The organism is Falsiroseomonas tokyonensis (genome assembly GCF_019024325.1).
Taxonomy (GTDB): Bacteria; Pseudomonadota; Alphaproteobacteria; order Acetobacterales; family Acetobacteraceae; genus Falsiroseomonas; species Falsiroseomonas tokyonensis.
Genome location: NZ_JAFNJS010000001.1, coordinates 1,287,009 through 1,342,399, shown reverse-complemented (window position 1 = coordinate 1,342,399; position 55,391 = coordinate 1,287,009). Strand labels below are relative to the sequence as shown.

The following is a 55,391-nucleotide window of genomic DNA, read 5'->3' as shown; positions in this document are numbered from 1 at the left end:
GAGCGCCAGCATCACCGATCGCCCACTCGGCAGGCGTCCGAGATCCCAGACGCCATCCGTTACCGTCGCCAGATCACCGGAGAGGCCAGACGCAGCAGCAATCAGGCGGCACAGTACGGCCGCGTCGATCTCGAAGCTGCGGATCAGGTTTGGCGCCAGGGTGCTGTTGCAGCGGTGATCCTCGGGGCATTCGGCGACCAGCAGATCGCCGATGACCACGATATCCCGCCCCTCACAGCGGCCTTCGCAGGTCGAACAAGGTGGCCAGGTTGTCGCCGGCGCGCGTTCCGTCAGTAGGCCTTCGGCCAGCAGGCGGTCGAACGCCCTGCCGAAATGCGGCTGTGCCTCATGCCCCCACAGAACGGCGCCGTGCCCTCCCTCACTCCGCCGCAGCAGCAGCTTCGGCAGGCTGTCGTTCACGGCAGAATCCATTCCGGCGAAGAAGCTCCATGACCCGCGCCTCGAAGCGCTGCCGCTTGAACACGGCGAGGGAGGGCGGCTTGATTTTGACGGTCACACGAGACGCACGGCTACGGCCATCTCCGAAGTGGATGCGGATGATGATGTGCCCGATCCGGTAGCGGCCCGTGCTGAACGAGATCCGATCGCCGAATTCATTGAGCCGGGTCAGCGCATTGCCACGAAAGTCCCGGGTCACGTTCTGCGCTTCGACCGCCACCTCGCCGCTGCGGGGGTCTGTGCCGATGCGGTCGATCTGCACTTCGACGATGTCCACCTGCTGGATGCCTGCATCGAAGGCGTGGTTCACCCGGAAGCCGAAGCCCACGTTCTCGATGCGCTCCAGCGTGTAGAGGTCCTGGCAGTCCTCGCCGGCAAAGAAGCCTGGGCGCCTGAGCATATGCACAGCGAAGAACTCAGCCAGCTCCGCCCGCAGCGCCTTCCGGACGCCGCCGACACCCATGCGCCCAGTGCCCACATTGTAGGCAAGCACGGCATATTCGACGCTGCGATAGCTGATGACGTCCTCTTGGTCTCCAGTGATCACCGGTACGACGGCCACAGGCGCCCCGTGGGTGACGACCAGGACTGTCTGGTCGCCGTCTTCGTACCACCCCACGCGACAGAAGGCGCCGCGGTGGTCGCGCTGGAACATCTCGGCGGCCGCGGCCTCGAACGCCGCCCGTGAGTCGTCATCGAGGCGCGGCTCGATCCCTTCATCAAGACCGACATACTCGGCCAGGGAGGATCGGGCCTGGCGGGCCAGCATGTCCGATGCGGCATCGAAGACGGGGCGGTGGTCCAGAAACGCAAGAAGGGCGAAGTGCTTCGGATCGAGCGGGATTGGGTTGCCATCCGGATCGAGCGGCGCGGCGATGTTGATGTCGCGGGCGGTGGCACGCTCCTGAAGCAAGTGCATGCCGTTCTCAGTGCCGAGCTCAGCGACGTGGTGGAGGTCTGCCACGATGCCGCGCGGCAACGCATCCTCGGTACCTTCGAAGAAGACCTTCAGCCGATCCCGGACTTCCGCTTCGTCACCGTCGAAGTCAGCCAAGTCGAAGCCGCGCAATGCCTCAGGCTGCCGCTCAAATAGCCGCCGGAACAGGCCGAGATTGACGGTCTTCAAGAACTTCGGATTGACAAACTTCTTGAGGTCCCTGGCCATGCTCTCGCCCGATGATGTTCATTTTTCGTTCTATCAACCCACGCGTGCGTCTGTCGAATCGAATCTGCACCCCGTGAGACGGATTCCCGCGTGCCTGGGTAGATGGTGGGGGTGGCAAGTGAACCCCTCCGCCCTTTGGCCAATCCCCACCTCCCGCCGCACCTCCGCGAGGTCTGCAGCATCCTGGCCGCCGGCCTGCTGCGGCTGCGGAGCCGCGCTGCCGAGGAAGCTGCGCGCGAGGCTGCTGACCGGGGAGAACGTGGCCTACACTTCCCGGGCCCCCAGCGCCTGCATGCGAACCGGACCAACCGGAGACCCGCATGACACGCGCCACCAAGTCGAAAGCCGGAACCCCGCCGGCGCGGATCATCCCCGCCATTCCACCGGCCGACGTGCTCGGGCGCCTGGCAGCCCTGAAGACCACCGGCACGCCGGACCTGAAGCAGCAATGGCGGGAGCTCTTCGCGGCCGAGCCGCCGCCCTACAACCGGCGCTTCCTGGAAAGTCGCCTAGCCTACCGCATCCAGGAACTGGCCTATGGCGGGCTGAAGCCCGAGACGATCCAGCGCCTCGAGGCCCTGGGAGAACAGCTCGACGGGGGCAATCCCGTCCTTCGGCGCATCCGCGGCGACGACAAGCCGATCACCGGCACGCGGCTGATCCGCGAGTACCAGGGCGTCGAGCACAGCGTCACCGTGCTGCCTGACGGCTACGAGTATCAGGGGCGCCCCTACCAGTCGCTCTCCTCCATCGCGCGCGCCATCACCGGCACGCGCTGGAATGGCTGGCTGTTCTTTGGCCTGAAGAACCGGAGGGGCACGGCATGAAGCGCAAGCCCGCCGCCGACATCGCGATCCCGGCCACGATTCGGAAGATCCGCGCCGCCGTGTACACGCGGAAGTCGAGCGAGGAAGGGCTCGACATGGAGTTTAACTCCCTCGACGCCCAGCGCGAGGCCTGCGAGGCCTACATCACCAGCCAGCGGTCGGAAGGTTGGGTGTTGGTACCGGATCGCTACGACGATGGCGGCGTGTCCGGCGGCACGCTGGAACGGCCGGCGCTGCGGCGCCTCCTGGCCGACATCGAGCGCGGGCTAATCGATGTGGTGGTGGTCTACAAGATCGACCGGCTGTCACGCGCGCTGATGGACTTCGCCAAGCTGGTGGAGGTGTTCGACGCGAACAGCGTGACCTTCGTCTCCGTCACGCAGTCGTTCAACACGACCACCAGCATGGGTCGCCTCACGCTGAACATCCTGCTCAGCTTCGCGCAGTTCGAGCGCGAGGTCATTGGCGAGCGCATCCGCGACAAGGTGGCGGCGTCCCGGGCGCGCGGAATCTGGATGGGCGGCTTCGTGCCGCTCGGCTACGACGCCAAGGATCGCAAGCTGCTGGTGAACGAGGCCGAGGCAGCGCTGGTGCGGCGGATCTTCGAAGGCTTCGTCGAGACGGAATCCGGTACGAAGCTGGTCCAGGCGCTGCGTGCCGAGGGCGCCACCACGAAGCGCGGCCGCGCCTTCACCAAGAGCGACGTCTATCGGGTGCTGAGCAACCGCACCTATCTCGGTGAGGCGATGCACAAGGGGAAGTCGCATCCCGGCGAGCATGCTGCCATCGTGCCCCAGGCGATGTGGGATGCGGCGCACGCCCTGCTGGCGATCAGCCCAAAGACACGCGCCAACCGCACCCGCTGCCAGACGCCTTCGCTCCTGCGCGGGCTGATCTTCGGCAGCGACGGGCGCGCCATGTCGCCCACCCACGCGCGGGGGCGCCGCGGCCAACAGTACCGTTACTATGTCAGCCAGTCGGTGCTGAAGGGCAGCGCGGCAGACGGTCCGGCCATAGCGCGCATCTCCGCCGCGGAGATCGAGGGCGTGGTCATCGCCCAGGTCCGGGGACTGCTGCGCCAACCGGAGGTGGTGCTGGGCGCCTGGCGCGCGGCACGGGCGTCGGCACCGGACATGACCGAGGACGAGGCTCGGCTGGCGCTGGAGCGGCTGGACCCGCTTTGGGAGGAGCTCTTCCCCGCCGAGCAGGCGCGGATCATCCGCCTGCTGGTTGACCGGGTGGACATCGGCATTGGCGGCGCCGACGTGCGGCTGAAGCTGGAGGGACTGGCGAGCCTGGCGCGGGACCTTGCCGCGCAGTCGGCCGAACCAGCGAGGACCGCAGCGTGACCGGCGCCGCGCAGATGCTGACCGTGCGGGTGCCGCTGGCGGTTAGGAAGCAGTGGGGCGGGCGGAAGTTGGTACTGACGCCGAGTGGAATGGCGCCCCGCGGCGCCTCGGCTGCGGACACCACGCTGGTAAAGGCGCTGGCCCGGGCGTTCCGGTGGCGGCGGATGATGGAGACCGGGCGCTTCGCCACAATCAACGAACTGGCGGCGGCCGAGAAGATCAACTCGTCCTATGTCTCGCGCCTGCTGCGGCTGACGCTGCTATCCCCCGACCTCGTCGAGGCGATCCTGGACGGGCACCAGCCGGAGGGGATGACGCTGCCGGGGCTGATGGAACCGTTTCCGGTGGATTGGGGGCAACAGTTAAGCCCCATTATCTTGCGAAAAAAGTTTGAGTCCTAGCCGAAGCTAGCTAGGCCTGCAGCAAGCGGAACCGGCCCGCGCCTGGCTAGGCGGGCGCGAGGGGCGGGTACGTGCCAGACGCTCTAATGATCGCGACTCGGCGGCGAGCGCGCGTGATGGCGACACGAAGCAGGCGGCGGGCATGTGGCGATGGTGGAGGGTCGCGAGCCAAGTCGAAAAAGTGGGACTTGAACTGGCCCTCTACCAGGATAACGCCGTCGAACTCCTTCCCTTTGGACTTGTGGATGTTCATCACCAGGACGCCCTGCGGTTCCAATTCGGCAGACATCAGCCGCTCCTGATCGAGGGTCTTCTTCACGAAGATGGTCGCGCCCTGGTAGGTTCCCGTGTTGACCCACATGCTGGACAGGCCCCGGCCAAGCGCATCCGTCGCCCGGAACAATCGGACCAGGCGGACTTGTCTCACTACATCTTCCAGGACGGGGATGGTCGCCAGGACGGCGCGCGCGGCTCGCCAGTCTACCACCGGATCCCCTAGCAAGCCGACACCGACCGCCGCCGCTGCCGAGATTTCCTTACCGAACTTATTCCGCAATGGGCGCCCCGCGAGCGCTGCCTCAGCGGCTTCGTCAAAGCCCTTTGCGGCGGCCTTGGCTGTCTGCGTGTTGTCGATGGCTGCCTTAAGCCGGCAATAGGCCGCCGCTGCCCGCATGGTGGCGGCGGCGCTTTCAGCCGGCGGCGTCCTGGGCCATTCCAAGATCGAGGCGAGGACAACGGCGGCCGCCGCCGAAAGCTCGGCGTCCCAAACCACCTCGTGACCGACCGGTTTCAGGGTAGACGTCTTGTAGACGTGCTCCTCGCTTAGGATCGTCGAGATGTCGGACACCAGGGCGTTGCTCCGGCAAAGGACAGCGATGCTAGGATTTTCGATCCCCTGCTTGGCGAGCTGTCCGAACATCCAGATCACAGCGGCATGGGTCATTGTCGAGAACATCCGCGGCGGGTAGTTGATTTGGGCGACTTCCGGGCACGGCTTCGGCAAGGCGGTGTCGTGCAGCACGGCGTCCGCAAACTTGAGGATGCCGCTGTTGGGGCTGCGGTGGTTATCACCTGCCAAATCGGTGACCGTCGGCTTCAAGAAGGCGATGGCCCTTTCGATCCGTAGTGGGTCCACCTTCGACTGGTACTGGAAAATGCTCTGGTCAGGGTCGGCAAGGCAGAAGATGGTCGTGACCTTCGACAGGGCGGCCACGAGCCGCCACTGGTCGTCGTCGGTGTCCTGGAACTCGTCGACGATGATCAATGGATACTTACGGCCGATCAATCGGCGCAAAGCGGCGCAGCCTTCGACCAGGTCAGCCGCCGCGCCGGCGAACTGGTCGAAGCCGAAAAGGGCCTGTTCGCGGGCTAGGCGCCCCGCCTCGTCGGCCCAGTCACCGTCGAACGCCGCCTTCTGAAGGCGTTCTTCATCCGGGTAGCGGATCGAGGTGGGTTTGCCGGTCAGCAGCCGCCCATGCGACTTCAGCAGCTCCAGACAGAACGAGTGGTAGGTCTGGACTTCGATCTGCTTTCGCTCCGCCGCCTTGAGGATCGTTTTGCATCGGACCAAGACGGCGCGTACGGCCGCTCTGGAGAAGCTCAGGAAGAGCACCTCCTGGGCAGCTCCGAGCGTCGACAGCAACGCCTGGGCCTTGAGAAGCGCGATCGTTGTCTTGCCAGCACCTGGCCCTCCCTTCACCAGGAGATGCCCTTCAGCGGCCAGTATCGACACCCGCTTGGCATCCAGCTCCAGCTTCAGGTGACATCTCCGAACAGCATGGTCAAACCGTCCCCGCCGGCGTCGCCCTCGTCCGGCGGTGCCAAGGCATTGTGAATGGCTTCCAATATATCGCGGATCGTCTTGGGAAGCTGGTCCGCGGTTTCACACGCGCGAACGAAGATCGCAGCGTAGCCGAATGCATCACCCTTCCGGGCTTTCAGCACCTCCAGCGCGAGGTCCTTGGCCTTGGCGGCCGTGTCAAACAGCGCGTCATATTTCCCGAGGGGCGTCGGGTAATCAGAGCGACCCTCGACCTCGGTTAGGAAGCGCACGTGCACGGCGCTTGCCGTTTCCTCTACCAGAAGCGCTTCGATCCCCTTGTGCGGCAAGGTCCAGTGCTGGGTGTAGTCGCCCAACTGCGCGATAGCGTCGACGGTCAATGGCTTGTTGGGCTTGTCGCAGACGCCGAAGACCGGCTTTCCCATGGCTTTGAACACGGGCCCGTACTTCGGGACAGCGGTCTCGCTGCCTGCATTGAATAGGCTGACGCCGGCAAGATCGAAGTGGGCGTAGGCGTCGGCGCCCAATGAGGTTTCCATGATCGTGGACGCCTCCGCGAAGAGCGCGGTTTCCGTCGATCCCTCCACCACGAGGACGGCCCGGCTGAGAATGGATTCGGCGAACTGACGGCGTTCTGTCTTGAAGGCCTTTGGTTTAAATGTCCCCAGGTCGATGGGGGCGCCGGTCAGCGCGCCATCGTTTTGCCGGTCGAGGATCACGATGTCCTTCGGCTCGAACTGCTCAATGACATAGGGCGAATGGGAAGTGACGATGGCCTGTCCCATCTCGGCTAGCACGAACTGGCTTACCCGCCGCTGCGTGTGGGGCGGCAGGGCAATCTCGGGCTCCTCCATGGCGAAGATCACGGAGCCCTTCTCCTTGAGTTCGGCGATCACCGTCAGAAGCGCGAACACCAGCAGGTTGACGGACCCGGTGCCGAGCCGCGCAAACGGCACCGCGTAGCCGATCGGCTCGGCCGCGATAAAGAGCTTCACCACCTCGCGGAGGTTCTCGCGCGTCAGCTCCGAGGCGAAGAAGCTGGTCGCATCTTCACCGGGCGCGAGGTTCACAAAGCGCGCCATCCGCCTGCGGATGTCTGCCCGCACCTGCTTCAGCTGGGCGACTTCTCCGATGGAGGGTTTCAGGTCCTGCAGGCGGTCGAGCGTGTCCTGCCACATATCGGCGAGACCCGTGCCGCCCAGGCGGAGGACGGTGTCCAAGAGAGAGCCTCGCTGCAGGCTGAGAGCGCGGGAACCGGTCCGGAGGGTGCGAAGGAACACAAAGCCACATAGCCGCTTATGCTCCCGACCGAAGATCCGGCGCCCGGTGCCCAGGGCGACCTCCAGCGTCTCATCATCGTCGTCAGGCGGCTCGATGGGATGGTCGAAGAAGGTGTTGCCGACAAAGTCATCTTCATCCTTGTCGTATCGGCCGAGGAAGACCAAGGGCAGCGCCCAAGTGATTAGTGGCCCGTCACCGGCCCCAGGGCCCCCATCGCCCTCGTCAGCAAAGTCGCTCTTGGAGATGTCCCAGCGACGCAGGTGGCGAAAGAATCGCAGCTCCGCCTCTGGCGACAGGTCGGTCAAGACCGCCTCAATGCGGATCACTATTGGGGTGCCGTCCTTGCCCTTGTAACGCCCGCAGTGGAAGTCGTGTTCATCGACGACCGGGCGCCGATACAGCCGCTCCGGCCCCAGAACGAGATCAAGTGCCTCGCAGACAGTGGACTTGCCGACGTTGTTCCCACCAACCAGCAGGGTATGCCCAGAGAAGGTGACCATACCGTGGGCGATCCCACGGAAGTTCGAAATGATAAGCCTCTTAACCTTCACCCCACCGTCCCTCTACCCCCGCCGCGCGAGAACATCGCACCCTGGGACAATTCCGTCGATCTAAACGGATGGGTCTTGGCCGCGCGTTGATCAGCATGGTGAATCGGAGGCAGCCCCTCCCTGATGGAGATCAGCCGAATGACAGTTATCTGAGTTTGCTCTTCGGAAAGCTGCCCGGCAGCTATCGGCCGGTTGCTGCCGGCTGAAACGAAGCCGCAACCGTCCCATGACACCCGGTGCGGCTCGAGCGACGGGAGGGCGGCGGCGCGAAACGGGTCGCTACGGCACGATCGACGAACTGGCGGCGGCCGAGAAGATCAACTCGTCCTATGTCTCGCGGCAGCTCCGCCTCACGCTGCTGGCGCCGGACATCGTTGAGGCGGTCCTTGATGGGCGGTAGCCCGAGGGGATGACGCTGCCGGGGCTGATGGAGCCGTTTCCGGGGGAGTGGGCAAGGCAGACCAGTGAGCTCGTGCGCGGGGAGCGATTGTCCAGGCCAAATCATCGTTCCGAGGTTGCGTGTATGTCCATCTTGGCCAACACTGCAATTCGCAGGAGCAAGACTCGGTATGAGAATGTTCTCATCGGCCCAGGCCAAGAACCACTTCGGTGAGCTGATCGATGCCGCACGCCTCGCACCGGTTGCGGTCACCAAGTACGACAGACCGTTCGTCGTAGTGATGGCGATCGAGGAGTTCGAGCGACTAAAATTGCAGGCTGTTGACGAGAAGAATTTGCCTTCACCGACAGACGAAAATTTGAAGGGCAGCCAGTAATGGACTCCGAGACGAGAGATAGATTCCTGACAGCCTTGGCCGAGCTAGGGGGCTCCGCCGGCAACGGTCGTTTGCGAGAAGCCCTCGCCTGGGATGAGGCGACCTATGATACCGTGAAAAGCGCGCTCATTGCCGATGGACGAGTCACACCTGGGCGCGGCCGTGGCGGCTCAGTGTCGCTTGCCGGCGCTGCAGGATTACCCGTCGCAGAGGCCGCGCCGGCGCCGACGCGCGAAAGGCCCGCGGGCCCGAACGGCAACGGCAAGGGCGGCGACCTCGGCTTCGAGGCTGAGCTCTTCAAGACGGCCGACAAGCTTCGCGGCAACATGGAGCCGTCCGACTACAAGCACGTCGCGCTCGGGCTGATCTTCCTGAAGCACATCTCCGACAGCTTCGAGGCGAAGCGCGCGATGCTGCTGGCGGATTACCCGGAAGGCGCGGAAGACCGTGACGAATACGCCGCCGAAAACGTGTTTTGGGTGCCGCCGACCGCGCGCTGGTCCAACCTTCAGGCGAGTGCCAAGCAGCCCTCGATTGGCAAGCTGATCGACGAGGCGATGATCGCTATCGAGAAAGACAACGACAACCTGAAGGGCGTGCTGCCGAAGGACTACGCGCGCCCCGCGCTCAACGCGGTGATGCTGGGCGAGCTGATCGACCTCATCTCGGGCATCACGCTAGGGCGCGAGCGGGGCGAGGCGCGCGACGTGCTGGGCCGCGTCTATGAGTATTTCCTGGGACAGTTCGCGGGTTCCGAAGGCAAGCGCGGCGGCGAATTCTATACGCCGCGCTCGGTCGTGCGGGTGATGGTTGAGATGATCGAGCCTTACAAGGGCCGGGTCTACGACCCCTGCTGTGGATCGGGCGGCATGTTCGTGCAGTCTGAGAAGTTCGCGTTGGAGCACGAAGGCCGGATCGGCGACATCGCCGTCTATGGACAGGAATCGAACTACACGACGTGGCGGCTGTGCAAAATGAACCTCGCGGTGCGCGGCATCGACGCCGAGATCAAATGGAACAGCGAAGGCAGCTTCCACAAAGACGAGCTGCGCGACCTGAAGGCGGATTTCATCCTCGCCAACCCACCCTTCAACATTTCCGATTGGGGCGGCGACCGGCTGCGCGAGGATGTGCGCTGGAAATACGGCATCCCGCCGGCCGGTAACGCCAACTTCGCGTGGGTGCAGCATATCGTGCACCACCTCTCGCCTTCCGGCGTGGCGGGCGTGGTGCTCGCGAACGGCTCGTTGTCCTCAACCCAGAACAGCGAAGGTGAAATCCGTCGGGCGCTGATCGAGGGCGTAAACGGCGCGCCCGGCGTGGTCGATTGCATGGTCGCGCTTCCTGGCCAGCTATTCTACTCGACACAGATTCCGGTCTGCCTCTGGTTTCTGGCACGGGACAAGTCGAACGGCGTCGCCCGCAATGCGAAGTTGCGGGATCGACGGGGCGAGATCCTATTCATCGACGCGCGCAAGCTCGGCCACATGGTGGATCGCACACGCAAAGAATTCTCCGACGCCGACATCGAGAAGATCACACATGCCTATCACGCTTGGCGCGGCGAACGCGAAGCGGGCGCCTATCAAGACGTGCCCGGGTTCTGCAAGTCTGCAAAGCTGGAGGAAATCAAGTCCCACGGCTACGTGCTGGCGCCGGGGCGCTATGTCGGAGCCCAAGACCTCGAAGATGACGAAGTGCCCATTGCCGAACGCTTGGCGGCCCTTCGTTCCATTCTTGACGAGCAACTCATCAAATCAGAGCGAATGGGTGCTGATATCAGAGCTGCCCTCGGAAGGATTTCCGATGGCTGACGCGTGGGCTCAAACGGCGCTCGGAGCAATCTGCCGTTTCCAGGCTGGAGACGCATTTGGTCTTGATGATCAGGGCAGAACTGTTGGCGATCACCCATTTATCAAAGTGAGCGACATGAATCTCGTTGGCAATGAGATTTATATCTCTCGCGCCAACAACTGGATCTCAGACGAGCAGGCACATCATTATCGTCTTCATCCAAAAAACGCCGTCATATTTGCTAAAATAGGGATTGCTCTTACTTACAACCGACGCCGGAGACTGGTTCGACCCACAGCCCTCGACAATAACATGATGTCGGCGGTACCCGCATCTCAAGTCGATCCCGTCTGGTTCTACTATCTGCTCTCCACGATCGACTTCAACCTCATTTCGTCTGGAAGCGCACTGCCCTATCTCACGGTAAAGGACCTCTCCAAAATCCAGATCGACCTTCCGACCAAGCGGGAACAGGAGGCCATCGCCAACGTCCTCGGCGCGCTCGATGACAAGATCGAGTTGAACCGGCGGATGAACGAGACGCTGGAAGCAACCGCTCGGGCGATCTTCAAGGATTGGTTCGTCGATTTCGGCCCGACCCGCGCCAAGATGGACGGCCGCGTGCGATACCTCGCGGCGGACATCTGGTCTCTCTTCCCCGACCGCCTCGACGATAAAGGCAAGCCGGAGGGGTGGGAGCTTCGTCCGGTTGGAGACTTCGCGGAATTGCGAGGGGGAAAGCAACTCGAGAAGGAGCGTATCACTTCTGTCGGCACGATACCGGTGTTCGGGGGCGCCGGCTTCATGGGCTTCACGGAGAAGCACAATGCCGAAGGCTTTGTAATCTCAGTGGGCCGTGTAGGTGCATACTGCGGTCAGTTTTTCTCTCATCGCGGCAAAGCTTGGATAAACAATAACGCGTCGCTCATCTCGCAATTTCAAGGGGTTTCCGGGGAGTGGTTGTTTCAGTCGCTACGACACGCTGATATCGAAATCATAAAGAAGGGCGCTGCGCAGCCTTTTGTCTCGAACACCGACGTTGGGAATATGCTAATTGTCTGGCCCGGCGAAAATACAGTTAGTAATTTTAAGGATATAATTGTCCCCTTGATGCTCAAAATTGAGCAAAACGACACGGAGGCTTCGACGCTAGCCGCCACCCGGGACCTTCTCCTTCCAAAGCTCATGTCTGGCGAGGTCCGCGTCAGTGACGCCACAGCGCTCGTTTGACGGGGGTTCAGCGTGGAGTATTTCCGTCAGCGCTTCGTGGAAGAGCTCAATGATGAAGGCCTCGTTCGGGTCCGTGCGTTCGAGTGGACACCTGCTGAAGTTTTGCAGACCATGGCCCCGAATGACTACGAGGTTCATTTTCTTGATTGGGTGACTGACCAAAAGGCAGAAGCGAAAGACCGCGCCCGGGAGTTCCTCGAGCGGCTCAATTGTCTTGACCGTTTCAATCGGCTGCATACGCAGCTCGAACGACAAAGCGTCATTCCTTTCGTTGGCGCTGGCCTTTCGCGACCGACAGGCTTTCCGTTGTGGGGCACTTTTCTCGGTGGGCTGACCGCCGACTATCCCGCAATTGCCGATCAGGTCGGCGCACACTTGGCAGCATATGAATACGAGGTAGCGGCGCAGCTCGTGCTCGATCGTATGGGACCCGATGTCTTCGCGGAGGCGGTCCAGAATGCGTTCGGTTCTCGTATCAAGACCTTGAAGGGACCAGTTCAACTGCTCCCGCAGATCTTCAGGCGTGGCTGCCTGACAACGAATTTCGACTATGTCCTGAACCGTGTTTATGAGGCTTCTGACTGCCGTCTCAGGGACGAGTTTGCTGGGAATCGGCTGAATGAGGCGCCTCGAAGGCTGGCGGACGAACCCCATTGCCTTCTTCGGCTCCATGGTGAAGCTGATAGCGCTCAAGGCCGCGTTCTTACTGGCGCTGAATATACGGCCTGCTATGGGGACGGCGGGAAATACCGAGAGATCTTTAAGCTATTGATTGCCAATACGAGTCTACTTTTTCTTGGGTGTAGTCTGTCGGTCGATCGAACCGTTCATGCACTCCGCGAGATAAAGCAGGCCGCGGTCGTCGAGACCCCTCGGCATTTCGCTTTCCTACCGCTGACTGAGGGGACGGACCGCGAAGCCCGGCGAACTGAGCTCGGACAAGCGGATATTCATCCGATTTGGTACCCGCCCGAAAACCATGACCAGGCGATTGAGGATCTGCTCATCTCGCTCATGGAGGGAGGCTTCCATGATTAAGGAGTTAAGCGTCTTCGCCAGTTTCGAGCCCATTTGGAGGGTTGCCTGATGGCATATCTCTCAGAAGCCGCTGTTGAGCAGGTAGTGCTCGATGATCTTTCAGGCCTTGGCTATACGGTCGCCACCGACGCGGAGATCGGCCCGGACGGAAAGGCGCCCGAACGGGAAGCCTATGACGATGTCGTACTCATCAAACGCCTAAAAGCTGCCATCGAAAGGCTCAATCCGGCGATCCCGTCAGAGGCACGCGGCGATGCCCTGAGGAAGGTGCTGGCCACCGAGAAGCCGTCGCTGGTTGAGGAGAACCGTCGCCTGCACAAGCTGATGGTCGAAGGCGTCGATGTCGAGTTCTATAGAGATGACGGAACGATCCGCGGTGACAAGGTTCGCCTGATCGACTTCGACGATCTTGCCGCGAACGACTGGCTGGCGACGGGCCAGTTCACTGTGATTGAAGGCAGCATCAACCGGCGGCCGGATATCGTTGTCTTCATCAACGGCTTACCGCTCGGCGTGATCGAGCTCAAGGCGCCTGGCGGTGAAAGCGCCACGCTTGCGGGCGCGCATAACCAGCTTCAGACTTATAAGGCGCAAACCCCCTCGCTCTTTCGGACGAACGCCGTCCTAGTCACCTCGGACGGTATCACAGCGCGCGTAGGCTCGCTGACCGCCGATCAAGAGCGCTTCATGCCCTGGCGCACCACGGACGGCAAAGTCATCGCGGCGAGGGGCCAACCGGAACTCAATATCCTGATCGAAGGAATTTTTGATCGCCGCCGCCTGCTTGATCTGCTGCACGATTTCACGGTGTTCGGCGAAACGGGTTCGGGTCTCGCGAAGATTATCGCGGGCTATCATCAGTTCCATGCCGTACGGCACGCTGTGGAAAAGACGGTTGAGGCATCGGCACCTCAGGGCGACCGAAAAGTCGGGGTGATCTGGCATACGCAGGGTTCGGGCAAGAGCCTGTTGATGGCGTTCTATGCCGGGCAGCTCGTGCGGCGTCCTGAGCTTGAGAATCCGACGATCGTTGTCATCACTGACCGCAACGATCTCGACGACCAGCTTTTCGGCACGTTTTCGATGTGCCGCGATTTGATCCGGCAAACGCCGATTCAGGCCGACAGTCGGGATGATCTGCAATCGGCGCTCAGCCGGGCCTCGGGTGGTGTGATCTTCACGACCATTCAGAAGTTCTCGCCCGCGACTGGCGAAGCGATCTATCCGATGTTGTCCGATCGCCGGAACATTGTCGTAATTGCGGACGAAGCGCACAGAAGCCAATATGGCTTCCGGGCAAGGATTGAACAGAAAACCGGCGAGATCGCTTATGGCTTCGCGAAGTACCTGCGCGACGCCCTTCCGAACGCGTCCTTCATTGGGTTCACCGGAACACCGATCGAAAAAGATGACGTGAACACGCCTGCCGTGTTCGGCGAATATATCGACGTTTACGACATTAGCCGGGCGGTAGAAGACGGCGCCACAGTGCCGATCTACTACGAGAGCCGCCTTGCGCGCATTGAGCTTCCCGACGAAGAGAAGCCTAAAATCGATGCCGAGATCGAGGAGCTGACCGAAGACGAGGCAACGACGGAGCAGGAGCGCATCAAGCGCAAATGGGCGACTGTCGAGGCGCTCGTCGGCTCCGAAAAGCGGCTGGCGATGGTCGCCGCCGATTTGGTGCGGCACTTCGAGGATCGCGTTGCCGCCATGGACGGCAAGGCGATGGTGGTGTGCATGAGCCGCCGCATCTGCGTGGCGCTCTATAAACAGATCATCGCGCTTCGGCCTGATTGGCACAGCGATGACGACGCTGCGGGCACGATTAAGGTGGTGATGACCGGTTCGGCTGCCGATCCGCAGGGTTGGCAGCCGCACATCGGCAACAAGGCCAGCCGTGATCTCTTGGCCAAGCGCGCGAAGGACCCGAAGGATGGGCTGAAGCTCGTGATCGTCCGTGACATGTGGCTGACCGGATTCGACGCGCCGTCAATGCACACGATGTATATCGACAAGCCCATGAAGGGCCACGGATTGATGCAGGCCATTGCCCGCGTGAACCGCGTCTTCCGCGACAAGCCAGCCGGCCTCGTAGTCGACTATATCGGCATCGCCCAGAACCTCAAAAACGCTCTCGGCCAGTATTCTGGCTCAGACCAGCGCCAAGCCGGAATCGACGAAGCCGAAGCGGTCGCAGTGCTTATTGAGAAGTACGAGGTTGTGAAGGCGATGTATCACGGCTTCGACTATGATCGGGGATTGGCTGGCACGCCGCACGAACGGCTGATTGTGCTTGCTGAGGCGATCGAATGGATTCTGACGCGCCAGCATGACGCGGCGGCTAAGGAAACCAGCGAGGAGGGCAAGCGTCGCGAGAACCGCCGCTACCAGGATGCCGTCCTCGCCCTTTCCAAGGCGTTCGCCTTGGCCTCGGCAAGCGATGAGTCCCGCGACATCCGTGATGAAGTCGGCTTCTTTCAGACGGTACGCGCCGCGCTAGTAAAGTCGTCTGATGGCGCAGGCAAGAGCGCAGCCGATCGCGAGTTCGCCATCCAGCAGATCCTGGATCGCGCGGTCATCTCGACGGAGATTGTGGACATTCTCGCTGCCGCCGGCATCACAACGCCGGATATCTCGATCCTGTCGGACGAATTCCTTGCCGAGATTCAACAGCTCGAAAAGAAGAACCTCGCGCTTGAGGCTTTGCGGAAGCTGCTGAACGATGAGATCCGCTCGCGCAGCAAGACAAACGTCGTCGAGACCAAGCGCTTTTCTGAGCGCCTTGAAGCCGCGATCGCACGCTATCACACTAACGCGGTCAGTACCGTCGAGGTGTTGCAGGAACTGATTGACCTCGCCAAGGAAGTCCGTGCCGCTCGCAGGCGCGGCGAGGATGAAGGCCTGTCTCAGGACGAGATTGCCTTCTATGACGCACTGGCCGAGAGCGAGAGCGCCGTTGAACTGATGGGGAACGCTTCCCTAAAGGTAATCGCGCACGAGCTTCTTGTGAGCCTTAAGGGCAATTTGTCAGTGGATTGGGCCCACCGAGAAAGCGCCCGGGCGCGGATGCGGGTGTTGGTGAAGCGAATCCTCAGAAAGCACGGCTACCCGCCCGATCTTCAAGACGATGCCGTCCAGACTGTGCTCCGGCAGGCCGAGGCGTTGTCAGCGGAGTGGGCAAAATGAGATCCGCACGTAGCGCGCTGTCTTCCGTACCAAAGTGTTAGCTCTCGAAGTGCGGATTTTGAGCAAGTGGGGTTCGAACCGGAGCGAGTGCCGGCCGCGCGGAAACCGGCCTTTTACCTGGGTTTTCCAGTTCCGTACTAGATCGCCCAAGTCAGGAGGTTCGGAGAGAATTGGCCTCCGGAGAGCGATTTTCGGGCTTCTCCGCGCCGAGGCAGTCAGCAGGTCTGTCCCAGAAACCCCAGGAAACCTGCCACTCAGCGCGGCGGTCGGTCAGGCGGAGAGCACGGCTCGTACGGGAACTGGCGGAGAGGGTGGGATTCGAACCCACGGTAGGCTTGCACCTACTTCGGTTTTCGAGACCGACGCGATCGACCACTCCGCCACCTCTCCGCAGGCGGTGGCGCCCTATAATCAGCGCGGCGGCCCGGCGCAACCCGGGGCGTGCCGTCACGGCGTTGACTCACCCGGCGGCCGCCCGCTATACGCTGCGCCCTCCGGCCACCCAGGTGCCAATAGCCTGGGGATGCTGGCGGTCAGTCATGGCCGAACCACCACCAACATCGTCCGGGCGAACCCGCCCAGCAGCACCGGACCTCCGAAAGCCCGAGCGCGAACATGACCTATGCAGTGATCCGCACCGGCGGCAAGCAGTACCGCGTCACCCCTGACGCCGTGCTGACCGTCGAGAAGCTCGAGGCCGAGCCCGGCGCCACCATCACCTTCCACGACGTCCTGGCCCTCGGCACCGATGCCGGCCTGACCGTCGGCGCGCCGACCGTCCCGGGCGCCACCGTCACCGCCGTGGTCGAAGGCCAGACGCGCGGCGACAAGGTGATCATCTTCAAGAAGCGCCGCCGGAAGAACAGCCGCCGCAAGAACGGGCATCGCCAGATGCAGACCGTGCTCCGCATCTCCGCCATCGCCGCGGCCTGATCCGCTAGCGACAGAAAGGAACCCCCACCATGGCACACAAAAAGGCCGGCGGTTCGTCGCGCAACGGTCGCGACTCGGCTGGCAAGCGCCTCGGCGTCAAGCGGTCGGACGGCCAGTTCGTCCAGGCCGGCAACATCATCGTCACCCAGCGCGGCACCAAGATGCGTCCGGGCAACAACGTGATCGTCGGCCGCACGCATTCCCTGCATGCGATCGTCGACGGCCATGTGAAGTTCGAGCGCAAGGCCGAGGGCCGCGTGCAGGTCTCCATCACGCCCATGGCCGTCGCGGCCGAATAAGGCCCAGGCCTCCTGGCGAGCGTTTGGACGGGGGCCTTGCAGGCCCCCGTTCGCGTTTCCGGGTACCGGACACAGCATGAAATTCCTCGACGAAGCCAAGGTCCATGTGAAGGCGGGTGACGGCGGAGACGGCGTCATCGCCTTCCGGCGCGAAAAGTACATCGAATTCGGCGGCCCGGACGGCGGCAATGGCGGCAAGGGCGGCGACGTGATCATCGAGGCCGTGGACGGCCTGAACACGCTGATCGACTACCGCTACGCGCAGCACTTCAAGTCCCGCAAGGGCGGCAACGGCGCCGGCCAGGACCGCACCGGGGCAGGCTCCGACGACGTCATCATGAAGGTGCCGGTCGGCACGCAGATCCTGGACGAGGACAAGGAAACCCTGTTGGCGGACCTGACCGAGGTCGGCCAGCGCGTGGTCATCGCCCGCGGCGGCGATGGCGGCCATGGCAATGCCGCCTTCAAGTCGGCCACCAACCGATCCCCCCGCCGCGCCGACAAGGGCTGGCCGGGCGAGGAACGCTCCATCTGGCTGCGGCTGAAGCTGATCGCCGATGCCGGGCTGCTGGGTCTGCCCAATGCCGGGAAGTCCACCTTCCTGGCCGCCGTCTCCGCCGCGCGGCCGAAGGTGGCCGACTATCCCTTCACCACGCTGCATCCGCAGCTGGGCGTGGTGCGGCTGAACCCGGATGGCACGCCGTCCCGCGACGGCTCGCTGGAATTCGTCCTGGCCGATATCCCCGGCCTGATCGAGGGCGCGCATGAAGGCGCCGGCCTCGGCACCCGCTTCCTCGGCCATGTGGAACGCTGCGCCGTGCTGCTGCACCTGGTGGATGGTACCGCCGCCGACCCCGCCGCGGCCTATCGCACGATCCGGGAGGAACTGGCCGGATATGGCGGCGGCCTGGCCGAGAAGCCGGAGGTGGTGGCGCTGAACAAGTCGGATGCCATGACCCCGCAGGCCACCGCCTCCCGCCTCAAGGCCCTGTCGCGCGCGGCGGGCCAGCCGGCGCTGCTGGTCTCGGGCGCCACCGGGGCCGGGGTGAAGCAGGTGCTCTACGCGCTGTACCAGCAGATCCTGGCCGACCGCCAAGGCTGAGACCCGCCCATGCCGCCCTCCCTCGCCACCACCCGCCGCATCGTCGTGAAGATCGGCTCCGCCCTGGTGGTGGACAATGCCACCGCCGCGCCGCGCGCCGCCTGGCTGGCCGGCGTGGCGCAGGATGTGGCGGCGCTGCGGGCACGGGGGGCGGAGGTGATCCTGGTCTCCTCCGGTGCCATCGCCCTGGCGCGCCACGCGCTCGGCCTCACTCGGAAAAAAACGCTGCGGCTGGAGGAGAAGCAGGCGGCCGCCGCGGTCGGGCAGATCCGCCTGGCCGGCGCCTGGGCCGATGCGCTGGCCGCCGTGCAGTTGAACGCCGCGCAGCTGCTGCTGACGCTGGAGGATAGCGAGGACCGTCGCCGCTACCTGAATGCGCGGGCCACGCTGAACACGCTGCTGGCGCTGGGCTGCATCCCCGTCATCAACGAGAACGACACGGTGGCCACCGCCGAAATCCGCTTCGGCGACAATGACCGCCTGGCCGCCCGGGTGGCGGAGATGGTGGAGGCGGATGCGCTGGTGCTGCTGTCCGACATCGACGGCCTCTACACCGCCGACCCGCGCCGCGACCCCGCCGCCGCGCATATCCCTGTGGTGGAGCACATCACGGAGGAGATCATGGCCATGGGGGGCGAGCCGCCGCCCGGCTATTCCTCCGGCGGCATGCGCACCAAGCTGATCGCGGCCCGCATCGCCACCGGCGCCGGCTGCGCCATGGCCATCGCCCTCGGCGCGCGGGACCGGCCGCTGGAGGCCATGCAGCAGGGCGCGCCCTGCACCTGGTTCCTGGCCGAGGGCGAGGGCCGCTCCGCCCGCAAGCGCTGGATCGCGGGCAGCCTGGCGCCGCTCGGCGCGCTGGTGGTGGATGCCGGCGCGGCCCGGGCGCTGGCGCGCGGCTCCTCCCTGCTGCCGGCCGGGGTGCGCGCGGTGGAGGGACGGTTCGAGCGTGGCGACCCGGTCAGCGTGCGGGACGAGGCGGGGCGCGTGCTGGCGCGCGGCCTGGTCGCCTATGATGCCGCCGACGCCACCCGCATCGCCGGCCATCGCAGTGAGGAGCTGGAGGCGATCCTGGGCTGGCGCGGCCGGGACGAGATCATCCACCGCGACGACCTGGTGGTGCTGGCCCAGGCCAGCTGACCCGTCGGACGCCTCCGGATCCGCAGCTGAACCTGGGGGGATTTGCCGGCACGGCTGGGATGCGCGCAGGATGCCACCCTCCCCAGGCCGAGGACCTCGCCGATGCGCCGTGCCCTTTCCCTCGCCGCCCTGCTGCTTCTGGCGCAGCCCGCGCTGGCCCAGACCGGCGCCGCGCCGACCACCTTGCGCATCGGCATCGGCGCCGACCCCGCCGTGCTCGATCCCGCGCAATCCGGCAGCTTCGTCGAGCGCGTGGTCTTTGCCGCCATGTGCGACAAGCTGGTCGATGTGGGGCCGGACCTGCAGTTCCGCCCCGAGCTCGCCACCGCCTGGGAATGGGCGCCGGATGGCCGCGCCCTGACCCTGACGCTGCGCGAAGGCGCCCGCTTCCAGGATGGCGCGCCGATCGACGCCGCTGCGGTGAAGGCCAATCTCGACCGCTACCGCACCGCCCGCGAAAGCCGTCGCCGCACCGAATTGCAGCAGGTCTCCGAAGTGCAGACGCCGGATGCGCGCACCGTTCGCCTGGTGCTGTCCGAACCCTTCGCGCCGCTGCTTTCCGTACTGTCCGACCGGGCCGGCATGATGCTCTCCCCCGCCGTGCTGCCGATGGCGGAGCGGGTGGGGGAGAACCCGGTCTGCTCCGGCCCCTTCCGGCTGACACGCCGCGTCGCTCAGGATCGGATTGAATTCGGAAAATTCGCGGGCCACTGGAATGCCGCGAATATCCATGCCGATCGCCTGGTCTTCCTGCCGATCCCCGACAACAATGTCCGCCTGCTGAACCTGCGTGCCGGCCAGCTCGACCTGATCGAGCGCGTGGCGCCGGTGGACCTGCCCTCGGTCGAGCGCGACCAGCGCCTGCGCCTCGTCGCCGGCGATTCCATCGCGTACCAGACGCTCAGCATCAATGTCGGCAACGGCCCGCTGGCGCAGCGCCCGCTGGGCGCCGATCCGCGGGTGCGGGAGGCTTTTGAGCGCAGCATCGACCGCAGCATCATCAACCAGGTGGCGCTGGAGGGCCGGTTCCTGGCCAACAACCAGCCGGAAGCGCCGGGCACCGCCTATCACTTCGCCGACCTCGCCCCGCCGCCGCGCGACCCGGCCCGGGCGCGCGCCCTGCTGCGGGAGGCCGGGCACGACCGCGTCGCCTTCACGCTGAAGGTGCCGAACCAGCCGGTGGAATCGCAGGTGGCGCAGATCATCCAGGCCATGGCGGCGGAAGGCGGCTTCGACATCAGCATCGAGACGCTGGAATCCGGCGCCATGGTGGCCGCGACGCGGCGCGGCGATTATGAGGCCGCGATCGCCATCTGGTCCGGCCGGCCGGATCCGGATGGCAATATCAGCTTCTGGCTGGCCTCCAACGGCTTCCTGAACTGGGGCCAATACGCCAATCCGCGCGTCGATGCGCTGTTCGCGGAGGCGCGGCAGGTGACGGAGACGGCGCGCCGCCACGCGCTGTACCGGGAAGCGGCGACGATCTGGCTGGCAGACCGCCCGCATCTGATGCTGTATCACCACCGCTGGTTCTGGGCGATGCGCCGCGGCGTTGAGGGTTTCGTGCCGAGCCCCGACGGCATTATTCGTTTTGCGGGCCTGCGGGTGAACCGGTAGCGCGCATGCAAAAGGGGCGGCCCTTGCGGACCGCCCCCTCTCACGTCGATGGCGCTGGTATCAGCCGCGGAAGCCGGTCGCCGCGCGCGGCGTGGCCTCGGCCTGGGGCACCCAGACGGTGCGCTGGCTCTCGCCCGAGCCCACCGTCACCGGCACCAGGCCCTGGCGGCCCTGCTGCACGAAGCTGCTGTCCGTATGGCGGATATGCACGCTGCCATTCGGCTCCTCGGTCACCGAGACGGCACCGCCGCCCACGACGTTCTGCGATGCGGCAGGGCCGTAGACCACGGAAGCGTTCTCGCCGCTGCCGACCACCTGCGGGAAGTAGCTGTTCTCGGCGATGGTCTGGGCGAAGGCCGGGGCGGCCAGGGACACGGTGGCGGCGGCCAGGGCCGCGGCGGCAATGCGATTGAAGCGGGTCATCTCGATCATCCTATCTGCTTGGGCCGTCCTGGCCCCCTCTCGGGCGCGGCCCCATGGCCGCCGCCCGCTCTGTCTCTATTCAGTGGCTCGGCCGGATGCCGGATCAGCCACCCGTGCCGGCGAAGCTGCCCGCCAGGCCGGTGGTCGGCGCGACGCCGGCCGGAACCCAGGCGGTGTTCGCGTTCTCGCCGCTGCCCACCGTCACCGGTACCAGGCCGTTCGGGGCGCGCTGGGCGTAGCTCGGATCGGTATGGGTGATGCGCCAGCGGCCGTCATGGCCGGTGGCCACGACCACCGCGCCACCGCCCAGCGTGTTACGGGAACCAGCAGGGCCATACTCCACGGAAGCATTCTCACCAGTCCCGACCACGCGGGGGTAAGAAACGTCCTGGGCCAGGGCGGGCACCGCGAAGCTCAGGGCTCCGGCGGCGAACATCGCCGTGGCGATGCGATTGATGCGGGTCATTCTCTTATCCTCAACTCGTCTCTGCCGGGGCATCCTTCGTCAGGAGCGGCGGCGTTGGCGGTGAGATAGTCCCCGTCCTCGTTTCGCCCCAATCGCAAGACCGCATCGTCGCCATAAGGCAGGATGATGACACGCGGGCGTGAGGTGCCTTGCGCCAGCCCCTGTTACAACCACCTGCGGCCTCGGTAACCGAGTGTGCTTCCCTCCCCGCCGGCCACGCGCTACCTCTCGGGGCAGGAGATATCGCCATGAACGCCCTGGCCGACGAGGTTGCCCGCCTGCTCGAGACCGCTGCCCGTGCCGCCCGCGATGCGGCCCGCAGCCTCGCCACGGCGCCGCGACCGCAGCGGGATGCGGCGCTGATGGCCGCCGCCGCCGCGCTCCGCGCCCGGTCGGATCTGGTTCTGGCTGCGAATGCCGAGGACCTGGCCGCCGCCCCCGACCTCTCCCCCGCCTTCCGCGACCGCCTGGCGCTGACGCCGGCGCGGGTGGAGGCGATGGCCTGCGCGGTGGAGGAAGTGGCGGCGCTGCCCGACCCGGTGGGCCGCGTGCTGTCCGAATGGACGCGCCCCAATGGCCTGGTGATCCGCCGCGTGGCGCAACCGCTTGGCGTCATCGGCATGATCTATGAAAGCCGCCCCAATGTCGGCGCCGATGCCGCGGCGCTGTGCCTGAAGGCGGGCAGCGCCGTGATCCTGCGCGGCGGCAAGGAATCGCTGCGCAGCGCGGCGGCTATCCATGGCTGCATGGTGGAAGGCCTGCGCGCCGCCGGCCTGCCGGAGGCCGCGGTGCAGGTAGCACCGACCGCCGATCGCGCCTTCGTCGCCGCCATGCTGCGCGCCGCCGGGCTGATCGACCTGATCATCCCGCGCGGCGGCAAGGGCCTGGTGCAGCGGGTGCAGGAGGAGGCGCGCGTGCCGGTCCTCGCCCATGCCGAGGGCCTGTGCCACACCTACATCCACGCCGCCGCCGACCCGGAAATGGCGCGCCGCATCCTGGCCAATGCGAAGATGCGCCGCACCGGCGTCTGCGGCGCCACCGAGACGCTGCTGATCGACGCTGCCATCGCGCCCTCCCTGCTGCCGATCCTGGTGCAGGACCTGCGCGCACTGGGCTGCGATTTCCGCGCCGATGATCGCGCGCGGGCCATTCTGCCGGAGCTGGCGCCGGCGACGGAGGCGGATTTCGCCACCGAATGGCTGGATGCGGTGCTCTCGGTGAAGGTGGTCGATGGCCTGGAGGCGGCGCTGGACCACATCGCCCGCTTCGGCAGCGAGCATACCGAGGCGATCATCACCCAGGATGACGCCGTGGCGGCGGATTTCCTGGCCCGGCTTTCGTCTGCCGTGGGCATGCACAATGCCTCGACGCAGTTCTGCGACGGCGGGGAATTCGGCTTCGGCGCGGAGATCGGCATCGCCACCGGCCGGCTGCATGCGCGCGGCCCGGTGGGGCCGGAGCAGCTGTGCACATTCCGCTACCAGGTGATCGGAACGGGACAGACACGGCCCTGACCGGGCCTGCCGAGGAAGGGGGGAAACAAGATCATGAAGACCGCCGCCGCCGCCGCCGCCCTTGCGCTGCTCGCCGCCCCCGCCTTCGCCGCCTGTCCGGAGGTGCCGGAGGTGGCGCGGCTTGCCGCCGCCATCCTGGAACGCCGCGCGGCGCCGCTGCCGCCCCCCGGCATGACGCTGGCCGATGCGACCTGCGCGCGGGACCGGCTTGTGGCGGTGCTGGCGCAGCCCTGGGGCGACCGCGTCGGCTGGAAGGTGGGGCTGACCAATGCCACCGCGCAGCAGCGTTTCGGCGTGCCGCATCCGGTGGCCGGCGCCATCTTCCACGGCACCGTCCGCGCCCGCTCCGGCGCCGAGATCCAGGCCGGCTTCGGCATCGTCCCCTCGGTGGAAAGCGACCTGCTGGTGCGCGTGCGGGATGAGGGGGTGAACGAAGCCGGCCGCGACCCCGTGGCGCTGCTGCGCCACCTGGACGCCGTGATTCCCTTCATCGAGCTGCCCGACCTGGTGCATGGCGCCGGCACCGCCTGGTCCGGCCCGCTGCTGGTCTCGATCAATGTCGGCGCCCGGCTCGGCGTGCTGGGCGAGGAGATTCCCGTGCAGGCCACGCCGGAATTCGCGGCGCGGCTGGCCTCCATGGTGGTGACGCTGACCGATGACGGGCGGGAGGTGGCGCGGGCGCCGGGCAGCGCGCTGCTCGGCCATCCGCTGGCCGCGCTCGCCTGGCTGGTGGAGGATCTGCGCGCCCAGGGGCTGCGGCTGCGGGCGGGCGAATATGTCTCCCTCGGCGGCTTCTCGCCCGCCCTCCCGGCGCAGGCGGGGCACGACTATGCCGCCACCTATACCGGGCTGCTGGACGCGCCGGTGACGGTCAGCGTGCGGATCCGATGAGGTCGTGACGCTCAATCCGCGGGGCGATCGCCGCCGTCGGCGGATCGGCCTGCTCGGCGGCAGCTTCAACCCGGCCCATGCCGGGCATCGCCATGTGGCGGAGCGGGTGCGCCGCGCGCTGCGGCTGGACGAGGTCTGGCTGATGGTCTCGCCCGGCAATCCGCTGAAGCCGGCGCGCGGCATGGCGCCGCTGGCCGCGCGGCTGGACTCGGCGCGGGCCATCGCCGATGGGCGCCGCATACGCGCCACGGCGATCGAGGCCGCGCTCGGCACGCGCTACACGGTGGATACGCTGCGGGCGCTGCGGCGGCATTTTCGGCGCGCGCGCTTCGTGCTGGTGATCGGCGCCGACAACCTGTGCCAGCTGCCGCGCTGGCAGGGCTGGGAGGAGATTGCGGCCGAGACGCCCATTGCCGTGCTACCGCGCCCCGGCTGGACGCGGCGGGCGCTGGCGAGCCAGGCCGCGCATCGCCTGGCGCGGCACCGGCGGCGGCCTGGCGCCCTGCTGCAGGGCAAGGTGCCGGGGCATGCGCCCTGGTGCTTCGTGCCGAGCACGGAGCATCCCGCCTCCGCCACCGCAATTCGCGCCGCGACGAACGCGGCATGACCTCGCATGTTGTGCTACAGCCTGCCGAAACGCATTCGACCAGAGGAGGCGGCCATCGCCCGCACACCACAAAAACCTGAGCCGCTGACGGAGGAGTCCGCGACTCCCCGCCCCCGCGCCCTCGCCGCGCGCCAGGCCACCAGCACCCGCACCGCGGCCAAGCCGAAGGCTGCGGCGAAGCCGGCTGCCAAGGCCAAGGCGCCCGCCAAGGCTGCCGCCAAGCCGAAGGCCGCCGCAAAGCCCGCTGCCAAGCCGAAGGCCGCCGCGAAGCCGGCTGCCAAGGCCAAGGCGCCCACCAAGGCTGCCGCCAAGCCGAAGGCCGCCACGAAGCCGGCTGCCAAGGCCAAGGCGCCCGCCAAGGCTGCCGCCAAGCCGAAGGCCGCCGCAAAGCCCGCTGCCAAGCCGAAGGCCGCCGCGAAGCCGGCTGCCAAGGCCAAGGCGCCCGCCAAGGCTGCTGCCAAGCCGAAGGCCGCCGCGAAGCCCGCTGCCAAGGCCAAGGCGCCCGCCAAGGCTGCCGCCAAGCCGAAGGCCGCCGCAAAGCCCGCTGCCAAGGCCAAGGCGCCCGCCAAGGCTGTTGCCAAGCCGAAGGCCGCGGCGAAACCCGCTGCCAAGCCGAAGGCCGCCGCAAAGCCGGCTGCCAAGGCCAAGGCGCCTGCCAAGGCTGTGGCCAAGCCGAAGGCGGCTGCAAAGCCCGCCGCCAAGACGACGGCGCCCGCCAAGGCCGTCGCCAAGCCCAAGGCCGCCGCAAAGCGCGCCGCCAAGCCAAAAGCCTCCGCCAAGCCCGCGCCAGCGGCAGAAGCGCCCGCGCCAAAGCCGCGCGCCACGCGCAAGGCGAAGCCCGCCGAGGCGCCGGAGCTCATGGCCGCGGTACCGGCCGAGCCGGCGCCCGCCGCCAAGCCGCGCGCCACCCGCAAGCCGAAGGCGGCCGTGGCGGCGACCCCGGAACCCGCCCCGGAGGAATCCGCCCCTCCGCCGCCCGCGCCCAAACCCCGCGCGGCGCGGAAGAAGAAGGCGGAGCCGCTGGTGCCGACTCCCGAGGAACCGCCCGCCGAGCCGCCGATCGACCAGGCGCCCGCCGAGGCCGAGACCGCCTCTGGCCCGCGCCCCGCGCGCCGGGAGCGCCAGAAGGTGGAACCCGCGCTGCTCGACCGGCTGGTCGCCGCCGCGCGCGAAAGCCTGGATGCCGACAAGGCCGAGAACATCCTGGTGCTGGATGTCACCGGCCGCGCCGACTATGCGGACTGCCTGGTGATCGCCACCGCGCAATCCGACCGCCAGATGCAGGCCATCGCCACGCATCTGGAGGAGGCCTTCGAGAAGGAAGGCCTGAAGCTGCGCCGCGACGCCACCCAGGCCTCCCCGGACTGGGTGCTGATCGATGCCGGCGACCTGGTCGTGCATCTGTTCAAGCCCGAAGCCCGCGCGCTGTACGGGCTGGAGCGGATGTGGGGCCCGGACAGCCCCGCCGCCGCGACGGAGGAGGACCGCACGCCCCTGCCCGATGACGGCAGCGTGCCGGAGCCGGGCATCGAGGAGGACGACGACGTCTAGGGGTGCCCGGCTGATCGCCATCGGCCGGATGAAGCCGGGGCCGGAACGCGCGCTGTTCGAACAGCACGCGGCCCGGCTCCGCCCGGCCCTGGCGGTGACCGAACTGCCGGAGGCGCAGGGCGGCAACCCCGCCGAGATCCGCCGGCGGGAAGGTGCGGCCCTGCTCGCCGCCCTGCCCGATCCGGCCTTCGTCGTGGCGATGGACCTCGGCGGCAAGGCGCCGAGCACGGAGCAATTCGCGGCGCTGGTCACCCGCTGGGACGAGGCGGCCCAGACCGTCTGCTACCTGATCGGCGGGACGGAGGGGTTGGACCAGGCGGTGCTGGACCGCGCCGACCACCGTCTTTCGCTGGGCCCGCTGACCTGGCCGCATTTCCTGGTGCGGGGCCTGCTGGCCGAACAATTGTTCCGCGTGCAGGCGATCCGCACCAACCATCCCTATCACCGGGCCTGGCGTCCTGCTTGAGTGCTCCGGCCATCGCCGGAGTGCCGCATCATGACCCTGCTGATCCTCGCCGCCCTGCTCTGGATTTTCGTGCATGTCGGCATTTCGGGCACCGCGCTGCGGGCCCGGGTGATCGGCGCGGTGGGCGAGAAGGCCTTCATGATCGGCTTCTCCCTCGCCTCCGTCGTCTCCATCGCGCTCCTGGTGCTGGCCTGGCGGGCGGCGCCGACCACGCCGCTGTGGTTCGCGGGGCCCGGGCTGCGCTGGGTGCTGGCGGCGCTGATGCTGCCGACGCTGGTGCTGTTCATGACCAGCCACAAGCGCAACCCCACGGCGGTGGGCGGCAAGGGGCTGGGGGAGGAACCCCGCGGCATCCAGCGCGTCACCCGCCACCCGATGCTGTGGTCCTTCGCCCTCTGGGCCGGCATCCACATTCTGGGCAATGGGGATGCCGCCTCCCTCGTCTTCTTCGGCGCTTTCCTGGTGACGGCGCTGGCGGGCATGCCCTCGATCGACGCCAAGCTGGCGGCGCGGCATCCGCAGGCCTGGCCGGACTTCGCCGCGCGCACCAGCATCGTCCCCTTCGCGGCCATCGCCGCCGGCCGCAACCGGCTCGTGCCGGGCGAGATCGGGCTGATGCCGCCGCTGGTGGGGCTGCTGCTCTGGGCGCTGCTGCTGCATTTCCATCGCCATATCTTCGGCGTGCCCGCGATCCTGATGTAATCGTTCCGGGGACTTGAACGCGGCGCGGGGAAAGGCCATTCCCTGCGCGCCGCCCAGGGAAGCCCCGATCCGATGCAGGAAGTCCTCACCCCCGCCGATGCCGCGGAGACGCCGCGCGCGCGTGTCGCGCGGCTGGTCCTGTCGCCCCTGTTCCAGCGGGTGGTGATCGGGCTGATCGTGCTGAACGCAGTCACGCTCGGGCTCGAGACCTCGGACACCATCATGGAAAGCTGGGGCGGGCTGCTGCATGCGGTGGATACCGGCCTGCTGTGGATTTTCACGGCCGAGATCGCGCTCCGGATCTTTGCCTTCCGCGGCCGTTTCTTCCGCGACCCCTGGGGCATCTTCGACGTGCTGGTGGTCGCCATTTCCTGGGCGCCGGCCACCGGGGCGCTGTCCGTCCTACGGGCACTTCGCGTGCTGCGGGTGCTGCGGCTGATCAGCATCGTGCCCTCGCTGCGTAATGTGGTGGAGGCGATGCTGGCGGCGCTGCCGGGCATGGGCAGCATCGTGCTGCTGATGGTGCTGATCTTCTATGTCTTCGCCGTGATGTCGGTGAAACTGTTCGGGGAGGCGATGCCCGAGCAGTTCGGCAGCCTCGGCGCCGCCTTCTTCACCCTGTTCCAGCTGATGACGCTGGATGACTGGGCGAATATCGTGAAGCCGGCGATGGAGGCGGAGCCCTATGCGCTGGTCTTCTTCCTGCCCTTCATCCTGATTGCCACCTTCGTGGTGCTGAACCTGTTCATCGGCGTCATCGTGGAATCCATCCAGACGCTGCGCGAGCAGCGCGAATCCGCCGATGCCGCCGCCAGCCAGGCGGCGACCGATGCGGCGCGCAGCGCGGCGCATCTGGACAGCCAGATGCTGCTGGCCGAGATCCGCGCCCTGCGGGCGGAAATGGCGGAGCTGCGCGCCTCACGCTGAAGCCACCGCCCGGCCCCGTTCATTTCCCCGCACGCTTGCTGTACAGCCAGCGGGATCCTTACGCAGGACATTGTCGAAAGATGCCAGCAGCCGCCCACCGCCCCGTGATGCTCGCGATCCTCGATGGCTGGGGATGGCGGGAGGAAGCGGCGGACAATGCGGTGCGGCAGGCGAAGACACCCACCTTCGATGCGCTCTGGGCCGCAGGTCCCCGCGCCTTCCTGCGCACCTCGGGCCTCGATGTCGGGCTGCCGGAAGGGCAGATGGGCAATTCCGAGGTCGGCCACCTGAATATCGGCGCCGGGCGGGTGGTGATGCAGGACCTGGTGCGGATCGATGCCGCCGTCGCCGATGGCAGCCTCGCCAGCCTGCCCGCCTTCACCACGCTGGTCGCGCGCACCAAGGCCTCGGGCGGCGTGCTGCACCTGATGGGCCTGCTGTCGGAAGGCGGCGTGCATAGCCACCAGAAGCACGCCCTGGCCCTGGCCCATGCCGCCACCGCCGCCGGCCTCACCGTGCTGGTGCATGGCTGGACCGATGGCCGCGACACCGCCCCCAGCTCCGCCCCCGAATTCGTCCAGAAATTCGAGGCGGCACTGCCGGCGGGCGCGCGCATCGTCACGCTCTGCGGCCGCTACTTCGCCATGGACCGCGACAATCGCTGGGAGCGGGTGCAGCAGGCGCATGACGTGATGGTGCGGGCCAAGGGCGCCCGCTTCGCCACGGCGCAGGAGGCCATCGCCGCCGCGCATGCCGCCGGCAAGACGGATGAGTTCCTGCCGGCCAGCGTCATCGGCGACTTCGCCTGCATGAACCACGGCGACGGGCTGCTCTGCTTCAACTACCGCGCCGACCGGGTGCGGGAGATCATGGCCTCCCTCGTCGATCCCGGCTTCGCCGGGTTCGAAGCCGATCCCACCATCCGCTTCGTCGCGACGGCCAGCATGACCGAATACAGCAGCCAGCTGGCGCCCTTCCTGCCGGCGCTGTTTCCGCCGCAATCCATGGCGGACATCCTGGGTGCCGTCGTCTCCGCCGCCGGCCTCACCCAGCTGCACATGGCGGAGACCGAGAAGTATCCGCACGTCACCTACTTCCTGAATGGCGGGGAGGAGACGGCCTATCCGGGCGAGGACCGCATCATGGTCGCCTCCCCCAAGGTCGCGACCTACGACCTGCAGCCCGAGATGTCCGCGCCCGAGCTGACCGAGAAATGCGTCGCCGCGATCGAGTCGGGAAAATACGACCTGATCGTGCTGAACTTCGCCAATGCCGACATGGTCGGCCATACCGGCAGCCTGGCCGCCGCGACCCTGGCCTGCGAGGCCGTGGATGCCGGCCTCGGCCGCATCGCGGAGGCCATCCGCGCCGCCGGCGGCTGCCTGCTGGTCACCGCCGACCACGGCAATGCGGAGCTGATGCGCGACCCGGTGACCGGCGGCCCGCATACCGCCCACACCACCAACCCGGTGCCGGTGATGCTGATGAACGCGCCCGCCGGCGCGACGCTGGCCGATGGCCGCCTGGCCGATATCGCGCCGACGCTGCTGGCGCTGCTGGGCGTGGCGCAGCCGGCGGCGATGACGGGCCGGTCGCTGCTTCGCTAGCTTTCGCCCAGGCGGCGGCGCAGCGCGTAGATCTGGTCGAGCAGCGACAGCACCAGGGCCAGCGCCTCCTCCTCCAGCGCCAGGGTCTCTCGCAGCTCCAGGATCAGGCGCACCCGCTCCACGTCGATCTCCTGGAAGACCAGGGTCTCGCCCTCGGCATCGGCGCGCAGCAGGCCGGCGCCGATCCAGCCGCGCAGATCCTCGGGGTCCAGGCCCTCGAAACGGGCGCAGAGCACCTCCAGCGTCATCATGGCGTGTCATCCATGGCTTCGCGCGGGTCGAAAGGTTTTTGGGGCGTCCAGTCGCGCACGAAAGCTTCCAGCGCCGGATCGGGGGGGCCGAGCACCACGCGCAGCGTCAGCAGCAGATCCCCGGCCGGGCGGCTGCCCTCCGCCGCCACGCCCTTGCCACGCAGCCGCACCTGGCGGCCGGTATCGCTGCCCGCGGGCAGGGTGACGCGCAGCGGGCCGGCCGGCGCGGGCACGGTCACCGGCCCGCCCAGCACCGCCTCCTTCAGCGTCACCGGCAGGTCGAGATGCAGGTCGAAGCCGTCCCGACGGAACAGCGGATGGTCCTCCACCTCCAGCTCGATCACCGCATTGCCGGCCGGCCCGCCATTGCGGCCGGGTGCGCCCTGGCCGCGCAGGCGCAGCGACTGGCCGCTGACCACGCCGGGCGGGATCTTCACGCTGAGCTGCCTTCCATCGGGCAGCACCAGCTGCTCCGTCGCGCCCAGCACGGCCGAGAGGAAGGGCACGCTGAGCCGATAGGCGACATCCCGCCCCGGCCGCGGCGCCGTCTCCGCCGCCCGCTGCCGGGCGAGGATATCGGCGAAGAGGTCCCCGAAATCGCCTGCCTCGAAGCCGCTCTCGGCAAAGGGGTCGTAGCGGCCGCCCTCCGGCGCCTCGGCATGGCGCCGCCAGCCGCCGGCCGGGCGGGGCGGCGGCCTCTCCTGCCCCTCGGCGTCGATCTCGCCACGGTCGAAGCGGGCGCGGCGCTCGGGGTCGGAGAGCAGGTCATGCGCGGCGGAGGCCGCCTTGAAGCGCGCCTCGGCCTCCGGCTTGCCGGGGTTCAGGTCCGGGTGGTTCTGGCGCGCCAGCTTGCGGTAGGCCTTCTTGATGGCCTCCGGCGTCGCGTCGCGAGCTACCCCGAGAACCTTGTAGGGATCTTCCGCCATAAGCGACCTCGTTCGGGGCCTGATGCCCCTGGTGGTCCAGACATGGCGCCGGTGGATGGCGGAGCCAAGCGGCTGCACACTTTGGCCCCGGGGGCGGCAAAACTTGTCCCGGCGCCCGGCGGGGGTCTATGCAGCCCGGGGGTGCAGGGATTGGCGGTTTCGCGGATGTGCAGGAACGGGGGGCATGGCGCGGCGCGCCTGACGCTGCTGCTCGGCCTGCTGCTAGCCCCTCCATCCGCCCTGGCCCAGCCCACCCTCCGCGACCTGCGGGCCGCCGAGCAGGCCGCCGAGGACCGACGCCGCGCCGCCGAGGAAGCCGCCGAACGCGCCCGTTCCCTGGCGGAGGAGGAGGTGGCGCTGGCCGCAAGACGGGTCGAGCTCGCCGCCCTGGCCCAGGCGGCGGAGACCGAGGTGGCGGCGGTGACCGAGCGGCTGGAGGCCGCCCGCGCCGCCGGCGCCCGCGCCGCCCGCCAGATCGCCGACCGCGCCACGGCCATGCGCCCGCTGCTGCCGGTGATGCTGCGCCTGTCGCTCTATCCGGCGGAGACGGTGCTGGCGATTCCCGGCGAGCCGGAGGATGCCCTGCGCGGCGCCCTGGTGCTGCGCGGCCTGATCCGGCGGCTGGAGGAGGAAGCCACCGCCCTGCGCCAGGCGCAGACCGCGGCGCAGGAAGCCGAATGGCTGGCCGCCCGCGAAGCCCTCGCTTTGGAAGCCGCCGAACGCGCGGCCCGAGAGGCGGTGGCGGGGCTGGAGGCGGAGCTGGCCGTGGCCCGCACCCGCCGCGGCGATGCGGAAGCGGCGGAGGAACGCGCCGCCACCCAGGCCGCCGCCGCCGCGGCGCGGGCCGGCGATCTCGCGGATGTGCTCGCCCGGCTGCAGCGGGACCGGGAGCGGCGGGAGGCCGCCGCGAGGGCCAGCGCCGCGGCGCGCGCCGCCGAACGGGAACGCCAGGCAGCGGAACGCGCCCGTGCCGCCGCCGAGGAAGCGCGGGAGGCACGGCTGGCCGAACAGGCCCGGCAGCGACCGGAGCCGGCCGCGACTCGGGCGCCGCAGCGCCAGGCCGCGGTGCCAGTGCCCTCCGGCGGCCGCGCTTTGCCGGTGGCGGGCCGGGTGACCACCGCCTGGGGAGAGGCGGCGCCCGGCGGCCCGCATCGCGGCCTGACCTATGCCGCGGCCGGCGGTGCGCGGGTGGTCGCCCCCTGCAACGGGCGTGCCGTCTATGCCGCGCCCTTCCGGTCTTTCGGGCTGTTGTTGATTGTGGATTGCGGAGGGGGATACCATTTCGTGCTGGCCGGCATGGACCGGCTCGACGCCTCGGCCGGGCAGCGGCTGCTGGCGGGCGAGCCGATCGGTGTCCTCGGCGGGACTGGCGCTTCTGGCGGTTCCCTTTATGTGGAATTGCGCCGCAATGGGCAGCCGGTCGATCCGCGCCCATGGTTTGCGGCGCGGGGGTAACCTTCGGGTCATCTCCCGGGGGCATGTTGGTCAGGTCGGCGGCCGCGGGGCCGCGACCCAAGGATCGGGTGGTCGCATGAGCGACGTGTCGGGGCACGAGGATGGTCGACGGAACGGCAGGATGCCGAGCCTGGGTCCCGTAACAGGTCCGGTGGCCATGCCCCCGGCCGGGACGTCCAGACGGCGGCGCCTGGGCGTGGCGGGCGCGGTGGCGGCGGCCTTCGTCGCCGGCGCCGTGGTCGGCCCCATGGTGGCGCTGCCCGGCATCCAGGCCTGGGCGCAGGAAGGCGGCCGGGCGGAGACCTACCGCCTGCTGAACCTGTTCGGCGATGTCTTCGAACGTGTCCGCGCCGAATATGTGGAGCCGGTGACCGATCGCGACGTGATCGAGAATGCCATCAACGGCATGCTCCAGGGCCTCGACCCGCATTCCTCCTACATGAACCCGCGCACCTTCCGGGACATGCAGGTGCAGACCCGCGGCGAGTTCGGCGGCCTCGGGATCGAGGTGACGCAGGAAAACGGCTATGTGAAGGTCATCTCCCCGATCGACGACACCCCGGCCTCCCGCGCCGGGGTCAAGCCGGGCGACCTGATCACCCATCTCAACGGCCAGTCCACCCAGGGCCTGTCGCTGCAGGATGCGGTGGAGCAGATGCGCGGGGAGCGCGGCAGCTCCATCCGCCTGACCATCCGGCGCGAGGGCGAGGCCCGGCCGGTGGAAATCTCCCTCACCCGTGACGTGATCCGCCCGCAGGTGGCGCGCTTCCGGCTGGAAGGCAACGACATCGCCTATATCCGGCTCTCCTCCTTCAACGAGCAGACCGAGGCCGCGCTGCGCCGCGCCATGACCACCATGCGCAGCCAGGCGGGCGGCAATCTGCGCGGCCTGGTGCTGGACCTGCGCAACAACCCAGGCGGCCTGCTGGACCAGGCGGTGCAGGTGACGGACGACTTCCTCGACCAGGGCGAGATCGTCTCCACCCGCGCCCGCCGGCCGGAGGATGCGCAGCGCTGGAATGCGCGGCCGGGCGATATCGCCCAGGGACTGCCCATCGTGGTGCTGGTGAATTCCGGTTCCGCCAGCGCCAGCGAAATCGTCGCCGGCGCCTTGCAGGACCATCGCCGCGCCATCGTCATGGGCGTGAAGTCCTTCGGCAAGGGCAGCGTGCAGACGGTGATGCCCATCCCGGGCAATGGCGCCATCCGCCTGACCACGGCGCGCTACTACACCCCCTCCGGCCGCTCCATCCAGGCGACGGGCATCGAGCCGGATATCGAGGTGCTGGCCAGCCGGCCCGACCCCAATGCCCCGACGCGCGACCGCGAGGCCGATCTGCGACGGTCGCTGCGTAACGACAATGGCGAGCGGACGACGGAGGCGGCGCCGGCCCCGCCGCTGCCGCCGCTGAACCTGCCGGCCGGGGTGCTGGACCGCGTGGTGCGGCAGCCGGCCGAGGGTGCGCCGGCCTTCGACCCGACCAAGCCGGAAACGGACCACCAGCTGCAGCAGGCGGTGCAGCTGCTGCGCGCCGTGGCCGCGGCCCCCGCGCCGCAGCGGCGCGCCCAGCGGTGACCCCTTGCGCCGCGCTCGCCCGGTGATCCTCCGGGACAGAAGCGGGCCGGCGCGCCCCGCGGGGAATGAGGTCGCGGCAGAACGGGCCGCGCCGCCACGCCGGTGAAGCTGCGCCCATCCCGGCGCGGCCTCGCCTTGTTTTGGGCGGCACTGCTGCTCGTCCTGGGCGCCGGGGCCGGTGCCCTGCAGTGGGTGGGGCCGCCGGAGACCGCAGCCCCGGTGGCCGAGGCCAGGGCCGAGCCGGAGGCCGCGCCCATCAGCCCGCCGCCGCGCCAGGCGGAGGCGCCGCCGCCGGAACCTTCCCAGCCAGCCGCGACCCGCAGGGCGGAGGCGCCGCAGGCGGCGCCGGCGGCCGTTGCAGCGACGGCGGAACCCGCGCCTGGATTGGCCCTGGCCACCGCGGCGCCGGCAGCCCCGACAGCGACACAGACACCCGCTGCTGCGGCTCCTCCCGTCAGCCCGGCGCCCGTAGCCCTCATGCCAGCGGCCCTGCCAGCCGCACCGGCGCCGCCGCCCCTGGCTCAGGCCCCCGCCACGACGCGGCCCGCCCAGGCGGAACCCGCCATCCCGGACCCCGATCCGCAGCTGCTGGAACGGTCCCGCCACGGGCTGGTGCCGAAGATCGGGCCGGAGGGCCGCACCTCGATCCGCGCCTATGCAAGGCCCTTCGACCGGGAAGTGGACCGGCGGCCGCGCATCGGGCTGATCATCGGCAATATCGGCCTGTTCGCCCAACATTCCGACGAGGCCATCCGCCGCCTGCCCGGCGCCGTGACCCTGGCCTTCAGCCCCTATGCGCTGCGCCCCGAGCCGCTGCTGGAACGCGCCCGGGCCCGGGGGATGGAGGTGCTGGTGGCCCTGCCGCTGGAACCTGCCGGCTACGGCCGGGATGCCGACCCCGGCGACCGCGCCCTGCTGACCGGGCTTTCGGCCGATGACAATCTGGAACGGCTGGATTGGTCGCTGGCCCGCATCCAGGGCCAGGTGGGCGCGATCGGCGCGCTCGGCCGGCTGCGCGGCGAACGCTTCGCCGCCAATGCCGACCTGCTGGGTACCATCCAGGCGGCGCTGACCGCGCGCGGCCTGCTCTATATCGATCCGCGCCCCGGCGCCCCCACCCCCGCCCGCGCCTTCGGCCGCACTGTGGACCTGGTGCTGGACGAACCCTCCGAGACCCGCAGCGAGGTGGAGCGCCGGCTGGTGGAGCTGGAGGCGCTGGCCCGACAGCATGGATCGGCGCTTGGCCTGCTCGGCAACCCCGCCCCCTTCTTCACCGCCGCCATCCTGGCCTGGTCGGCGGGGCTGGAGGAGCGCGGCGCGGTGCTGGCGCCGGTCACAGTGCTGCTGCGCCGCCCCGGCTCGCAGGCGGCGCGCTGAGGCGATAGAAGGCAGGCATGACCCTGCTGCCCTATCGCGCCAATGTCGGCGCCCTGCTGTTCAACCCCGCCGGCCAGGTGCTGGTGGCCCGTCGCGCCGACATGCCGAATGCGGAGGGCGCGGCCGGCGGCTGGCAGCTGCCGCAGGGCGGCGTCGATCCCGGCGAGGATCTGCGCATCGCCGTGCTCCGTGAGCTGGCCGAGGAGATCGGCACGGACCGCGCCGAGATCATCGCGGAACATCCGGACTGGCTGAGCTACGACTTCCCGCCCGAGCTGCAGGCCATGCGCATCGCCCGGAAGTATCGCGGCCAGCGCCAGAAATGGTTCGCGCTGCGCTTCACCGGCGTGGATGCCGATATCCGCCTGGATGCCGACCCGCATCCGGAATTCGATGCCTGGCGCTGGGCCGCGCTCGCGGAGCTGCCGGGGCTGGCCGTCAGCTTCAAGCGGCCGATCTATGAGGAGCTGGTGCGCGCATTCGCTCGCTTCGGGACGTAGCGCGGGCTCAGCCGGGCGGCTGCCCCAGGAAGGCGCGGGCCAGAGCGCGCCACATCTGCTTGCGGTTCAGCTCCCAGTCATAGGGAAGGCCGCGATGCACATCGCCGGGGTCCAGCGCCACCGTCGCCTCCCGGTGCAGCCAGGACCAGCGGTCGCTGATGCCCCAGGTCAGCAGGGTTCGGGCGCCGCCCTCGAAGGCGGCGGAGGCGAAGGCGTGCACGCGCTGCGCCACGGCCGAGTCGCGGGCGACGAAATCGCCGACCGGCGGCTTCACCTCCCGCACATCCAGCTCCGTGATCAGCACCTGCAGGCCGAGCGCGCGGATCTCCCGCACGAAGGTGGTGAAGATGGCGGGGCTGAAGGCCTCCCGCATCTGCAGATGGCCCTGGATGCCGACGGCGTCGAGCGGCACGTTCTGCGCGCGCAGGCTGCGCAACAGGCGCAGCAGGCGGCGGCGCTTCTCCTCCGCCGGCGGGCTGTCCGCCTCCACGCCATAATCGTTCAGCGTCAGCCGCAGCGTCGGGTCGCGCTGGCGGGCGGCGCGGAAGGCCATGGGGATGTAGTCGGGGCCGAAGGCGCGCAGCCAGGGCGTGTCGCGCAGGTCGCCGGTATTGCCGGCGGGTTCCGGCACGTCGCTGCCGGGCGGATTGGCGATCGGCTCGTTCACCACGTCCCAGTCGCGGATGCGGGCGCGGGTATGCGCCAGGACGCGGTCGAAATGCGTCTCCATCACCCGCTGGGCGCGGCTGCGGCCTTCGGCCAGCGCGGGCGGCACCCAGTCGGGCAGGGCATTGTGCCAGATCAGCGCATGGCCGCGCACCGGCTTGCGGAAATGCTGCGCCCAGCGCAGCAGCGCATCCAGCGGCTCGAAGTCGAAGCGGCCTTCCTCGGGCTGCAGGGTGGCAAACTTGGCCTCGTATTCGGGCACCAGCAGGCCGGCTTCCTGGGCCACCAGCCCGGCGAATTGCGGTTCATCCGCCAGCAGCTGCGCGGTGACGGCGCAGCCGAAGGTGAAGCCGCGCGACTGCGCGAGCTCGAACAGGGGCCGGTCCGGCGCGCTGGCCGGAGTGAAGCTCTGGCCGAGGGCCGCGCGGGCCAGCAGCGGGGATAGCAACAGCGGGCCCAGCGCCCGGCGGGGCATCACCGGCGTCAGGCCGCTGCCGGGGCGGCGTGGCCGGGCTGCGGCGGACGGCGCAGCGCCGCCGCATAGCGGCCGCGGCGCCAGGTCAGCAGGCGCCAGGCGCCTTTGGCGGCGAGGGCAGACATGCGGCCGCGCGGCTGCAGCCCGATCGACTTGAAGACCATGCCCATGCCCCGCTCGATGTGCCGGTAGCGATAGTAGTTCATCGCCCGGCCCATATAGCCGGCGATGCAGCGATCATGGTCGTAGGGCGTGCCGACCGGCTCGTTGCCGCAATGAAAGGCGAAGGCCAGCTCGTCGTCCTCGCTTTCGCCGATGCGGCCGGCGGCCACCTTCAGGCGGCGGGGAAAGGACAGGTTTTCCCGCGCGAGGTAGCGCCTCATATGGTCGTAGAACAGCTTGAAGTGGCGGTATTCGTCGGCCGCGATCAGGCGGCAGACCTCCTTCAGAACCGGCTCCTCCGTCGCCTCGCCCAGCGCGGTGTAGTAGCTGCTGGTGCCGGTCTCCACCATGCAGCGGGCGATCAGCTCCCCGGTGCGGGAGCCGCGGATCGAGGCATCGGCCTTGACGTCGATCTTGTAGCCGGCGCGGTAGCGGGCGAAGGCTTCCTCGAAGTCCCAGCCCGGATCGGCCAGCATGGCCCATTTGCCGAGCGCGTCGCCGTGCTGCACCTCCTCCTCCGCCCAATGGCCGGCGGCCTGGTGGAAGTCCGGGTCGTCATGGAAGACGGATTGCAGGTATAGCGCGTAGTCGTCGCCATTGCGCTCGACCATCGCCGCGGCCTTGACCAGCGGAATGATCTCGGGGTCGAGCCGGCTGGGATCGAAGCTGTCCCAGGCCACCTGCTCGATACGCCAGTGCTTCATCCTGCATCCCGCCCGGCCGATGCGCGCGTTCCGCACCGCGCGGCGCGACGACCCGCGCCGGCGAGGCAGCCGGCGGCGGGCGTGAATAATGTTCTGTGGCGGGGTGCCGAATTCAAGCGGTTATAGCGCCTGGCGGTCAGGCCGCCTCGGCGGCCTGCACCATGGCGCGGGCCGAGAGCAGGCGGGCCATGCTGGCGTCGCGCTTCTCGGGCGTTTCCATCGCGGCGGCGGCATAGGCGGCCTCGGCGTCCCGCATGCGCGCCTCGGCAGCGGCCTTGGAAAGCTGGCCCACCGGCGTCGCCTCATCGGCCAGCACGGTGCAGCGCTCCGGCGTCACCTCGGCGAAGCCGCCGGCGACGTAGAGGCGCTCGGTCACCTGGCCGTTCTCGGTCACCGCGATGACCCCGCCGCGCAGGGTGACGATCATCGGCGCGTGGCCGGGCAGCACGCCCATCTCGCCCTCGGCGGCGGGCAGCACGGCCATCTCCACCGCACGGCTGAGCAGCAGCTTTTCCGGGGAGACGAGTTCGAGCTGGAAGGTGGCCATGGGGAAACCTGTCCTCAATCTGTCGATAGCCGGCGGGGGCAGGCGCCTCCGCCGGCAGGCCGCTCAATCAGGCGGCGGCCTTCAGGCTCTCGCCCTTCTTCACCGCGTCCTCGATGGTCCCCACCATGTAGAAGGCGGCTTCCGGCAGGTGGTCGTATTCGCCGGCGCAGATCGCGCCGAAGGAGCGGACCGTGTCCTCGAGCTTCACGAAGACGCCCGGGGAGCCGGTGAAGACCTCGGCCACATGGAAGGGCTGCGACAGGAAGCGCTGCAGCTTGCGGGCGCGGGCCACGATCAGCTTGTCCTCCTCGGACAGCTCATCCATGCCCAGGATCGCGATGATGTCCTGCAGGGACTTGTAGGTCTGCAGGATGCGCTGCACCTCGCGCGCCACGCGATAGTGCTCCTCGCCCACGATGCGGGGGTCGAGCGCGCGGGAGGTGCTGTCCAGCGGGTCCACGGCCGGGAAGATGCCGAGCTCGGCGATCGAGCGGTTCAGCACGGTCGTGGCGTCGAGGTGGGCGAAGGAGGTGGCCGGCGCCGGGTCGGTCAGGTCGTCCGCCGGCACGTAGATGGCCTGCACCGAGGTGATGGAGCCCTTCTTCGTGCTGGTGATGCGCTCCTGCAGCGCGCCCATATCGGTCGCCAGCGTCGGCTGGTAACCCACGGCGGAGGGGATGCGGCCCAGCAGCGCGGAGACTTCGGCGCCCGCCTGGGTGAAGCGGAAGATGTTGTCGATGAAGAAGAGCACGTCCTGGCCCTGCTCATCGCGGAAGTATTCCGCCATGGACAGGCCGGACAGCGCGACGCGCGCGCGGGCGCCCGGCGGCTCGTTCATCTGGCCATAGACCAGCGCCACCTTGGAGCCTTCGGTATTGCCCTCGTTCAGCTTGATGACGCCCGCATCCACCATCTCGTGGTACAGGTCGTTGCCCTCGCGGGTCCGCTCGCCAACGCCGGCGAAGACGGAGACGCCGCCATGGCCCTTGGCGATGTTGTTGATCAGTTCCTGGATGGTGACGGTCTTGCCGACGCCGGCGCCGCCGAACAGGCCGATCTTGCCGCCCTTCAGGTAGGGGGCCAGCAGGTCCACCACCTTGATGCCCGTCACCAGGATCTCGGCCGAGGTCGCCTGCTCCTCGAAGGACGGCGCGGCGCGGTGGATGGTGTAGGACTTCTCGGCGCCGACCGGGCCGCGCTCGTCGATCGGCTCGCCGATCACGTTCAGGATGCGGCCCAGCGTCTCCGGCCCGACCGGCACGGAAATGCCGGCGCCGGTGTCCACCACCTCGGTGCCGCGGACCAGGCCGTCGGTCGTGTCCATGGCGATGGTGCGGACGGTGCGCTCGCCCAGGTGCTGCGCGACTTCGAGGACCAGGGTGCGGTCCTCGATCTTCACGGTCAGCGCGTTCAGGATGGCAGGCAGCTCGGCCGGGAACTGCACGTCCACGACGGCGCCCAGAACCTGCGAAACCTTGCCGACGTTGTTCTTCATCGTGCCAATTCCCTGGTCAGACAGCTTCAGCACCGGAGATGATCTCGATCAGCTCCCGGGTGATGTTGGCCTGTCGCGTGCGGTTGTAGTTCAGCGTGAGCTTGTTGATCATCTCGCCGGCATTGCGCGTGGCATTGTCCATCGCGGTCATCTGGCTGCCGAAGAAGCCGGCGGCGTTTTCCAGCATGGCGCGATAGACCTGGATCGCCAGGTTCTGCGGCAGCAGCGTCGCGAGGATTTCCTCCTCGTTCGGCTCGTATTCGTACAGCGCCTGGGCGCCGGTCGCGGCTTCCGTCGCGCTGCCCTCGGGCACCACGGCCGGAATCATCTGCTGGGCCGTCGGCACCTGGCTGATGACGCTGCGGAAGCGGTTGTAGATCAGCGTGCAGACATCGTATTCGCCGGCTTCCAGCATCGCGGTGATGCGGGCGGCAATCTCCTGCGCATCGACGAATTCGACGCGCTTCTTGCCGGCCAGAGAGATCTCGGCCGTGATGCGGCTGCCGTAGTCGCGCTTCAGATAGGCCGCGCCCTTGCGGCCCACCGCCAGCACCTTCACCGTCTTGCCAGCCGCCTCCAGCTCCCGGATGCGGGAACGGGCGAAGCGGCCGACATTGGTGTTGAAGGCGCCGGCCAGGCCGCGGTCACCGGTGACCACGACCAGCAGATGCACCTGGTCCGCCCCGCTGCCGACCAGCAGCTTCGGCGCATCCGGGCTGCCGGCGACGGAGGCGCCGAGCGAGGCCAGCATGCGCTCCATGCGTTCCGCATAGGGGCGCGCCGCCTCCGCCTGCGACTGGGCACGGCGCAGCTTCGCGGCCGCGACCATCTTCATCGCCTGCGTGATCTTGCGCGTGCTCTTCACCGAGGTGATGCGCGCGCGAAGTGCCTTGAGGCTGGCCATTGCGCTCTATCTCAGCCGAAGGACTTGGCGAAGTTGTCGAGGAAGGCGGTCAGCTTGGCCTCGGTGTCCTTCTTGATCTCGCGATCGGTGCGGATCGAGGCCAGGATCTCCGGCTGCTGCGCCTTCAGGCTGGACAGCAACTGCCGCTCGAACTCGCCGACCTTGTTCAGGGCGACCTTGTCGAGATAGCCGCGCGTGCCGGCGAAGATCGCCACCACCTGCTCCTCGACCGGAACCGGCTTGTACTGCGGCTGCTTCAGCAGTTCCGTCAGCCGCGCGCCGCGGGCCAGCAGGGCCTGGGTGGTGGCATCGAGGTCGGAGGCGAACTGCGCGAAGGCCGCCATCTCGCGGTACTGCGCCAGGTCCAGCTTGATCTTGCCGGCCACCTGCTTCATCGCCTTGATCTGCGCGGCGGAGCCGACGCGGGAGACGCTGAGGCCGACGTTCACGGCGGGGCGGATGCCCTTGAAGAACAGCTCCGTCTCCAGGAAGATCTGCCCGTCCGTGATCGAGATCACATTGGTCGGGATGTAGGCGGAAACGTCGCCGGCCTGCGTCTCGATGACCGGCAGCGCGGTCAGCGAACCGGCGCCGAAGTCATCGTTCATCTTGGCCGCGCGCTCCAGCAGGCGGCTGTGCAGGTAGAAGACGTCGCCCGGATAGGCCTCGCGGCCCGGCGGGCGGCGCAGCAGCAGCGACATCTGGCGGTAGGCGACGGCCTGCTTGGACAGGTCATCGTAGAAGATGACCGCATGCATGGCATTGTCGCGGAAGTACTCGCCCAGCGTGCAGCCGGTATAGGGGGCGAGGAACTGCATCGGCGCGGGGTCGGAGGCGGTGGCGGCGACGACGATGGAATATTCCATCGCGCCGTTCTCCTCCAGCGTCTTCACCAGCTGCGCGACGGTGGAGCGCTTCTGGCCGATGGCGACGTAGATGCAGAACAGCTTCTTGCTGTCATCGGCGCCGGCAGCGTCGTTGGCCACCTTCTGGTTGATGATGGTGTCCAGGATGACGGCGGTCTTGCCGGTCTGGCGGTCGCCGATGATCAGCTCGCGCTGGCCGCGGCCGATCGGGATCAGGGCGTCGATCGCCTTGATGCCGGTCTGCATCGGCTCATGCACCGACTTGCGCGGGATGATGCCCGGCGCCTTGACCTCGACGCGCATGCGCTTCTCGATCTGGATCGGCCCCTTGCCGTCGATCGGATTGCCCAGCGCGTCCACGACGCGGCCGAGAAAGCCCTTGCCGACGCCGACGTCCACGATCTCGCCGGTGCGGGAGACGGTGTCGCCTTCCTTCACGCCCTTGTCGTCGCCGAAGATGACGACGCCGACATTGTCGGTCTCGAGGTTCAGCGCCATGCCCTTGATGCCGGCGCCCGGGAACTCCACGAGCTCACCGGCCATGACATTCTGCAGGCCGAAGACGCGGGCGATGCCGTCGCCCACGGTCAGCACGGTGCCGACCTCGGCGACATTGGCTTCGGCGTCGAAGCCGGAGATCTGAGCCTTCAGGATCTCCGAGATTTCGGCAGGACGGATATCCATCAGGCGGCCCCCTTCATGGCGTACTGCAGGCGCTGCAGCTTGGACTTGAGAGAATTGTCATAGAGGCGCGAGCCGATCCGGACCACGAGGCCGCCCAGCAGGGTCGGGTCCACGTTTTCCTTCAACTGCACGCCGGAATAGCCGGCCTCCGTCAGCCGCGCGACGATCTGCGAGCGCTGCGTGTCGGTCAGGCCATGGGCGGTGGAGACGGTGGCGATCTGCTGGCCGCGGCGTTCCGCGAGCAGCGCGCCGAAGCTGGCGGCGACCGCCGGCAGGGCGGAGAGACGCCGGTTGACGATCATCACGCCCAGCAGGTTGCGGACCTCGGTGCCGATCCCGGCCCGTTCCAGCACCGCGAAGATGGCGCGCTTCTGCTCGGCGGCATCCAGGCGCGGATCGGCGACGAAGGCGCGGAAGCCCGCATCCCCCTGCCAGAGCCCGAAAAGACGCTCGAGGTCGGCCGCGATACGGTCCGCAGCACCCGGCTCGGTCGCGCGCAGGTCATCGACGATGCCGAGCAGCGCGAGCGCATAGCGCTCCGACAGCCCGGTGGGGTTCGGGGCCTGGGTGGAGGCCGAGGTTACGGTGGTCGCTTCGGAGGCCAAGGGGATCCCGGTCCTGTCTCTGGTCGGAGCGTGAAATGCGGCACGCGGGTCCGGGGGGCAGGTGTGACCGCCCCCTTTATGCGGCGGCGGCGCCTTAGCATGCGTATTGCGTTGCGGCAACACATGTCCAACGCCTGGGCAGCTTCCCTGACGCATCCGGATGGCCCAGGATCGCCCCATGCAGGCATCGTTCCAGGGCTGGCGCGTGGTGGCGGGCGCCTTCCTGCTGGCGGTCTTCGCCTGGGGAATCGGCTTCTACGGCCCCGGTATCTTCATCGCCACCTTGGCGGAAAACCGCGGCTGGCGGCTGGGCCTGCTTTCGGCGGCGGTCACCTGGCACTTTTTGGTGGCGGCCGCGCTGGTGGCGGGGCTGCCGGACTGGCACCGGCGCTGGGGCATCGCCGCGGTGACCCGGGCGGGGGCGCTGGCCTCGGCGGCCGGGCTGCTCGGATGGGGATTCGGTCATCTTCCCGCCCTGCTCTTCGCCGCGGCCACCCTGACCGGCATGGGCTGGGCGCTGACCAGCGGGGCGGCGATCAATGCCATGCTCTCCCCCTGGTTCGAACGGCGGCGGCCGGCGGCGCTCGCCATGGCCTTCAACGGGGCGAGCGCCGGCGGCATCCTGATGGTGCCGCTCTGGGCCTGGCTGATCGCGGGCTTCGGCTTCGGGACGGCCACCGCGGTGGTGGCGGCGCTGCTGCTGGCGGTGGTCTGGCCGCTGGCCGGGCGGGTTCTGGCCCGGGTGCCGGCGGAATACGGCCAGCAGCCGGATGGCCGGGTCGGCGCGGCCCCGCCCGCGCCGCCGGCGGCGCCCGCGCGCAGTCGGGGGGCGCTGCTGCGGGACCCGCTGTTCCGCGCCTTGTCGCTGGCCTTCGCCTTGGGGCTTTTCGCGCAGATGGGGCTGGTGACGCACCTAATTTCGCTGCTGGTCCCGGCGCTGGGGCCGCGCGGGGCGGGGCTCGCCATGGCGCTGGTCACGGTCTTCGCCCTGCTCGGCCGGACCGTCACCGGCTGGGTGCTGCCGGCCGGGCGGCGCCGGCGCTGGGCGGCGGCGGCCACCTTCGCGGTGCAGATGGCGGGCAGCCTGGCGCTGGTCTCCGCCGGCGGATCCGTGCCGCTGCTGCTGGCGGGCTGCGCCCTGTTCGGGCTGGGGGTGGGCAACCTGCTGTCGCTGCCGCCGCTGATCGTCCAGGCGGAGTTTCCGTCGGCCGAGGTTGGGCGGGTGGTGGCGCTGATGCAGGCGATCAACCAGGCGCTCTATGCCTTCGCTCCGGCCGCCTTCGGCCTGCTGCGGGAGGCAGCGGGGGCCGAGGCCGCGCTCTGGGTTACGCTGGCGCTGCAGGGGGTGGCGGGGGTGCTGGTGCTGCGTCGGCGGGGGTGAGGCTCAGCCGCGAGGACGCCGCCTGGGCGCCGCGACTGCCGCCGGCCGGTCGGTTGGGGGCGTATGGGCCTTCAGGCCGCGGCGGACCAGCGCCGCCCAGCCCTCCTCCGGCTCGTCTACCACCTCGAACAGGTCGAGATCCGCCGGGTCGATCATGCCGTGCCGGGCCATGGCCCGGAAATCCACCACCTCGTTCCAATAGGCGCTGCCGAAGAGCACGATGGGCAGCGGACCCGTCTTGCGGGACTGCACCAGGGTCAGCAGTTCGAAGAGTTCGTCGAAGGTGCCGAAGCCGCCGGGGAAGACCGCCAGCGCATTGGCCCGCATCGCCAGGTGCATCTTGCGCATGGCGAAATAGTGGAAGCGGAAGGTCAGCGCCGGCGTCGACCATTCATTCGGCGCCTGCTCATGCGGCAGGGTGATGTTGAAGCCGATGGAGGGCGCGCCGACATCGGCCGCGCCGCGATTGGCCGCCGCCATGATGCCCGGCCCGCCGCCGGTCGCGATCACATTGTCCCGCGGCCCACCGCTTTCGGCCAGCGCCCCGCCGCGCAGGCTGACAATGCGGGCGAAGGCGCGGGCCTTGTCGTAGTGGGTGGAGAAGTCCAGCCGCTGCTGGGCCAAGCGCTGCGCCTCCGGCCCCTCGGCCGCGGCGAGCGTGCGTTCCGCCTCCTCCGGGCTCGGCACCCGGGCGCTGCCGAAGACCACGATGGTGGAGCGCACGCCCCAGTCGCGCAGCGCCAGCTCCGCCTTCAGGTATTCCATGCCGAAGCGGGCCGAGCGCATCTCGTCCCGCAGCAGGAATTCCATATCCTCCACCGCCAGCAGGGTGCTGCGGTTGGGTTTTGGGGGGGCGGCCTTGGCCATGTCGCTGCTCAAGCCTGCTTGCGCTTGATCAGACCCTGGCGGATCCTGCGGCCGCGTTGGATGCGATCCTCGATGAAGCCGGATGGATGCGGCAGGTGGCTGACGATCGCCACCACCTTGTCTTGCGTCGCCGGATCCATCGTCTCGATCATGCTCCAGCAGCGGGGCCAGGATAGTGTAGCGGCCCTGGAACAGCTCCGTGAAGCCGGCCCCGGGGCCTTTCGGCGGGCCTGGTCGCCCATTGGCGCTGCGCGGCCCAGTGGCAGCCAGACAGGGTATCCCTGCGCGGCGGTTCGCGCATGCAGGGATGTCCTATTCGGTCCATAGGCGAGGCTGACGCCATTTGCCTTCGAATGAATTGGTAACACGGCACCGGTTCCCCCTACCGTCGCGCCACGCAAAGGGGAATTCACCATGAAGACGCTGCATCGGATCGGCCTGGTTGCCGCGGCTGGGCTCGCGCTTGCAACGCTGGCTGCTCCGGCACAGGCGGCCCATCTCTATTGCGACGGCAGGGTGCTGGTGGATTTCGCGATGGCGCCCGCCAATCGCGCGCAGCCCCAGCTGAGGAAAACGATCTACCGGGCGGATATCCGGAACACCGGCGGCGCCCAACGAATCCGGCTGCAATTCAACCTCTCGCCCTATCCCCCCGTCGATGCGCAGCTCCTCGTCTCCGCTTCGCCGACCTCCTATGGCCTGTTCATGCACCAGGCGGCGGCCGGTAGCCCCAACCCGCAGTGGAGCGCGGTGATCCCTGCGGTGCGGATCACCTGCGGCTAGATCCGATCCGCCGATTGCCGCGGGAGCAGGAAGGCCCTGCTTCCCGCATCCGCCGATCCAGGCAGGACGCAGCCGGGAGGGTGCTGGGCGGACCCTCAGGCCTGCTTGCGCTCGATCAGCCCCTTGCGGATCTTCCGGCCACGCTGGATGCGGTCCTCGATGAAGCCGGACTCGCCCCAGCGCACGGCGCGGCCCAGTGCCTGCGCGTCCTCGGTGAAGCGGGCCAGCATCTCCAGCAGCGCCTCCCGGTTGTTCAGGAAGACGTCGCGCCACATGGTGGGATCGCTGGCCGCGATGCGGGTGAAGTCCCGAAAACCGGAGGCGGCGAATTTCAGCACCTGCTCCTTCGTTTCCTCTGCCAGGTCATCGGCGGTGGAGCAGATGGTGAAGGCCAGCAGATGCGGCAGGTGGCTGACGATGGCCACCACCTTGTCATGCGTCGCCGGATCCATCGTCTCGATCATACTGCCGCAGCGGCGCCACAGCTCCCGCACCTTCTCCACCGCCGCCGGGTCGGCGTCCGGCAGGGGCGTCAGGATGGTGTAGCGGCCCTGGAACAGCTCGGGGAAGCCGGCATCGGGGCCGGAGAATTCCGTGCCCGCCATGGGATGCGCCGGCACCAGGTGCACCCCCTTGGGCAGCAGCGGGCCGAGGTCGCGGAACACGCTCATCTTGGTGGAGCCGACATCGGTGACGATGGCCCCCGGCTTCAGATGCGGCGCGACCTGGGCCATCACCGCCGCATTCGCGCCCACGGGCACGCAGAAGATCACGCAATCGGCGCCCTGCACCGCGCGCGCCGCATCGGCCTCCACCACATCGGCGATGCCGAGTTCCCGCACCCGGTCCAGCGTCGCCGGCGTCTTGGCATGCGCCACCACCGTGCGGGCCAGGTCGCCCCGCTGCCGGGCCACGCGGGCGATGGAGGAGCCGATCAGCCCGACGCCGAGCAGGCAGAGCCGGTCGAAGAGAGGCTCAGCCATTTCGGCAGAATTCGGTCAGCGCCTCGATCACCATCTGACATTCCTCGGCGGTGCCGATGGTGATGCGCAGGCAGGCCGCCAGGCCGTAGGACCCCATGGCGCGCACGATCAGCCCGCGGCCGCGCAGATGCGCATCGGCTGCCTTGGCCCGCTCCGCCGCGCCGAAATCGACGAGGAGGAAATTGCCCTGGCTCGGCCAGACCTTCAGCCCCGCCGCCTCCAGCGCCGCCGCCACCTTGCCGCGCCATTCGGTATTGTGCGCGACCGAGGCCTCGATCCAGCCCGGCTCCGCCAGCGCCGCGATGCCGGCGACCATGGCCGCGCCACTCACATTGAAGGGCCCGCGCACCCGGCCCAGCACATCCACCACCGCCGGCGGCGCATAGCACCAGCCCAGCCGCATGCCGCCGAGCCCAAAGATCTTGGAGAAGGTGCGGGTCATCACCGTGTTGTCGCCGGCATCGACCAGCGCCTGGCCCGGGTCGTAATCCGGCAGCGTGACATACTCCGCGTAAGCCGAATCCAGCACCAGCAGCACATCCCCCGGCAGCCCCCGGCGCAGCCGCACCAGCTCGGACTGCGCCAAAATGCTGCCCGTGGGGTTGTTCGGATTGGCCAGGAACAGCAGTTTCGTGCGCGGCCCGACCGCAGCCAGCAGGCCGTCCACATCGGCCCGCAGATCCTTCTCCGGCACCTTGATGACGCGGCAGCCGGACCAGCGGCCGGCCAGGTCGTACATCAGGAAGCCATGAGCGGACATGACGATCTCCGTCCCCTCCCCGCCATAGGCCAGGATCAGCAGGGTGAGGATCTCGTCCGAGCCATTGCCGCAGACGATCTGCTCCGGATTCAGCCCGAAGCGGGCGCCGATCGCCTCCCGCAGCGCCTTGGCGCCGCCATCCGGGTAGCGATGCGCCTCCCTCGCCGCCTGGGTGATGGCCGCGATCGCGCCCGGCGGCGGGCCGAAAGCCCCCTCGTTGGAGGAGAGCTTGATGATGCGATTCACCCCCGGCACCTTGGATTCGCCGCCGACATAGGGCTCCACCGAGAGGATGGACGGGCGCGGCATGACGCTCATGGGGGCTGTTCCGGCTGGAAGAGGGGCGCCCTGCATAGACGCAGCACAGCCCCCCGCCAAGGCAGCGGTTGCCCCCCGGGATCCGCGGCCCTATTTCTCGGCCCGTTCAAGACCCCCGGGATTGCATGACCGAGGCACTCGCCCGCACGCCGCAGATCGACCACCAGCGCGCCATCTTCCCGGCGGGGCTGGCACTCGATTCCGGGGCGGTCATCGCACCGCTGGCCGTCGCCTACCGCACCTACGGCAAGCTGAACGCCCAGCGCAGCAATGCCGTGCTGGTCTGCCACGCCCTGACCGGCGACCAATACGTGGCCGAACGCCACCCCATCACCGGCAAGCCGGGCTGGTGGGAAGCCGTGGTCGGCCCCGGCAAGCCGGTTGATACCGACCGCTACTTCGTCATCTGCGCCAATGTCCTGGGCGGCTGCATGGGCTCCTCCGGCCCCGCCGAGCCCATGCCGGACGGGACGCGGCCCTACGGCACCGACTTCCCCTCCATCACCATCCGCGACATGGTCCGCGCCCAGAAGCTGCTTGTGGACCACCTTGGCATCGCACGGCTGCTGGCGGTGGTCGGCGGATCCATGGGCGGCATGCAGGTGCTGGAATGGGCCGCCACCTACCCGGAGATGGTCGCCGCCGCCGCCCCCATCGCCTGCGCCGCCTACCACTCCGCCCAGAACATCGCCTTCCACGAGGTCGGCCGCGCCGCCATCCACGGCGACCCGGACTGGGTCGGCGGCCGCTACTGGGAAGACGGGCGCATCCCGGCCAAGGGCCTGTCCGTGGCGCGGATGGTGGCGCATATCACCTACCTCTCGGAAGCCGCCCTCGGCCGCAAATTCGGCCGCCGGCTGCGCGGCGCCTCCGCCCTCACCTTCCTCGAGGACGTCTTCGAGGTGGAAAGCTACCTGCGCTACCAGGGCAGCACCTTCGTCCACCGCTTCGACGCCAACAGCTACCTGACCATCACCCGGGCCATGGACTACTTCGACCTGGCCTCGGAACACGGCGGCGACCTGCCCGCCGCCTTCCGCAACACAACCACCCGATTCCTCGTCGCCTCCTTCAGCAGCGACTGGCTGTTCCCCACCGAGGAATCCCGCGCCCTGGTCCGCGCCCTGAACGCCGCCGCCGCCAATACCTCCTTCATCGAAATCTCGACCGACAAAGGCCACGACGCCTTCCTGCTCGACGAGCCCGTCTTCCACCGCGCCCTTGGCGGCTTCCTGCGCGGGGCGGCCGAACGGGTGGGGGTCTGAGGGCCGGGGTGGTGCTGCGCTGAGGGGCCTCGCAGGGTGGGCTCTGCCCTCGGAGATCTCCTTCAGCCGAACGGCAGGCGGGCCTTGCGCGTAGCGGTCCCGTCCGCCCACGAATAACGACCGGTAGCACGGCGCCGCCCAGCGCCCGCATCGCCCCGAAGGCTCCGACCCATGCGATCCCGGGCGGCCCGCCGTCGCCGTCCGGCGGCGAGACGACCACCCGCTCGATCAGGGTCCGGGCTGCCTCGAGCGCCGCGGTGGCGTTGTCCCCGGCCAGCTCCGGGTCCATCAGCTCGCGCCCGAGCGCCTCGCAGACCCGCGCCTCGGGCGGTCCGCGGCGGACCCAGGCCGGAAGGTGCAGGCCAGGCCAAGCCCGGCCTTCATGATCAGCGGAGAGACGTCGAACCCGAGCTGCCCCTCAGGGCCACACCGCTCGCACCGGCTGTCGCGGCCTCGGCCACGGCGAGGTTGTTCCTCACCCGCTCTGGCGCGTCGTGGCGGCGCGCCAGCGGGCCGAGCAGCGCGACAGCCTCGGCCGGTCGGTCCGCCAGCAGCAGGGAAAGCGCCAGATTGTTCGCGGCGGCCAAATTGCCGGGTTCCAGTGCCAGCGCGGCTGCGTAGCTCGCCTTCGCCTCCTCGCGCCCGAGCAGGTCGAGCGCCACGCCGGACCCGACGAGCGACGGCACGTCCCGCGGCGCCGCGGCCAGCACCGTGCGGAAGGCATCCAGCGCCTCCGCCGCGCGACCCTCGAGCAGCCGCATCCGGCCGAGCTCGCGCAGCGCCCGCGCGTCGCCGGGCCGGGCGCGGAGCGTCCGCATCAGCACCGCCTCGGCCTCGGCGAGATTGCCGGCCTGGATCAGGCTGCGTGCGAAGCGGGCCTGCACCTCCGTGTTGTCCGGCGCCGACGCAGCCAGGGAGGACAGGACCGAGACGGCGATCTCGGACTGCCCGGAGGCTTCCGCGACAGCGGCCACGCGAAGCCGCGCCGACACGTCGGCGCCGGGCGACGCCGCCCCGGCGCAGCCAGCCAGCCCGGCCAGCAGCAGAAGGCCCGGCCATCCCCGGAATCCAGCCATGCGTCAGCCTCCCATTCGCTCGGACAGCGTGATGATCGCGGGCCCCACCAGCACGATGAACAGGCAGGGCATGATGAACAGGATCAGCGGCAGCACCATCATCGCGGGCAACCGCGCTGCCTTCGTCTCCAGCCGCAGCATGCGATCCTGCCGGCATTCGGCCGCCAGGATGCGCAGTGCCTGCGCCAGTGGCGTGCCGAAGCGGAAGGTCTGCGAGAGGGTGCCCGCCAGGCGCTGCAAGGTGTCGATCGGCGCCCGCTCCGACAGACGCTCGAGCGCCATGCGGCGATCCGGCAGGACGCGCAGTTCATGCGCCAGCAGGGCGAATTCGCCGGCGACCGCGCGGTTCGAGGGGCCGAGCTCGCGCGCCACGCGGTCCACCGCGGAATCGAGGCCGAGCCCCGCTTCCGCGCAGACCACCAGCAGGTCCAGCGCATCCGACACGCCGCGCCGCAGCGCGGCCACGTAGGACCGGCGCATGAAGCCCAGGACCCAGTTGGGGCCCATCAGCCCGACGACCGCGGCCACCAGCGTGAAGGTCACTTCGTTGCCATCGCCCTGCAGCGTCGCAAGGCCGAGACCGGCGCCGGGCAGGGCGAGGAACAAGGTCGCCTTGGTGCCGATGAAGACCGAGACGGCGCGGCGTGGGTTGTAGCCCGCGGCGGCGACCGTGCGTTCGAGATCCGCGAGGTCCGTGGCCGAGAGGATGGCGCGGTCGCGCAGCACCTCCCCGACCCGACGCAATGCGCCGAGCAGCATCGACCGCCCGCTGATCATCGCACCCGGCACCGGCGTGCCGCCGTCGCGCAGCGCGCGCAGGCGGGCGGTGATCTCCTCCTCCCGCGGGGAACGGCCCAGCAGCAGCCAGGCGCCCGCCAGCCACAGCAGCAGGCCGAGAACGCCCAGGACGGTGGCCAGCGTCGCGTCCATCGCTCAGTCCGACACCGCGGAGCGCAGCATCCACCGGATGATCAGCAGCCCGGAGCCCATCAGCAGCAGCCCGACCAGCAGCAGGCGGATGCCGCCATCCGTGGTGAACAGCGGCACCAGATGGCCGGGGCTGGTCAGCGCGATCGCACCGCTGGCCGCGAAGGGCAGCCCCGCCATGATCATCGCGGAAAGCCGCCCTTCCGCCGTCACCGCCTTCACGCGGGCCATCATCGTGACGCGCTTGCGCACCATGTCCGCCAGGTTCTCCAGCGTCTCGCCCAGATTGCCGCCGGTCTGCGACTGCAGGCCGATGGTGACGGCGAGAAAGAAGTATTCGGTGAGCCCGGTCCGCTCCGCCAGGCCGAACAGCGCGCGATCCAGCGGCTGGCCGATCGCGGTGCCGCTGACCACGCGCGCGAATTCCTCCCGCGTGGGAGAGGGGACCTCGCGTGCCGCATTGGCGATCGCCTCCGCCATCGGCAGCCCCGCGCGGATGGCGCGCAGGATCAGGCCGAGCGCGTCCGGGATCTGCTGGAAGATCCGGTCGCGGTAACGCCGCACCTCGCCCCTGAACAGGACATTCACCATCAGCAGGAAACCGCCCAGCCCGGCGATGGGCGCCGCCGGCGCGCCGAGAACCGTCGCCGCCACGAAGGCCGCACCGCACGCCGCGGCGATCCCGCCAAGCAGCACCAGCGGCCAGGCAATCCGCCAGGCGGACGGCACGTGCGGCGAACGTCCGCAGCGGGCCAGGGCTCGATCGAGCGCCGATTCGCCGCTGTCGCGCCGGATGTCCGGGCCCCGCGGCGCCGCCGCGGCGGCCGGCAGCGCGACCATCCGCATGCGTCCCCGCACCTGCTTGTCGCCGTCCGGGGCGCGCAGCGTGAACAGCGCTGCGACGCAGCAGGCGGCACCGGCGGCGGAGGCTGCCAGCAGGGGGAGGTTCGCCATGTTCAGCGCGGCTCCGTCGCCGCCATCCAGGCGGATAGGAGGCCGAAATACTCCAGCCGGTCCGCGAAGGCCGGGCGGATGCCGGGAGAGACCCAGCGACCGCGGATGCGGCCGTTCGCGTCCTCGCCCTGGTACTCGAACAGGAAGACGTCGTTCAGCGTCACGACTTCGCCTTCCAGTCCGCAGATCTCCGTCACATGCGTGACGCGGCGCTGGCCGTCGCGCATGCGCTGCACCTGGATGATCAGGTCCACGGCGCTGGTGATCTGGATGCGCACGGCGCGCGGGGGCAGGCTGGTGGTGCCCATCTGCACCATGTTCTCCACCCGCGTCAGCGCATCGCGCGGCGTGTTGGCGTGCACGGTGCAGATGGAACCGTCATGGCCGGTATTCATCGCCTGCAGCATGTCGAAGGCCTCGGGGCCGCGCACCTCGCCCACGATGATGCGGTCCGGGCGCATACGCAGCGCGTTCTTCAGCAGGTCGCGCTGGGTGATCTCGCCGCGCCCCTCGAGGTTGGGCGGCCGCGTCTCCAGCCGCACGACGTGGGGCTGCTGCAGTTGCAGTTCGGCCGCGTCCTCGATGGTGACGACGCGTTCGCCATGGTCGATCCAGCGGCTGAGTGCGTTCATCAGCGTGGTCTTGCCCGATCCGGTGCCGCCGGAAATCAGGATGTTCAGCCGGCAGCGCCCGGCGATCTCCAGCACCCGCGCCATCGGCTCCGAGATGCTGCCATTCGCAACCATCGAACCGAAGTCGATCTTCTTCTTGGCGAACTTCCGGATCGAGATGCAGGCGCCGTCGAGCGCCAGCGGCGGGAAGACCACGTTGACGCGGCTGCCATCAGGCAGGCGGCAATCCACCAGCGGGCTCGATTCGTCGACGCGCCGGCCGACGGCGGCCGCCATCTTCTGCGCGATGCTCGCCAGCTGCGCGCCGCTGCGGAACAGCACCGACTCCCGCTGGATCAGGCCGCGGCGCTCGACGAAGACGCAGTCGGGACCGTTCACCATGATGTCGGTCACGGTCTCGTCCCGCAGGAGCGGGTCGAGCGGACCGTAGCCCACCATGTCCTGCGTCAATTCCTCGGCGAGCGCCGCCTGCTCGCGCAGCGTGAGCTCCAGCCGTTCCTGGCCGGCAACCTCGTGCACCAGCCGCGCCAGCTGCTCGCAAAGCTGCTCGGGCGACAGCCTGGCGGCGACGGCTGGATCGATGCGGTCCATCACGGTGGTGCGCAGCTGCGCGATCACGCGCGCCTTCTCCGCGGCGACGGCGACCTCGGGCTCCACCCGGGGCGCGAGCGGGGCGTGCTGGCCGGTGGCGGATTCGGCCGTGGGTTCCGGTGGCGGGGCGTCCGATCTGCGGCCAAAGCGCTTCATCGCCCGATCCTCTCCCGAAGGCGCCCGAGCCAGGAGCGCGACGCCGCGTGCGGCCGCGTGCCGCCCACCTCCAACGCCAGTGGCGCCAGGGCCTTGCGCAGGGCGGCGCTGTCGTGCAGCGCCGGGCGGCCGAGGTTGGCAGCGCGCGGAAGCTGCTTCGGCAGGTCGGGCACCACCACATCGGGCAGGCCGCCCAGCCCTTCCTGCATCATGTTGAGCGGCAACGTGCCCGGCGCGCCGGCGCGGTTCAGCACGGTGAGCACCGGGCCGTTGCCCTGCAGCCCCGCGAGCAGCTTGCGCGCCGCGACCAGGTCCCGAGCCCCTGCGAGATCCGGCCCGAGCACCAGCACGCGCTGCCGTGCAAGCGAGAGCACCTGGCGTTCCATCGGCCCGGGTGGATAGGGCAGGTCCACCACCACGATGCTGCAGCGCGCGCGCAGCAGATCGAGCAGGCGCGTGACGCCTTCGGGCTTCGGCGCGATCTCCGCCTCCGGCGGCTCGTCGGCCGCGAGCAGGCGCAGGCGGTCCGAGGCGAGGACCGAGGCGCGTTCCAGGAACAGCGCGTCCACCCGGTCCGGATTCTCCAGCGCAACGCGCAGCCCTGCCGAGCAGCGCAGGCCGAGCATCATCGCCGCGGTCCCGCCGCGAAGATGGAGGTCCAGCAGCCCGACATGGCCATGCGTGGTCTCGGCGACCTGCAGCGCCAGGTTGACCGCGATGGTGGTGGCGCCGACGCCGCCGCGCACGCCGCACACCGTGACGATACGGCTGCCGCGATGCGCCGGCGCCTCCGCCATCCCGGCGACACGCGGGCCGAATACGCGCGCCACGCTTTCACGGGTCAGCGGCTTGTGCAGGTATTCCGCCACGCCGAGATCCCGCGTGAGATCGCGGTAGAAGCCGATGTCGGACTGCTCGCCCGTGACCAGCAGCGTCACGTCCGGCTCGCAGACCGCGGCCAGGGCGTCGAGCGCGCCGATCGGATCGCCTTCGCCGCAAAGGTCCACGACCAGCACGCGCGGTGTCCGTTCCCGCTCCAGCGCGCGGATCGCGGCGCGGATGCCGCCGCGCCGCACCGGCATCGCCTCGACCGTGTCGGACAGGCCGGCGCGCAGCGTCGCCTCCGTTTCATCGTCGGTGGCGAAGGCCAGGAGAGCCACGCGCTCAGGCATGGCGGGTGCGGTCGCGCGGGGCGCGGCGTCAGCGATTGCCATTCTGGCCCGCCGCGCTTGGAAGGAACACCGGCGACCCCTGCGCGGGCGCCCCGGGAAGCTCCCGCCGCCGGCCGTTGCGCAGCAGGCCAACGCCTGTCGCGGCGGCCGCGCCGCGCTCCGTCGTGGTGGCCACGCCGCGCTCAAGGTGCGACGGATCGGCGATCATGGCGCGCAGGTTGGCGTCGTTCAGGCCGCGCGCACGCAAT

54 protein-coding genes and 1 tRNA gene (2 of these 55 cut by a window edge) are annotated in these 55,391 nt (G+C 68.8%); 29 read left to right on the top strand and 26 right to left on the bottom strand.

The window, feature by feature from the left end:
- Both J3S20_RS06120 and J3S20_RS06115 read right to left on the bottom strand, forming a co-directional pair.
- Positions 1-420, bottom strand: partial view of a hypothetical protein gene (locus J3S20_RS06120; RefSeq protein WP_216835354.1) — the start only. Its footprint begins 558 nt before the window's first position; 420 of the gene's 978 nt are visible here — the first part of the coding sequence; its start codon is at positions 418-420; its stop codon lies beyond the left edge, outside the window.
- On the bottom strand, positions 380-1,624 hold the full coding sequence (locus J3S20_RS06115; protein WP_216835353.1) for a hypothetical protein: 1,245 nt from the start codon (positions 1,622-1,624) through the stop codon (positions 380-382). The genes J3S20_RS06120 and J3S20_RS06115 overlap by 41 nt, the downstream gene beginning before the upstream one ends.
- Positions 1,625-1,944: 320 nt before the next feature.
- Here J3S20_RS06115 and J3S20_RS06110 point away from each other — a divergent pair, with 320 nt between their 5' ends.
- From J3S20_RS06110 to J3S20_RS06100, 3 genes are read left to right on the top strand one after another with little or no spacing between them, the layout of a single operon-like run.
- The gene (locus J3S20_RS06110) at positions 1,945-2,451 is read left to right on the top strand and encodes a DUF2924 domain-containing protein (RefSeq protein ID WP_216835352.1); all 507 of its coding nucleotides are present in this window, start codon (positions 1,945-1,947) and stop codon (positions 2,449-2,451) included.
- Entirely contained in the window at positions 2,448-3,800 is a 1,353-nt protein-coding gene (locus J3S20_RS06105) for a recombinase family protein (RefSeq protein WP_216835351.1), read from the top strand. Before J3S20_RS06110 ends, J3S20_RS06105 begins: the two co-directional genes overlap by 4 nt.
- On the top strand, positions 3,797-4,201 hold the full coding sequence (locus J3S20_RS06100; protein ID WP_343215170.1) for a hypothetical protein: 405 nt from the start codon (positions 3,797-3,799) through the stop codon (positions 4,199-4,201). The genes J3S20_RS06105 and J3S20_RS06100 overlap by 4 nt, the downstream gene beginning before the upstream one ends.
- 46 nt (positions 4,202-4,247) lie before the next feature.
- Here the strand turns inward: J3S20_RS06100 and J3S20_RS06095 are convergent, their stop codons facing one another.
- Both J3S20_RS06095 and J3S20_RS31075 read right to left on the bottom strand, forming a co-directional pair.
- Positions 4,248-5,933, bottom strand: a complete 1,686-nt coding sequence (locus J3S20_RS06095; RefSeq protein WP_343215169.1) for an ATP-dependent helicase — start codon at positions 5,931-5,933, stop codon at positions 4,248-4,250.
- Positions 5,934-5,956: 23 nt separating this feature from the next.
- Entirely contained in the window at positions 5,957-7,813 is a 1,857-nt protein-coding gene (locus J3S20_RS31075) for an ATP-dependent nuclease (RefSeq protein WP_343215168.1), read from the bottom strand.
- Between the two features lie 226 nt (positions 7,814-8,039).
- Between J3S20_RS31075 and J3S20_RS06085 the strand changes: the two genes are divergently transcribed.
- From J3S20_RS06085 to J3S20_RS06060, 6 genes are all read left to right on the top strand, one after another.
- Positions 8,040-8,213: a hypothetical protein gene (locus tag J3S20_RS06085; RefSeq protein WP_216835349.1), complete on the top strand. Its 174-nt coding sequence runs from the start codon at positions 8,040-8,042 to the stop codon at positions 8,211-8,213.
- 169 nt (positions 8,214-8,382) lie between these two features.
- Positions 8,383-8,589: a type II toxin-antitoxin system prevent-host-death family antitoxin gene (locus tag J3S20_RS06080; RefSeq protein ID WP_216835348.1), complete on the top strand. Its 207-nt coding sequence runs from the start codon at positions 8,383-8,385 to the stop codon at positions 8,587-8,589.
- 35 nt (positions 8,590-8,624) lie between these two features.
- Positions 8,625-10,403 carry a class I SAM-dependent DNA methyltransferase gene (locus tag J3S20_RS06075; protein WP_343215167.1) on the top strand — a complete coding sequence of 593 codons (1,779 nt, stop codon included), beginning with the start codon at positions 8,625-8,627 and terminating at the stop codon, positions 10,401-10,403.
- Positions 10,396-11,613, top strand: a complete 1,218-nt coding sequence (locus J3S20_RS06070) for a restriction endonuclease subunit S (protein WP_216835347.1) — start codon at positions 10,396-10,398, stop codon at positions 11,611-11,613. Before J3S20_RS06075 ends, J3S20_RS06070 begins: the two co-directional genes overlap by 8 nt.
- A 12-nt stretch (positions 11,614-11,625) precedes the next feature.
- Complete coding sequence (locus J3S20_RS31070) at positions 11,626-12,651, top strand: SIR2 family protein (RefSeq protein ID WP_216835346.1); 1,026 nt, start codon at positions 11,626-11,628, stop codon at positions 12,649-12,651.
- A gap of 48 nt (positions 12,652-12,699) precedes the next feature.
- Positions 12,700-15,840: a type I restriction endonuclease subunit R gene (locus J3S20_RS06060; RefSeq protein ID WP_216835345.1), complete on the top strand. Its 3,141-nt coding sequence runs from the start codon at positions 12,700-12,702 to the stop codon at positions 15,838-15,840.
- Between the two features lie 300 nt (positions 15,841-16,140).
- On the opposite strand, the gene J3S20_RS06055 is transcribed toward J3S20_RS06060, so the two are convergent.
- A tRNA-Ser gene (locus J3S20_RS06055) sits at positions 16,141-16,230 on the bottom strand.
- A gap of 225 nt (positions 16,231-16,455) precedes the next feature.
- Between J3S20_RS06055 and rplU the strand changes: the two genes are divergently transcribed.
- The 5 genes from rplU to J3S20_RS06030 all read left to right on the top strand — a co-directional run bounded on the left by rplU (position 16,456) and on the right by J3S20_RS06030 (position 20,931).
- On the top strand, positions 16,456-16,773 hold the full coding sequence (rplU, locus tag J3S20_RS06050; protein ID WP_216835344.1) for a 50S ribosomal protein L21: 318 nt from the start codon (positions 16,456-16,458) through the stop codon (positions 16,771-16,773).
- Between the two features lie 29 nt (positions 16,774-16,802).
- The gene (gene rpmA / locus J3S20_RS06045; protein WP_216835343.1) at positions 16,803-17,072 is read left to right on the top strand and encodes a 50S ribosomal protein L27; all 270 of its coding nucleotides are present in this window, start codon (positions 16,803-16,805) and stop codon (positions 17,070-17,072) included.
- Between the two features lie 76 nt (positions 17,073-17,148).
- The gene (obgE, locus tag J3S20_RS06040; RefSeq protein ID WP_216835342.1) at positions 17,149-18,174 is read left to right on the top strand and encodes a GTPase ObgE; all 1,026 of its coding nucleotides are present in this window, start codon (positions 17,149-17,151) and stop codon (positions 18,172-18,174) included.
- A gap of 9 nt (positions 18,175-18,183) precedes the next feature.
- Positions 18,184-19,314 (top strand): glutamate 5-kinase, encoded by a 1,131-nt coding sequence (gene proB, locus J3S20_RS06035; RefSeq protein ID WP_216835341.1) that lies wholly within the window; start codon positions 18,184-18,186, stop codon positions 19,312-19,314.
- Positions 19,315-19,416: 102 nt separating this feature from the next.
- On the top strand, positions 19,417-20,931 hold the full coding sequence (locus tag J3S20_RS06030; protein ID WP_216835340.1) for an ABC transporter substrate-binding protein: 1,515 nt from the start codon (positions 19,417-19,419) through the stop codon (positions 20,929-20,931).
- Between the two features lie 60 nt (positions 20,932-20,991).
- Here the strand turns inward: J3S20_RS06030 and J3S20_RS06025 are convergent, their stop codons facing one another.
- Positions 20,992-21,354: a hypothetical protein gene (locus J3S20_RS06025; protein WP_216835339.1), complete on the bottom strand. Its 363-nt coding sequence runs from the start codon at positions 21,352-21,354 to the stop codon at positions 20,992-20,994.
- 103 nt (positions 21,355-21,457) lie between these two features.
- Entirely contained in the window at positions 21,458-21,820 is a 363-nt protein-coding gene (locus J3S20_RS06020; protein WP_216835338.1) for a hypothetical protein, read from the bottom strand.
- A 248-nt stretch (positions 21,821-22,068) separates the two neighbouring features.
- Between J3S20_RS06020 and J3S20_RS06015 the strand changes: the two genes are divergently transcribed.
- The 8 genes from J3S20_RS06015 (at position 22,069) to gpmI (ending at position 30,085) form a co-directional block, all read left to right on the top strand.
- Entirely contained in the window at positions 22,069-23,334 is a 1,266-nt protein-coding gene (locus J3S20_RS06015) for a glutamate-5-semialdehyde dehydrogenase (RefSeq protein ID WP_216835337.1), read from the top strand.
- A gap of 33 nt (positions 23,335-23,367) precedes the next feature.
- Complete coding sequence (locus tag J3S20_RS06010; RefSeq protein WP_216835336.1) at positions 23,368-24,225, top strand: 2-keto-4-pentenoate hydratase; 858 nt, start codon at positions 23,368-23,370, stop codon at positions 24,223-24,225.
- A 4-nt stretch (positions 24,226-24,229) separates the two neighbouring features.
- Positions 24,230-24,832 carry a nicotinate-nucleotide adenylyltransferase gene (locus J3S20_RS06005; protein ID WP_216835335.1) on the top strand — a complete coding sequence of 201 codons (603 nt, stop codon included), beginning with the start codon at positions 24,230-24,232 and terminating at the stop codon, positions 24,830-24,832.
- A 6-nt stretch (positions 24,833-24,838) separates the two neighbouring features.
- Complete coding sequence (rsfS, locus tag J3S20_RS30755; protein WP_281419414.1) at positions 24,839-26,383, top strand: ribosome silencing factor; 1,545 nt, start codon at positions 24,839-24,841, stop codon at positions 26,381-26,383.
- On the top strand, positions 26,334-26,849 hold the full coding sequence (locus J3S20_RS05990) for a 23S rRNA (pseudouridine(1915)-N(3))-methyltransferase RlmH (RefSeq protein ID WP_216835334.1): 516 nt from the start codon (positions 26,334-26,336) through the stop codon (positions 26,847-26,849). Before rsfS ends, J3S20_RS05990 begins: the two co-directional genes overlap by 50 nt.
- 30 nt (positions 26,850-26,879) lie before the next feature.
- Positions 26,880-27,551, top strand: coding sequence for an NnrU family protein (locus tag J3S20_RS05985; RefSeq protein WP_216835333.1), 672 nt, complete (start codon positions 26,880-26,882; stop codon positions 27,549-27,551).
- Between the two features lie 72 nt (positions 27,552-27,623).
- Positions 27,624-28,478, top strand: coding sequence for an ion transporter (locus J3S20_RS05980; RefSeq protein WP_216835332.1), 855 nt, complete (start codon positions 27,624-27,626; stop codon positions 28,476-28,478).
- Between the two features lie 80 nt (positions 28,479-28,558).
- A complete protein-coding gene (gpmI, locus tag J3S20_RS05975) occupies positions 28,559-30,085 on the top strand; it encodes a 2,3-bisphosphoglycerate-independent phosphoglycerate mutase (RefSeq protein ID WP_246602280.1) in 1,527 nt (508 codons plus the stop codon).
- Here the strand turns inward: gpmI and J3S20_RS05970 are convergent.
- Both J3S20_RS05970 and J3S20_RS05965 read right to left on the bottom strand, forming a co-directional pair.
- The gene (locus J3S20_RS05970) at positions 30,082-30,336 is read right to left on the bottom strand and encodes a chaperone modulator CbpM (protein WP_246602279.1); all 255 of its coding nucleotides are present in this window, start codon (positions 30,334-30,336) and stop codon (positions 30,082-30,084) included. The two genes, gpmI and J3S20_RS05970, sit on opposite strands and share 4 nt — an antisense overlap.
- On the bottom strand, positions 30,333-31,262 hold the full coding sequence (locus J3S20_RS05965; RefSeq protein WP_216835331.1) for a DnaJ C-terminal domain-containing protein: 930 nt from the start codon (positions 31,260-31,262) through the stop codon (positions 30,333-30,335). Before J3S20_RS05965 ends, J3S20_RS05970 begins: the two co-directional genes overlap by 4 nt.
- A 165-nt stretch (positions 31,263-31,427) precedes the next feature.
- Between J3S20_RS05965 and J3S20_RS05960 the strand changes: the two genes are divergently transcribed.
- The 4 genes from J3S20_RS05960 (at position 31,428) to J3S20_RS05945 (ending at position 36,170) form a co-directional block, all read left to right on the top strand.
- The gene (locus J3S20_RS05960; RefSeq protein ID WP_216835330.1) at positions 31,428-32,717 is read left to right on the top strand and encodes a murein hydrolase activator EnvC family protein; all 1,290 of its coding nucleotides are present in this window, start codon (positions 31,428-31,430) and stop codon (positions 32,715-32,717) included.
- A 157-nt stretch (positions 32,718-32,874) separates the two neighbouring features.
- Entirely contained in the window at positions 32,875-34,293 is a 1,419-nt protein-coding gene (locus tag J3S20_RS05955) for a S41 family peptidase (RefSeq protein WP_216835491.1), read from the top strand.
- Between the two features lie 477 nt (positions 34,294-34,770).
- Positions 34,771-35,670, top strand: coding sequence for a divergent polysaccharide deacetylase family protein (locus J3S20_RS05950; RefSeq protein ID WP_216835329.1), 900 nt, complete (start codon positions 34,771-34,773; stop codon positions 35,668-35,670).
- A 17-nt stretch (positions 35,671-35,687) separates the two neighbouring features.
- Positions 35,688-36,170, top strand: a complete 483-nt coding sequence (locus tag J3S20_RS05945) for an RNA pyrophosphohydrolase (protein ID WP_216835328.1) — start codon at positions 35,688-35,690, stop codon at positions 36,168-36,170.
- A gap of 7 nt (positions 36,171-36,177) precedes the next feature.
- On the opposite strand, the gene J3S20_RS05940 is transcribed toward J3S20_RS05945, so the two are convergent.
- The 7 genes from J3S20_RS05940 to atpH all read right to left on the bottom strand — a co-directional run bounded on the left by J3S20_RS05940 (position 36,178) and on the right by atpH (position 43,278).
- A complete protein-coding gene (locus J3S20_RS05940) occupies positions 36,178-37,311 on the bottom strand; it encodes an endo-1,4-beta-xylanase (protein ID WP_216835327.1) in 1,134 nt (377 codons plus the stop codon).
- 8 nt (positions 37,312-37,319) lie between these two features.
- On the bottom strand, positions 37,320-38,177 hold the full coding sequence (locus tag J3S20_RS05935; protein ID WP_216835326.1) for a ferritin-like domain-containing protein: 858 nt from the start codon (positions 38,175-38,177) through the stop codon (positions 37,320-37,322).
- Between the two features lie 136 nt (positions 38,178-38,313).
- Positions 38,314-38,724, bottom strand: a complete 411-nt coding sequence (gene atpC / locus J3S20_RS05930; RefSeq protein WP_216835325.1) for an ATP synthase F1 subunit epsilon — start codon at positions 38,722-38,724, stop codon at positions 38,314-38,316.
- Positions 38,725-38,791: 67 nt separating this feature from the next.
- A complete protein-coding gene (gene atpD / locus J3S20_RS05925; protein ID WP_216835324.1) occupies positions 38,792-40,219 on the bottom strand; it encodes a F0F1 ATP synthase subunit beta in 1,428 nt (475 codons plus the stop codon).
- Positions 40,220-40,235: 16 nt separating this feature from the next.
- Positions 40,236-41,123, bottom strand: a complete 888-nt coding sequence (locus J3S20_RS05920; protein WP_216835323.1) for a F0F1 ATP synthase subunit gamma — start codon at positions 41,121-41,123, stop codon at positions 40,236-40,238.
- Between the two features lie 11 nt (positions 41,124-41,134).
- Positions 41,135-42,673, bottom strand: coding sequence for a F0F1 ATP synthase subunit alpha (gene atpA / locus J3S20_RS05915; protein ID WP_216835322.1), 1,539 nt, complete (start codon positions 42,671-42,673; stop codon positions 41,135-41,137).
- Positions 42,673-43,278 (bottom strand): ATP synthase F1 subunit delta, encoded by a 606-nt coding sequence (gene atpH, locus J3S20_RS05910; protein ID WP_246602278.1) that lies wholly within the window; start codon positions 43,276-43,278, stop codon positions 42,673-42,675. The genes atpA and atpH overlap by 1 nt, the downstream gene beginning before the upstream one ends.
- Before the next feature lie 178 nt (positions 43,279-43,456).
- Here atpH and J3S20_RS05905 point away from each other — a divergent pair, with 178 nt between their 5' ends.
- Complete coding sequence (locus J3S20_RS05905) at positions 43,457-44,659, top strand: MFS transporter (RefSeq protein WP_216835321.1); 1,203 nt, start codon at positions 43,457-43,459, stop codon at positions 44,657-44,659.
- Between the two features lie 3 nt (positions 44,660-44,662).
- On the opposite strand, the gene J3S20_RS05900 is transcribed toward J3S20_RS05905, so the two are convergent.
- Together J3S20_RS05900 and J3S20_RS05895 are read right to left on the bottom strand one after the other, a co-directional pair.
- Positions 44,663-45,526: an LOG family protein gene (locus tag J3S20_RS05900; RefSeq protein ID WP_216835320.1), complete on the bottom strand. Its 864-nt coding sequence runs from the start codon at positions 45,524-45,526 to the stop codon at positions 44,663-44,665.
- Positions 45,527-45,534: 8 nt separating this feature from the next.
- A complete protein-coding gene (locus J3S20_RS05895; protein ID WP_216835319.1) occupies positions 45,535-45,678 on the bottom strand; it encodes a hypothetical protein in 144 nt (47 codons plus the stop codon).
- A 262-nt stretch (positions 45,679-45,940) separates the two neighbouring features.
- On the opposite strand from J3S20_RS05895, the gene J3S20_RS05890 reads away from it, so the two are divergent.
- On the top strand, positions 45,941-46,309 hold the full coding sequence (locus J3S20_RS05890; protein WP_216835318.1) for a hypothetical protein: 369 nt from the start codon (positions 45,941-45,943) through the stop codon (positions 46,307-46,309).
- 95 nt (positions 46,310-46,404) lie between these two features.
- Here J3S20_RS05890 and J3S20_RS05885 read toward each other — a convergent pair whose 3' ends face one another.
- A complete protein-coding gene (locus J3S20_RS05885; protein ID WP_216835317.1) occupies positions 46,405-47,292 on the bottom strand; it encodes a prephenate/arogenate dehydrogenase family protein in 888 nt (295 codons plus the stop codon).
- Positions 47,285-48,370 (bottom strand): histidinol-phosphate transaminase, encoded by a 1,086-nt coding sequence (hisC, locus tag J3S20_RS05880; RefSeq protein ID WP_216835316.1) that lies wholly within the window; start codon positions 48,368-48,370, stop codon positions 47,285-47,287. The genes J3S20_RS05885 and hisC overlap by 8 nt, the downstream gene beginning before the upstream one ends.
- Before the next feature lie 125 nt (positions 48,371-48,495).
- On the opposite strand from hisC, the gene metX reads away from it, so the two are divergent.
- On the top strand, positions 48,496-49,635 hold the full coding sequence (gene metX / locus J3S20_RS05875) for a homoserine O-acetyltransferase MetX (protein ID WP_216835315.1): 1,140 nt from the start codon (positions 48,496-48,498) through the stop codon (positions 49,633-49,635).
- A gap of 386 nt (positions 49,636-50,021) precedes the next feature.
- On the opposite strand, the gene J3S20_RS05870 is transcribed toward metX, so the two are convergent.
- The 6 genes in view from J3S20_RS05870 to J3S20_RS05845 are tightly spaced (at most 40 nt apart) and all read right to left on the bottom strand, a layout consistent with a single transcriptional unit that may run on beyond the window.
- The gene (locus tag J3S20_RS05870) at positions 50,022-50,711 is read right to left on the bottom strand and encodes a tetratricopeptide repeat protein (RefSeq protein ID WP_216835314.1); all 690 of its coding nucleotides are present in this window, start codon (positions 50,709-50,711) and stop codon (positions 50,022-50,024) included.
- A gap of 3 nt (positions 50,712-50,714) precedes the next feature.
- Positions 50,715-51,641, bottom strand: coding sequence for a type II secretion system F family protein (locus tag J3S20_RS05865; RefSeq protein WP_216835313.1), 927 nt, complete (start codon positions 51,639-51,641; stop codon positions 50,715-50,717).
- A 3-nt stretch (positions 51,642-51,644) separates the two neighbouring features.
- A complete protein-coding gene (locus J3S20_RS05860) occupies positions 51,645-52,592 on the bottom strand; it encodes a type II secretion system F family protein (RefSeq protein ID WP_216835312.1) in 948 nt (315 codons plus the stop codon).
- 2 nt (positions 52,593-52,594) lie between these two features.
- A complete protein-coding gene (locus J3S20_RS05855; protein WP_216835311.1) occupies positions 52,595-53,971 on the bottom strand; it encodes a CpaF family protein in 1,377 nt (458 codons plus the stop codon).
- Positions 53,968-55,131, bottom strand: coding sequence for an AAA family ATPase (locus J3S20_RS05850; protein WP_216835310.1), 1,164 nt, complete (start codon positions 55,129-55,131; stop codon positions 53,968-53,970). Before J3S20_RS05850 ends, J3S20_RS05855 begins: the two co-directional genes overlap by 4 nt.
- Positions 55,132-55,171: 40 nt before the next feature.
- Positions 55,172-55,391, bottom strand: partial view of a hypothetical protein gene (locus J3S20_RS05845; protein ID WP_216835309.1) — the 3' portion only. Its footprint extends 92 nt past the window's final position; the window shows 220 of its 312 coding nt (coding positions 93-312); its start codon lies beyond the right edge, outside the window; its stop codon occupies positions 55,172-55,174.

Excerpts from the sequence above, each read along its gene's own strand:
- J3S20_RS06115 (WP_216835353.1), bottom strand. The coding sequence starts at position 1,624 with ATGGCCAGGGACCTCAAGAAGTTTGTCAATCCGAAGTTCTTGAAGACC.
- J3S20_RS06110 (WP_216835352.1), top strand. The coding sequence starts at position 1,945 with ATGACACGCGCCACCAAGTCGAAAGCCGGAACCCCGCCGGCGCGGATC.
- J3S20_RS06105 (WP_216835351.1), top strand. The coding sequence starts at position 2,448 with ATGAAGCGCAAGCCCGCCGCCGACATCGCGATCCCGGCCACGATTCGG.
- J3S20_RS06085 (WP_216835349.1), top strand. The coding sequence starts at position 8,040 with ATGACACCCGGTGCGGCTCGAGCGACGGGAGGGCGGCGGCGCGAAACG.
- J3S20_RS06080 (WP_216835348.1), top strand. The coding sequence starts at position 8,383 with ATGAGAATGTTCTCATCGGCCCAGGCCAAGAACCACTTCGGTGAGCTG.
- J3S20_RS06070 (WP_216835347.1), top strand. The coding sequence starts at position 10,396 with ATGGCTGACGCGTGGGCTCAAACGGCGCTCGGAGCAATCTGCCGTTTC.
- J3S20_RS06060 (WP_216835345.1), top strand. The coding sequence starts at position 12,700 with ATGGCATATCTCTCAGAAGCCGCTGTTGAGCAGGTAGTGCTCGATGAT.
- rplU (WP_216835344.1), top strand. The coding sequence starts at position 16,456 with ATGACCTATGCAGTGATCCGCACCGGCGGCAAGCAGTACCGCGTCACC.
- rpmA (WP_216835343.1), top strand. The coding sequence starts at position 16,803 with ATGGCACACAAAAAGGCCGGCGGTTCGTCGCGCAACGGTCGCGACTCG.
- obgE (WP_216835342.1), top strand. The coding sequence starts at position 17,149 with ATGAAATTCCTCGACGAAGCCAAGGTCCATGTGAAGGCGGGTGACGGC.
- proB (WP_216835341.1), top strand. The coding sequence starts at position 18,184 with ATGCCGCCCTCCCTCGCCACCACCCGCCGCATCGTCGTGAAGATCGGC.
- J3S20_RS06030 (WP_216835340.1), top strand. The coding sequence starts at position 19,417 with ATGCGCCGTGCCCTTTCCCTCGCCGCCCTGCTGCTTCTGGCGCAGCCC.
- J3S20_RS06025 (WP_216835339.1), bottom strand. The coding sequence starts at position 21,354 with ATGACCCGCTTCAATCGCATTGCCGCCGCGGCCCTGGCCGCCGCCACC.
- J3S20_RS06020 (WP_216835338.1), bottom strand. The coding sequence starts at position 21,820 with ATGACCCGCATCAATCGCATCGCCACGGCGATGTTCGCCGCCGGAGCC.
- J3S20_RS06015 (WP_216835337.1), top strand. The coding sequence starts at position 22,069 with ATGAACGCCCTGGCCGACGAGGTTGCCCGCCTGCTCGAGACCGCTGCC.
- J3S20_RS06010 (WP_216835336.1), top strand. The coding sequence starts at position 23,368 with ATGAAGACCGCCGCCGCCGCCGCCGCCCTTGCGCTGCTCGCCGCCCCC.
- rsfS (WP_281419414.1), top strand. The coding sequence starts at position 24,839 with ATGTTGTGCTACAGCCTGCCGAAACGCATTCGACCAGAGGAGGCGGCC.
- J3S20_RS05990 (WP_216835334.1), top strand. The coding sequence starts at position 26,334 with ATGACGGCAGCGTGCCGGAGCCGGGCATCGAGGAGGACGACGACGTCT.
- J3S20_RS05985 (WP_216835333.1), top strand. The coding sequence starts at position 26,880 with ATGACCCTGCTGATCCTCGCCGCCCTGCTCTGGATTTTCGTGCATGTC.
- J3S20_RS05980 (WP_216835332.1), top strand. The coding sequence starts at position 27,624 with ATGCAGGAAGTCCTCACCCCCGCCGATGCCGCGGAGACGCCGCGCGCG.
- gpmI (WP_246602280.1), top strand. The coding sequence starts at position 28,559 with ATGCCAGCAGCCGCCCACCGCCCCGTGATGCTCGCGATCCTCGATGGC.
- J3S20_RS05970 (WP_246602279.1), bottom strand. The coding sequence starts at position 30,336 with ATGATGACGCTGGAGGTGCTCTGCGCCCGTTTCGAGGGCCTGGACCCC.
- J3S20_RS05965 (WP_216835331.1), bottom strand. The coding sequence starts at position 31,262 with ATGGCGGAAGATCCCTACAAGGTTCTCGGGGTAGCTCGCGACGCGACG.
- J3S20_RS05960 (WP_216835330.1), top strand. The coding sequence starts at position 31,428 with ATGTGCAGGAACGGGGGGCATGGCGCGGCGCGCCTGACGCTGCTGCTC.
- J3S20_RS05955 (WP_216835491.1), top strand. The coding sequence starts at position 32,875 with ATGCCCCCGGCCGGGACGTCCAGACGGCGGCGCCTGGGCGTGGCGGGC.
- J3S20_RS05950 (WP_216835329.1), top strand. The coding sequence starts at position 34,771 with ATGCCAGCGGCCCTGCCAGCCGCACCGGCGCCGCCGCCCCTGGCTCAG.
- J3S20_RS05945 (WP_216835328.1), top strand. The coding sequence starts at position 35,688 with ATGACCCTGCTGCCCTATCGCGCCAATGTCGGCGCCCTGCTGTTCAAC.
- J3S20_RS05940 (WP_216835327.1), bottom strand. The coding sequence starts at position 37,311 with ATGCCCCGCCGGGCGCTGGGCCCGCTGTTGCTATCCCCGCTGCTGGCC.
- J3S20_RS05935 (WP_216835326.1), bottom strand. The coding sequence starts at position 38,177 with ATGAAGCACTGGCGTATCGAGCAGGTGGCCTGGGACAGCTTCGATCCC.
- atpC (WP_216835325.1), bottom strand. The coding sequence starts at position 38,724 with ATGGCCACCTTCCAGCTCGAACTCGTCTCCCCGGAAAAGCTGCTGCTC.
- atpD (WP_216835324.1), bottom strand. The coding sequence starts at position 40,219 with ATGAAGAACAACGTCGGCAAGGTTTCGCAGGTTCTGGGCGCCGTCGTG.
- J3S20_RS05920 (WP_216835323.1), bottom strand. The coding sequence starts at position 41,123 with ATGGCCAGCCTCAAGGCACTTCGCGCGCGCATCACCTCGGTGAAGAGC.
- atpA (WP_216835322.1), bottom strand. The coding sequence starts at position 42,673 with ATGGATATCCGTCCTGCCGAAATCTCGGAGATCCTGAAGGCTCAGATC.
- J3S20_RS05905 (WP_216835321.1), top strand. The coding sequence starts at position 43,457 with ATGCAGGCATCGTTCCAGGGCTGGCGCGTGGTGGCGGGCGCCTTCCTG.
- J3S20_RS05900 (WP_216835320.1), bottom strand. The coding sequence starts at position 45,526 with ATGGCCAAGGCCGCCCCCCCAAAACCCAACCGCAGCACCCTGCTGGCG.
- J3S20_RS05895 (WP_216835319.1), bottom strand. The coding sequence starts at position 45,678 with ATGATCGAGACGATGGATCCGGCGACGCAAGACAAGGTGGTGGCGATC.
- J3S20_RS05890 (WP_216835318.1), top strand. The coding sequence starts at position 45,941 with ATGAAGACGCTGCATCGGATCGGCCTGGTTGCCGCGGCTGGGCTCGCG.
- J3S20_RS05885 (WP_216835317.1), bottom strand. The coding sequence starts at position 47,292 with ATGGCTGAGCCTCTCTTCGACCGGCTCTGCCTGCTCGGCGTCGGGCTG.
- hisC (WP_216835316.1), bottom strand. The coding sequence starts at position 48,370 with ATGAGCGTCATGCCGCGCCCGTCCATCCTCTCGGTGGAGCCCTATGTC.
- metX (WP_216835315.1), top strand. The coding sequence starts at position 48,496 with ATGACCGAGGCACTCGCCCGCACGCCGCAGATCGACCACCAGCGCGCC.
- J3S20_RS05870 (WP_216835314.1), bottom strand. The coding sequence starts at position 50,711 with ATGGCTGGATTCCGGGGATGGCCGGGCCTTCTGCTGCTGGCCGGGCTG.
- J3S20_RS05865 (WP_216835313.1), bottom strand. The coding sequence starts at position 51,641 with ATGGACGCGACGCTGGCCACCGTCCTGGGCGTTCTCGGCCTGCTGCTG.
- J3S20_RS05860 (WP_216835312.1), bottom strand. The coding sequence starts at position 52,592 with ATGGCGAACCTCCCCCTGCTGGCAGCCTCCGCCGCCGGTGCCGCCTGC.
- J3S20_RS05855 (WP_216835311.1), bottom strand. The coding sequence starts at position 53,971 with ATGAAGCGCTTTGGCCGCAGATCGGACGCCCCGCCACCGGAACCCACG.